The organism is Acinetobacter uliginosus (genome assembly GCF_044130295.1).
Classification (GTDB): domain Bacteria; phylum Pseudomonadota; class Gammaproteobacteria; order Pseudomonadales; family Moraxellaceae; genus Acinetobacter.
The window spans coordinates 1-45061 of record NZ_JBIQOC010000043.1; the positions used below are offsets into that span (position 1 = coordinate 1).

Below are 45061 nucleotides of genomic sequence, written 5' to 3' on the forward strand. Positions count from 1 at the left end.
AAGGCTGCCGACGCATAAAGCGACCCAAATAGAAGAATTACTGCCACATCGCTGGAAATCCAACTCAAATTAAAAAATAGGCATGGGGTTCAGCGGACGCTTACATTTGGACCGAATTTCTTTAGGCTGATATAAAAAAAACGGGCAATCTGCCCGTTTTTTATTTCGTTTTTATTTGAGAATGTTTAGTCTTCAAAATGGATCACGGTACGAATCGATTTACCATCATGCATTAACTCAAAGGCTTCGTTAATTTTTTCCAGTCCCATGGTATGAGTAACAAAAGGTTCAAGCTGAATATCTCCTTTCATTGCTTCTTCTACCATACCTGGCAATTGTGAACGGCCTTTCACTCCACCAAAAGCGGTGCCTTTCCAGGTACGGCCGGTGACCAGCTGGAATGGACGGGTTGAAATTTCCTGACCAGCACCGGCTACCCCAATAATGATGGATTGTCCCCAACCACGGTGAGCACATTCCAGTGCAGAACGCATCACATTGGTATTGCCAATACATTCAAAAGAATGATCTACACCCCAACCGGTTTTTTCAACAATCACTTCCTGAATCGGTTTGTCATAATCTTTTGGATTTAAAAATTCTGTCGCGCCAAACTGTTCAGCCAGTTTGAATTTTTCAGGATTGGTATCAATAGCAATAATACGGCTGGCTTTGGCTTTTTTGGCACCTTGCACCACAGCCAGACCAATACCGCCCAGACCAAATACAGCGACGGTATCTCCTTCCTGAACCTTGGCGGTATTTTTTACTGCACCTAAACCTGTGGTTACGCCACAACCCAGCAGACACACATGCTCATGATTCGCTTCAGGGTTAATTTTTGCCAAAGAGACTTCAGCGACCACGGTATATTCACTGAAAGTTGAGCAACCCATATAGTGGTAAATCGGCTGACCATTATAAGAAAAACGTGTGGTGCCATCTGGCATCAAACCCTTACCTTGAGTTGCACGAACCGCTACACAGAGGTTGGTTTTACCCGATTTACAGAATAAACATTCACCACATTCTGCAGTATACAGTGGAATAACGTGATCACCCGGTTTTACGCTGGTTACGCCTTCACCAACTTCGACCACCACACCAGCGCCTTCATGGCCCAATACTGCAGGAAACACGCCTTCAGGATCATCACCCGATAACGTAAAGGCATCGGTATGACATACACCGGTATGGCTAATTTTTACCAAAACCTCACCTGCTTTTGGCGGAGCAACATCAATTTCAACAATTTGGAGCGGTTGACCTGGACCAAATGCGACTGCAGCACGTGATTTCATGAATAATTTATCCTTTTTGGGTTCTTTAACAGATGAGCTACAGTAACCTCTTTTTATTGTCGGATTCAACCTATAACATGATGATAATATGTACTTATAACTTTATGACTTCATAACAATTATGCAGATTAGACCATCCATGCATGCTGTCATGTTTGCTGTTACAATTTTTACAATGACGGGGTGCAGTTTGCCGATGAATGAATCCAAAAAGCAGTCTCCCATTCAGGTGCATGCCGAGCACTGGTTAAACGGTTCCAATGTAGATACACAAATTAACCAGGGCCTCACCGCCTATCTTGCTTTAGATGATGCTTTTATCAGTATTGCTTCAAGGCTGCATCTGATTAATAAAGCACAATATAATATCGATTTGCAGTATTACATCTGGGAAGATGACTCGATTGGCCATCTGATGCTGGCTGAATTGCTCAAAGCCGCTGATCGTGGGGTCAAAATCCGTTTGTTGATTGATGACCAGAACGGTTCTCAACTCGATGCAACCTTAAAACAACTGGCACAGCATCCCAATTTTGAAATTAAAATCTTTAATCCTTATACCTTTAGAGCCAGAAAACTGCGCGTGTTTGATTATGTTTTTCGTTTCAAGCAAATTAATCGCCGTATGCATAACAAGCTGATTATTGCCGATGGTGCCATAGCGGTGACCGGTGGCCGCAACATTAGCCGTGAATACTTTGAAGCCAGTGAGTCTTTCCAGTTTACCGATATGGACATTTTGTTTTATGGCACTGCGGTGAAGCATGCCAACAAAGTATTTCAGGACTTTTGGAGTGATGATTTAAGTTATCCTATACCCCTGCTGTTGGGTAAAAGTCGTCCAGAACAGCTTGCCAAATTACGTCGATATTATGAGCTGACTGCCTTACAAAAAGACCAGCTAAAAAGGCGGATTGAACTGGCTGAAAAACAGATCACTGAACATCTAAAAGATCGTCCGATTAACTGGGCAAAAGCACATTTTGTCGCAGATTCACCCGATAAAATTCGCGCTCAGGCATCGGATAATCAACTGATTTACCGTCAAATAATGCAGCTTGTGGGAAAACCTGAACAGTATCTGGAGCTGGTCTCTGCCTATTTTGTCCCCACAAAAAAAGGCAGGGATTATTTAACCAGTTTAGCCCAAAACAACGTGAATGTTCGAGTGCTGACCAATTCATTCCTTGCCAATGACGTTCCTTTGGTCCATGCCTTTTATAGACAATATCGCCATGATTTACTGAAAAACGGGATAAAACTATATGAATTTAAGCCCTATATCGAACGCAATAAACGGACCTGGTATGAAGTGATGACAGGTAATGTCATTCCAGCTAAGGGGAAAAATGCCTCCAGTTTGCATGCCAAGTTTTTGGATATAGATGGCATGGTGTTTATTGGTTCTGCCAATTTTGATCCTCGTTCCGCCAATTTAAATAGCGAAGTAGGACTGATGGTCGAATCCACTATCTTACAACAACAAATTTCCGACTCTTTAGATAAATACTTACCGCTTATTGCCTATGAATTGAAACTTAATCCACAAGGTGAAGTGATTTGGATAGAGCATCATAAAGATGGAACTCGCACAGAGTATTCACATGATCCCCAATCGACCAGATTTCAGCGTTTTAGCATGCAAGCGGTGTCATACTTCCCCATTGAATGGATGATGTAATGACAAATTAATTACATTAAAACACACACAGGCCTTGTCTTTCTAAATCATCGAGTACTGGAAGATCAGCACGAGATCATATTGTGCTCATGAATCAACACAACCCGCCTTAATAAAAGCTGCAAGTCTATAATCTGGCTTGTCTCATCTATCAGACTGGGCACTTCCCTAATGAATATTTCTGCAAAGACTTATAAGAAATTAAATGTTACTTATATATATTTTAGATCAATCAGCACAATGATTTTACTCGTTTCTTAATTTGATTTAACATGCCATTTTTCGAGTTTTTAACTCAACTTTCTCCCAATCGTGATCTTCTGCAATGCAATTTTTTGATTTAAGCCGTCAATTTAATTTAAGTGATATTTTAACACCCTATAAAACACTGGATGATTTAGGTGCTCAGGGCTGGTTTTTAGCAAAAGTTCGTGTGGAGCACGATTGTCAGTCCGACTCCGAAATGATTGAAGGTCAGGCTGTTTTAAAATCCAATCAAAATGTGCAGCTGGAACTGGAATGGCTGATTCAGGATACCGGTTTTGAACTACAAGTCCTGTTTAAAGGCATTGAAACCGCAGCGAGTGAAGAAACTCTGGTGATGGTCAAAGGCGCAAAAATTATAGATGCCAATCAGCAGGTGATTTCTGCTCAGGCCTTAAGCCTGTGGATTGACGGAACCCTGCTGCCAATGTTGCCGAATATCCGTAAAGAGATTAAATCCCGTTTAAATTTATGGGACTATGTCCAATATGATGGATAACTTTTCTGGCCTACTCTGAATCACTTAAATTCCTTTTTAAATCTATTTATCATTTGAAAAGTTTTCGATGACATTCGTAAAGATATCAAAAACTTTTTCCAGCACAGCCTAAAATGGACGAAATACATTCAGCATCCTTGGATGCGTTTAATTAACTCTTAATTTATTTAACTTACTTATAGTAAGCCTATTTCTTTAAATAACTGAGTGTAGGCTTCGGCCTTTTTCTCCAAAGTAAGTGGATAGGCACGGGATGAAGATGGCATCCGGTATAAAGTCAATTCACGTTCCGCAAAGTAGGTTTTTGAGGCATGACCAATTAACGGTTTTTCAGTATGTTCTGGCATTGAAAGCATCAAGGTATCGGTTGCTTTATCTCCGGTGGTCATGATGCTATTACACTCAGGAATCTGCTGTAGCAGCTTGTTTAAATCAGTTGCTTGAGCAATGTGCAGAAATTTATCCGAAGCATTGCCTTTTAAACGGATAATTTGGTACGCCGTATCAAAAATTGCGATGCCTTTTTCCATTAAAAAATCACGGATCTGCTGTTCCTTGAAGTTTTTATTGGCAATATCTAAAAAGTGTTCTTTATTGTCAAAGAATGCCAAACCAAAAATTTTCCACATGTCATTTTGATAATTTGGATAATAAAACTCCATTTTCCAGCGGACTTTAGGTGGTGGAAAGCTACCCATCATCAGCAATCTAGCATTTGGGGGTAAAAAAGGTTCTAGTGGATGGGTTTCAATATTTGGTTCGGTGCTCATAACAGTCTATTTATCCGTATTCAGTTTAATTTAAAACATTTGACGGATTTTATCTGCTACCTGTTTGCCCCAAAGTGTATAAATTTCCTTGCTGGGATGAAAACCATCCTTTGCCATTTCCAGATTGAGGCTTTTAAAATGTTGCAAATCATATTCAATCCATTGCATATTGCCGTTCTGCCGAACAAATTTGGCAAGATTTTTATTCATGCCTTTGGCATATTGTCCAAATAACCAGGCCAGTGGATGAGGTAATGCAGGAAACATGTTCATCGGTGGCACGCCAGATGCAATAATTAATTCAGGCGTGAATTTCTGGTTGATTTCCGCATACAGTTGTTGCTGCTTTTTAATCCAGTCTTTAGGTGAGTTCAGTTTGGTAATGTCATTTACACCGACTGAGGTAATCACCACATCGAAGTGTTGATTGGGCATATTCTTTACCGTCTGAATCACTTGTCCGCTGGTATGACCAGTGGTAGCTTCAAGTTGATAACTGATTTCATAGCCATCTTTTAACTGCTTCAGCACTGCACCGAGTAAAGCATCTTCCTGAGTTGCAACACCAACTCCAGCCGCAGCCGAATCTCCTAAAATTAAAATAGACAGCATTTTTCCAGTTCCAACTGTCCCCTGACGTTGTCCTTCTGGTTCTGCTAAACGTAGAGTATTTTTCTTAACGGCATTGCCTTGAATAATCAAGGATGGAATCAGAACGATGGTTGAAATTTTTAACAGCATACAAGATAAAATTCACGATGATATCTGTATCAATATAGAAGTTTACGGGATGAGAAACATTGACTTAAATTACAATAAGTTTCATCTAATTAAATAGTGAATGTGCTACATCAGGTCAGTAATAATCTAGGGTTGAGGGTGGTCGATATCTGCTGAATCTGCTGATGATGTTATTTTTTATCGAGCTTAGTTTTACAATGTTTTCCAGCGTATAAAAAAAGCCCATTGAATGAGCTTTTTAGAATCCTAAAATTAACCCAACTTATTGACCAGTTTCAGTGGCAATACTTTCATGGCCAAGCCTAAAGGTAACCAGGGCCACTGTGGTACATAAGCTTTAACTGGTGCTTTTTCAATGGCCTTGACCAGTAAATGTGAACCGGTTTTTTCATCTACTTCAAAAGGCAATTTTTTCGCACCTTCATTCAGTTCTGTACGGATATAACCCGGGAAAATGGTAGTGACTTTAATCGGAGTATCAATCAGCTCAGCACGGATGCCTTCAGCCAAATGCGCAACTCCTGCCTTACTGGCTCCATACGCGGTTAAATGTTTCGGCATGCCGCGCATCGCACTCATGGATGAAATCATCACCAGATGACCTGCATTTTGCGCACGGAAAATTTCCACCGCGGCTTCACATTGCGCCAAGGCTGAAATGAAGTTGGTTTCTACTGTTGCCTTGTTAATTTCAAAATTACCTTTACCAATCCGGCGACCTTCACCCACACCGGCATTGACAATAATACGGTCGATTGAGCCAAATTCCTGCTTAAACGCACGGAACACTTCAAACACCTGATCGTAATGGGTCACATCTAAGGTTTTTGCAATGACTTTTACGCCGTACTTGCTTTCGAGATCTTGCTTTAATGTTTCCAGACGCTCCAGACGACGCGCACAGATGGCAAGGTTATAACCCTTTTGTGCAAATTCGCGTGCCATACCTGCACCAATCCCTGAACTTGCGCCGGTAATTAAAATTGTTTTTGCCATGTTTTTTCCTTTGCTATTTTTTTAATCAGATCCAGGTCAGTAATTTGGAATCTTCGGCCTTAATAAAATGATGTTCGTTCAAGCTCAGTAATTGCGGTTCATTTCCCACCAGACGCAATGTGGTCATGCTGGTATTGGCGATTGCCCAGTTTAAGGCAAAAGTCCGATTGGCATTGAGTTCGAGTAATTTTCCTGCAGCCACGGAAATCACCCCACCAGAAGTAAACACCACGGCATAACGCGGTTTGGTTTTAGCCAGTTCATCGCATAAATTTTGCAATGCGGTTTCTACCCGGTTTTTAAAATGCGGCCAGGATTCATCATATTCATGATGATAGTCACCACCTGTCCAGCGCTCGATTGCCCCTTCAAAAATTTTAGCCAAATAAGCACGCGGATTATCTTCCTTGGAGACATCCTGTTTTAAAAGATGTGGCTCGTTAAAACGTGGCTCGTACTTGGCAAAAACCTGCTGGTGATTGAACTCATTCCATGCACTGTCGATCTGAATTTCAGCTTCAGGAAAACATTGTTCTAAAGCAAGATTGGCCGTCTGTTGATGCCGCTGCATCGAACCTGACACCACATAAGGTGCCTCTTTTAGAATCTGGTCAAAGTATTGCCCTAATAATTTCGCCTGTAATTCACCGTTGGGAGAAAGTTGGTCATAACTTTCAGCCCCAAAAGAGGCTTGCCCGTGACGAATCAGATAAATTGTGGTCATGTTGGCATCAATTCCTTAAATTTCGCGATATATTTTTGTGCCAGTTCATTGGCCTCAAGTTTTTGTAGGCCAATTAATTTAAGCGCACGAATATGCAAGGCATGGATCACAACCCAGAAATCCTTAAAGGCTGGATTATTGGTTTGTTTGTGGTAGTAGCGGTAATAGATTTGTTGTGCAATTACGGCTAAACGGAAAATGCCGAACACTTCATAAAAGGTCCAGTTCTCTGTTTGCAAGCCAGTTTTTTGCAAATAATAATCCACCACTTCCTGACGCGTGAACATACCTTTTAAATTGGTGGGCTGACGACGCGTGGCTTTAAAAATTTGATTGTCTCTTTCTTCAACCCAATACGCGAGGGCTGAACCCAAATCCATTAAAGGATCGCCGAGGGTTGCCATTTCCCAGTCTAGAACGCCAATCACTTGTGTCGGATGCTTCGGATCTAAAATTACATTATCAAAACGCCAGTCATTATGAATGACACAGGTTTTTGAATCGGCAGGGATATTGTCTTTTAGCCAGTTTCGGACATATTTAAAAGACGGTACATTTAGGGTTTTGGCTTTTTCATAGCGGGCATCCCAGCCTTCTACCTGACGACGACAATAGCCTTCGCCCTTGCCGAGCTTTTCCAGTTCTGTACCCTGATAAGGAACTTGATGCAACTCAATCAATTTATCAATGACATTGATGCACAATTCACGGACCTGAGCTTCATTAAAGTTGAGCTCTTTGGGTAAATTAGCACGTGGAATAATGCCTTCCACACGTTGCATGACATAGAAATCACAGCCAATCACCGATTCATCCTGACAGAGCGCCACCATTTCAGGCAGTACAGGATAGAATGGTGCCAAATTTTTTTGCACATTGTATTCACGTGCCATGTCGTGCGCAGATTTGGCTTTGGTTCCTTTTGGAGGACGGCGTAAAATCAAGTCTGTATTGTCGTATTTCAAACGATAAGTCCAGTTGGACGCTCCACCTGAATATTGTGTAACTTCGGCTTGACCCTGTAAATCAGTTCCTTGTGCTTTGAGCCAATTCTCAACAGCAATGACATCTAGCTCTTCGCCTTGACGAACCTTCCCACCTACATCAATCACTGACATTGTTATTTCCCTAAATCATCAATGTTATAACACTTCATCGCTTACTTATTTATACCCGTTTAATTTCTCATAAACAGCAAAATTTTCAGGCAAGTGATAAGCAGCCTCAACTATTTATGTAATTAATCTTTTTTCCGACCTGAACTGTAACCGCGTTTTGCCAGTTCAAGTTTAGCAATCATGCCTTTATGCACTTCATCTGGGCCATCGGCCAAACGTAAGCTTCGAGCCTGAGCAAAGAATCCTGTTAGAGGTGTATCACGAGAAACACCTGCACCACCGTGTATCTGTATGGCCATATCTACCACTTTTTCCAGTACGCTTGGTGCAACCACTTTAATTGCTGAGATTTCAGTCAATGCTGCCATATTACCTAAAGTATCCATTTTGTAAGCAGCATAAAGTGTAAGTAATCGTGCCTGGTCAATGGCTACCCGTGCTTCTGCAACACGTTCCAGATTGCCACCCAGCTTTAAAATTTCTTTGCCAAAAGCAGTACGACTCATACCACGATCAATCATCAACTCTAAAGATTTTTCTGCTGCACCGATACAACGCATACAATGATGAATACGACCTGGCCCTAAACGGCCTTGCGCAATTTCAAAACCCTGACCTGCACCACCAATAAAATTGGCCACTGGTACACGGACATTGTTAAAGCTAATTTCGCCGTGTCCATGCGGTGCATCATAATCCCCAAATACAGGCAGCATGCGTTCAATTGTTACGCCCGCAGTATCTACAGGAACCAAAACCATGGAATGTTGATGATGACGGTCTTTGCTTTCATCAGGCGTATGCGCCATAAAAATGATGATTTTTGCATTGGGATCGCCCAAACCTGACGACCACCATTTGCGACCGTTTAACACAATTTCCTCACCGTCGATCACCGCCGTAGCCTGCATATTGGTGGCATCAGAAGATGCCACAGCAGGTTCAGTCATACAAAATACGGAACGAATTTTGCCTTCCAATAATGGTATGAGCCATTGCTGTTTTTGTTCTTCAGAACCATAGCGCCACAACACCTCCATATTGCCACTGTCTGGTGCATTACAGTTAAAGACCGTTGGTGCAAGCAAGCTACGACCGGAAAGTTCGGCAATGTGTGCATATTCCTGAACTGATAAGCCTTGCCCCAATTCTGGACATGGCAAAAACATATTCCAAAGACCCACTGCCTTGGCCTTATTTTTTAATATTTCAAGTTGAGTGGGCCATTGCCATGTTGTCCAGTCTCCCCCTTGATTGAGCTCATGGACATCATTCCAAAACTCGGTTTCAACCGGTTCAATTTCTTCCTTAATGAACGTTTTTGTTCTTTCAATATAATCTTGTGCACGTGTTGATAACTCAAACATGGCCAATTCCCTCAAAATATATATTATCTGATCTTTACAACAACATAACCCGAAAACTATTATGAATAAAATGATTTAATTCAATATAACACTATGAACAGTATTCATAATAAAGCCGCGATTGATCTGAGTGTTTTTCATCGCATAGACATTAACTTATATCCGTTATTTATTGCAGTTTATGAACAAAAAAGCATTTCCAGGGCTGCACAGATTTTGTGTATCAGCCAATCTGCTGCCAGCCATGCCTTACAGCGTTTAAGACAACATTTACAGGATGATTTATTTGCACGTGCCGGCAATAAAATGTTGCCTACTTCATTTGCCGAGGAAATTTATCCCATCATTAAAAATGCACTGTTCGCTATTCAAAACATTTCAATGCAAAAGCAGCATTTTGAACCCCGTATGGTGCAAAGCTTAAGAATTGCGGTGCATGATGAAATAGAACCAATGATTTTTCCTAAACTGGTTCAGCATTTTCAGGGCTTAAATCTAGAGATTCAATTTTTCAGTAGCAAATTAGACCGTAAAACGCTTGTCACAGACCTCGCCACCCAGCAAATAGACTTTGTCATTGATCTGGAACAAAACTTCGGTGAGAAAATTCAATTTCAGAAACTGGTACAAGATCAATTTGTGGTATGTACACAGCAACCTGAAATGACAGAACAGCTTTATCTCGCTGCTCCACATATTGGAGTTTCATCACGCCGAACTGGAGTTTTGGTTGAAGATATATATTTAAACCGCAAACAACTGTCGCGACAGATTTTTTTACGTTGCCAACATTACTCAACGGCTTTACAGATTTTGCTACAAAACCATCAATCCGTTTTAACTATTCCTCAAAATTTGCTTAGTCATTTACAACTTTCTACTACATTAAATATTTTTACAGTGCCTGTGGACTTGCCGCTAATTACTTTGGGAATGTATTGGCATAAAGATTTGGAAGATAATTCGCGTCATCAATTTTTGCGCAGCGAAATAATTAAAATTTTTACTTAGGCTATTTTAATAGATCTATTATTTGCTTAGGCTATTTTAAGTATTTGTTATGGATCTGAATGATTTTTTATGCAGATATCACCTTTTACTGAATAAATAACCGAAATGCTGAACTGGCAAGGCTTTTAATGCTATTTGACTATTTCTCAAGCCATTATTTTTGAGAATTTCCATTAATATAGCAGCTCATTTTTTATCTTTTTATTGTTGAATCTGGACTGGTATTTTCAAGTCAAATTCCACAAATTTTATCTATGCTGGCAAATCTCTCCCCTGTTTGGCTCATTATCTTGGGCATGCTGCTTTGTGCAGTGCTGTTTTTTATCTTCCGCAAAATTCACGTTTTCCTTACCGATGTATTTAAACCGTTTAAAAAAGGAAAAAAATACTGGTGCAAAGTCATTGCGGTGAGTGATGGCGATACCATCACCTGTACGCGCTATAACTTGCGTCGCTCAGAAACCAAACTGCGTTTTGCCTATATTGATGCTCCCGAATCAACACAAACCTATGGCAAAGAATCTCAGCGTCTGGTTAAAAAAATGGTGTATTACAAACTGGTTCGTGTCGAGATTACCGATGTCGATTGCTATGGGCGCTGCGTTGGCGTCATTTACCGTTTTAGACGAAATATAAATCAGGAACTGGTCAAACGCGGCGCGGCATGGGTGTATGAGGAATATATTAAAAACCCGACGCAAAAACAGAAATGGTTAGCTCTACAACTTCAGGCCAAGAAGCAGAAAAAAGGCTTATGGAAAAATTCGCATCCGGTACGCCCTAGTGTTTATCGTAAGCGAAATAAATAGAATTCTAGAATAGACAAATAATCATCTTCAAATATAGATTTGAGTTTGATTTCATTGATTACGCTGGTGGGTTAAAAAATAAAGTGGCTTGTTTAAAACAAACCACTTTAAAATTTATTATCAACAATTAAAGATAATAAGCCAGTTGAACAAGTAGCCGGAATGCCCCGGCCATCAATGCTAAAGCAAAAAATCCGCCTAGCAACAACACAATAAACCACTGCATCTGTGAAAGTTTCATATTTACTCCTTAATGATAGCCTTCATCACCAATGCGGACTTTGTCGCGGAACACCCAGTAAGACAAACCGGTATAAATAATTTTGAAATGTAACTTATTACTGAGAATTGAAGTGCCTTAATATGATTCTGTCATTTTCAGAATAAATCATTCTTGCTCCCTGACTAATACTTGAACAATCAACTCAACAGGCGTAAAGTTATCTCAATTTAGTTACCCTAGCTAACTATTATGCCAAATCGACTTAACTTTCGTGCTTCATTACTGCGCTGTGCGCGTTTAATGAGTGATGAAATCAATACCATTTTGCTTCCACATCAGCTGAATTATTCATTGTGGCAGGTACTGTATGTCATACAGCTTAAGCAAGGCTGTACCTCTATTGACATTGCTGAATACCTGAATGTTTCCAAACCTTCGATTGCAAAACGTATTCATGCATTAATACAACTAGAGGTTTTGGATCAGGTCGACACTGATGATAAACGGCAAAAGAAACTGATTCTAAGCATTAAAGGTCAACAACTTTTTTCCGCGTGCTCTGAAAAACTGGACCTGTTTGAACAACGACTGTTATTGCCCTTAGATCAAGCTGCGCAAAATAGTACGCTAAATACCCTGCATCAACTTATGGAGCATCTGCAAGAGATGAAAGGTAGCCAGTCATGAGTGAACATACGCCCTTATGGACAAGAAATTTTATTCTTGTCAGTGCCATTAACTTTCAGCTGGTCCTGACCTTTTATCTGCTGGTGGTGGTCATTGTCGGCTACGCAGTTGCTGAAATGGATGCAACCACGGCTCAGGCCGGTCTGATTTCCGGTTTGTTCATTGTCGGTACCCTGATTGGTCGTTTATTTGTTGGTCAGTTTCTGGAACGTTTTGGCCGCAAAACCACCATGATTGTGGGTTTAATTGGATTTTTGATTTTTTCAGGATTCTATTTTATTCCGATGAATGTCACTGCCTTGCTGAGTGTTCGTTTCATGCATGGTTTTATGATGGGTATGGCATCGACTGTATTGGGTACCATCATCGCGCAGATTTTACCGCCGACCCGTCGCGGTGAAGGGATTGGTTACTACAGTATGAGCAGTACATTGGGTACTGCGATTGGCCCGTTTCTGGCCATCTGGATGATGTTGCACGTCGGCTATACTGCGATTTTTGCCTTATCTAGCATGGTCGCTATGAGCTGTTTAATCGTGGCTTTGCTGATTGAAGTACCTAATTTGCCACAACACCCCAAAACCATTGAAACTCAAGTCAATGTGAAAAAACCGAGTTTCATTTCCCAGTTTATTGAAATGAAAGCCTTGCCGATCTCGATCATCATGTTATTGACATCGATTTGTTATTCTGGGGTTTTATCCTTTATTAATTTCTATGCCAAAGAAATTGATCTGGTTGAAACAGCTTCTTTCTTCTTCTTAATGTATGCGATTGCGATTTTATTTTCACGTCCATTTACCGGCCCACTGATGGATCGTAAAGGTGAAAATATCATTATGTATCCCGCATTTATCATTATGGCATTGGCCTTGTATCTGCTCAGTCAGGCCCATAGTCCGATGACCTTGTTACTTTGTGCAGGCTTGCTCGGTCTGGGCTATGGCAACATTCAGTCAGTTTGTCAGACTGTTGCTGTGAAAAGTACCTCGCTGGATCGTATGGGCTTTGCTACCTCGACCTTCTTCATCTTCCTCGATGCAGGACTCGGCTTTGGCCCTTATTTTATTGGTAGGGCGCTGGATTATATAAATTATGCGCAGCTGTATATGTATAGCGCGATTGCAGCTTTGATCTGTATTGGTTTCTACTATGTATTACATGGACATAAAGTGAAAAGTAAAGCCATTAAAGCTGCTTAATCATTTTCCAATACCGCCAGGAAAAATTAAAACCATTGGCTAAAATATATGAAATCCCCTTTTATAAAGGGGATTTCGAAAAATTATGAATTACTTAAATACCTTAAAACGTGTTGCATCATCTATATAAGCTTTATCTTTGGCTTCACCTTCTACTGAACCAAACACCAGCTGGGCACGCAGTTTCCAGGAGGCTGGAATTTCCCATTCAGCATGTACCTGTTCATCCACGATCGGGTTATAGTGCTGAAGTGAAGCGCCTAAACCTTCAGTATGTAAGGCGGTCCAAGTTGCGAACTGGGCAATGGCTGTTGAGTGCTCTGCCCAGATCGGGAAATTCTCTGCGTAAGACGGGAACTGCTCTTGCAGACCTTTAATCACATCCATGTCTTCAAAGAATAAAACGGTACCCACACCTGCGGCAAAACTGTCCATTTTGGCACTGGTTTTTGCTGCACTTTCTTCATCTTTGGCATAAGACTTGAGTTTTTCTTTGACAAAATTCCAAAATTTTTCGTGCTCGGCATTAAACAAAATCACGGCACGTGAAGACTGCGAATTAAAAGAGGATGGACTCTGTTTGATCGCATGTTTAATCAAATCAGTTAAATACTCTGGGCTTTGCTCTACATTTTTACCGACTGCATAAATGGTACGGCGTTTCTTAATTAAATCTAAAAACTGATTTGACATTCAATGAAATCCTGTGATATTTCTTCGCGAAAATTTGAAACAATCTACCCTCACTGTTAATAAAATGTGAAATATCTACTTTTATAACAATATTTAGGTAAATGTATTGCTGTCTTACCATATGCAATAATAATTCCAATTTCTAGTACATTTTATTGATAATTAAATCTTTAATTTTTTATATAGATGCATTTAAATAGCTTAAGTTTATCTTTTTACAGCTAAAACTGGCATAAAAAATCCCCCAATATTTGGAGGATTGTTATCGTATTTTATGCTGTTCTAAAATTTGGCATTTAACACATTTTGCGGAACTTTGTGTTTCCACAAATCACGCAGTGTGGGTAAATAGAATTTTTCACCAATTTCAACCAGTTCTGCATCAATCAGTGCATGAATTTCGTGCATAAACAGATAATCGAGTTCTACAGTTTTCAATTGATGGTTGTTTTTCGCAAACTCTTTACGCTTTTGCTGCGCAGTTTTGACTAGCTGATCGGCATAGTTTTTATTTTTAAATTGAGAAATCGCATTTAAACGTAATTCAATCACGCCCCAGCCGCTGAGTAATAATTTGAACAATTCAAAATCTTCAGTGGTCGATTCCCAGGTCATTTCATCCAGATTTTCATCGCCAGGCAGAACCGGAAGCAATAATTCCATCACACTCGGAAAAATCTTTTTAAAATTCAAAATAAATTTAACAGGATGCTCACCCGGATAATCCTTAAATTGAACCTTTCTCTGAACATCTGTTAAATAAACGTCAAGCATAATCAATCATCAGCAGTTAATTTCTAGGACTATTGTACGCATATATGCCCCAGATAAAAACCACTGATGATCAATTGATAGCTGTTCCAACTTTTAGATGGCTATTTCACATTAGGTGAAACCATATTTTCCGGAATTACCACGGCATCAAACTGTTCGGCAGTGACCAGGTTCAATTCGACCGCGACCTGTTTTAAGGTTTTGCCTTCCTTATATGCTGTTTTTGCCACTTTAGCAGCATTTTCATAACCAATCACCGGATTTAAAGCAGTGACTAACATCAGTGAATTATGCAGGAAATGATCAATTTTTTCGCGGTTGGGCTCAATGCCAACGGCACAATGATCATTAAAGCTGTTACATGCATCGCCCAACAGTTGAATCGATTGCAACAGGTTAAATGCAATGACCGGCATAAACACATTCAGCTCGAAGTTGCCCGAAGCTCCGGCGACATTAATAGTCGTATCATTCCCCAGCACCTGTGCCACCACCATGGTCATGGCTTCACTTTGGGTTGGATTGACCTTGCCGGGCATAATGCTTGAACCTGGCTCATTTTCAGGAATACGGATTTCACCAAAACCGCAGCGCGGACCACTGGCCAACCAGCGAATATCATTGGCAATTTTATTTAAACTCACTGCCAACGTCTTTAAAGCCCCAGAGGCAAATACCGCAGCATCACGCGCAGCTAAAGCTTCAAATTTATTCGGAGCCGTTACAAATGGCAAACCGGTTAAATTAGCTAACTGTGCTGCAGCTTTTACTGCATACTCCGGATGTGCATTTAAACCTGTTCCAACTGCTGTGCCCCCCAAAGGCAATTCATATAAACCCAGTAAGGCATAATGCAAACGTTTTAAGGCATGATCCAGTTGTGACACATAGCCACTAAATTCTTGCCCGAGCGTTAAGGGTGTTGCATCCTGTAAATGGGTACGGCCAATTTTGACAATGTCGGAAAATTCTTGCGATTTAGCCTCTAGAGTATCGCGTAAACGTTGTACGGCAGGAATCAGCAATTCATAGATTTGCAGGCTTGCAGCCACATGGATGGCTGTCGGAAAAGAATCATTGGTCGATTGTGCACGATTGACATGGTCATTGGGGTGAACCGGCTTTTGAGAACCCAAAGGATTACCCAGTCTCTGGTTGGCAATATTAGCAATGACTTCATTACAGTTCATATTACTTTGCGTACCTGAACCTGTTTGCCACACCACCAGTGGAAATTGACTATCCCACTTTCCAGAAATCACCTCTTCTGCAGCATTGACAATATAATGTGACAATTCATGAGGAATTTGACCTAACTCGGCATTGGTCATGGCGGCCGCTTTTTTGACCAAGCCCATCGCCCGAATCATCGGTCGGGGTAAACGTTCTTGACCAATCTTAAAGTTTTGCAAACTACGCTGTGTCTGCGCACCCCACATTGCTTCACTTGGAACTTCTACCTCGCCCATAGTGTCATGTTCAATACGTGTTTGCATTCTCCACCTCATATCGATGTCGTTTTATGATTTAAACCAATTCAATAGTTTTGACATATTTACTGATCTTAATCAAACATATTATAATTGTAAATGATTATTATTTACATTATTCACTTTGTTTCTCAGCTGCTTTAATTTCCCTTCAGTGTTTGTTGATAAAAACGCCAGGCATCTTCAATAATTTGGGTAATGCTGCGCTTAGGTTGCCATTTTAAAATTTCATGGGCTTTGCCTGAGGTCGCCCCCACCTGATCCAATTCAGCATAAGTATAAAACGGCACATCCATGGTTTTGATTTCAGTCTGGGTGACTTTTGAAACTTCACTGAGCAAGGCTCGAATGGACATATTTTGTCCTGCAATATTAAAGGCATCACAGGTATAAGGCTGAGTCCTTAACCATTGTAGAGTCGCTAAAATGGCATCACAGCAATCCAATACATGCAAAAAGCTGCGCTCAACGGTACGGTCCAGGGTTTGGGCTTGCTGTCGCAGTTCAATATAATCACGTTTTTTCGCTGCAACCTGTAAAGCCAGTGGAATAATATTTTTCGGCAATGGCGCCACAAATTCTCCAAGCACGCCATGTTCAAAAGCACCGGCAATGTTGCATAGTCTTAAAATGGCAATTTTCCATTCGTTGTCGGTCAGTGCGGTATCACGGATAATTTCTTCCGTCATCTGCTGCGATTTGATATAGGGATTGGGGTAGGAATAATTAAATGGCGTATCTTCGCTCAGAATTAAGCTGGACTGACCATAGACTGCCAGACTGGATAAGTGAATTAAGGTTCGAATGCCTGTACGCTGCATAGATCGCAGCAAACTCATAATACAACTGACATTATCGTTATAATATTCCAACGGTTTAAGCGCAGATTCTTCTATCGATTTAAAACCAGCGGTGTGAATGACGGCTTCTACAGAATATTGTTCAAAAACTTTGTTTAAGGCGGGTGTATTTCGGATGTCAATTTTGACAAAAGGCACATACATGCCGGAAATGTATTCAAGTCGTTCTAAGGTTTGTAAAGTTGCATTGGATAAATTATCAACAATGATGACTTCTTGTCCATGAGCCATCAGGCTTAACGCAATATGTGAGCCTATAAAGCCTAAACCACCCGTCACTAAAATCATTGTATAGATACTCCTTATAATAATCAGTACCTTGCAACTTATTGGTGTAATCTTGGTGTTTACAACAACTTATCCACAGATATTAAAAGCAAAAAACCGACTCAAAATTCTCTTGAGTCGGCTAATCTGCAAGAGCACTATCACACCATCTTAAAGATTTGGAATATTGCATGTGTTGCAGTTATGGCTATGAACTGTATATTGTTTATGAAAAAAATAAAAAACTTATTCAATGAATGGTAAAACTCATCAAGAGGAATAAAAATGAAACCATGGGAATACTTTTACATAGAACACACGATAAGACATGATCCTAGCCAAACAACTAGACACACATAGCCATCTTTGTTGTTTTTTATTGTGAAGTATATGCACCATCGACCACATACTGACTGCCAGTCACAAATGAAGCATCATCAGAAAGCAGAAAGGCAACGACCTGAGCAACTTCTTCCGGATTGGGACTGTTCTAAATTTTGTGTAAGTACTTAATTTTCATTTATCCTTCAGAGGATAATTACAAAAGGTACTTCACATGGATGAAGCAACAATCAAAAGTATGGCTGCCGAATTGGCTAAAGGTCTAAAAACACCAGAAGACTTAAACCAAATGACAGCAGTCTTTAAAAAATTCATGATTGAAACTGCACTCAATACTGAACTTTCAGACCATCTGGGTTATGAAAAGCATCAGCCCAAGAAAGGCTCAAATAGCCGTAATGGTTTTAGCTCCAAAACAGTTCTAACACAAGATGGGCAGCTTGCTTTAGATATCCCTCGTGATCGTGACGGCTCTTTTGAACCACAGATTATTAAGAAGCATCAAACGCGCATTACTAGCATGGATGATCAAATTCTTTCGCTATATGCGAAAGGAATGACAAATAGAGAAATTGTTGCTTTCTTTAAAGAAATGTACGATGCCGATGTATCTGCCTCCCTTATTAGTAAGGTGACGGATGCTGTCATTGAACAAGTGACAGAATGGCAAAATAGAACACTCGATAGTCTTTATCCTGTTGTCTATTTAGATTGCATTGTTGTTAAGGTTCGTCAGCATTCAACAGTAATCAATAAATCAGTTTATTTAGCATTAGGCATTAACCTGGATGGCCAAAAAGAACTTCTTGGCATGTGGCTTGCTCAAACAGAAGGTTCCAAATTCTGGCTGTCAGTCATGACAGAGCTTAAAAACCGAGGAGTGCAAGATATTCTTGTTGCCTGTCTTGCGAAGCAGCGCTTCTCAGGGCTAAAAGGCTTTCCTGATGCGATAGCCTCTGTCTATCCTCATACTGACATCCAGCTGTGTATCGTGCATGTTGTACGCAATAGCCTGAGATTTGTGAGCTGGAAGGACTACAAAGCTGTAACAGCAGGATTGAAGGCGATCTATCAGGCAAGTACAGAGGAAAATGCTTTAAAGTCCCTAGATATCTTCTGCGATCAATGGAATCACCAGTATCCAAAAATTGGAGAATCCTGGCGGGCAAATTGGGAAAATATCCGAACGATCTTTAGCTATCCTGCTGAAATACGTCATGCGATTTATACAACAAATGCAATTGAATCATTGAATAGCGTGATTCGCCATTCAACTAAGAAGAGAAAGATCTTCTCTTCTGATGATTCAGTGAAAAAGGTCATTTATTTAGCAACTTCAAATGCTGCTAAAAAATGGACCATGCCAATTCAAAATTGGCGTTTAGCGATGAATTGGTTTACGATTCAGTTCGATGATCGATTAAAAGATCATTTATAAAAAATGGAACTTACACAAAATAATTTACAGGCTCTCCGGATTGCCTGCTCGACCAATCGGATGTAATTTCACCATCTCTCCCTCATCAATTTCAGCACTTAAAGGCGTTTTAATATAACCTGGATGTACCGAATTAATGCGAATACCTTGATCCGCATATTCCAATGCCGCTGCTTTTGTTAATCCGGTAATAGCATGCTTTGCAGCCACATAACCAGGAATATTTTTAAACCCGATTAAGCCTGCAATTGAAGAGGTATTAACAATCGCTCCACCTCCAGCAGCCAATATTGCAGGAATCTCATAGCGCATGCTATAAAATACCCCATTTAGATTAACATCAAGCACACGATGCCACCCATCAATGCTCAATTCTGCAGTTGGGTTAAGTTCCCCCAGAATTCCCGCATTATTAAATGCTAAATGCAGTGCACCATATGTACTAACAGCAAATTCAACCACTGCTTTCATATCTTCAGGCTCAGCTATATTGGCTTTATTTGCTACAGCTTTCCCACCTAAAGATATGATCTCATTAGCAACTTTATGAACAGTTTCCATGTTAATATCTGAAACCACCACACTTGCGCCCTGTTGGGCCAAAAGCATAGCGGTACTTTTGCCAATACCAGAACCAGCTCCAGTAACTAAGACCACTTTATTATTGAATTTATTTGACATAATTTTTTCCATTTCTAATTTTAAGCGTAAGTCGCAAGACTTTGTAATGTTCAGCATCTCAATTCTTTGTTGAGACTGGGTCTATAATACTATTCTGCATGAGTTCAACATATTTTTATGTATATTGATCTAACTAAAGTCATACAGCACATTCTCTATATTGAACTAAAAATGAGTTTGTTTAACGCCAGCATACTTTTTGAAACACCACCCAAAATTCTATACGCCTAGTTGTTAAACAAGCTTAAATAAAATAGTAATATATTAAGCATACTTTAATGATCAAATACTACGGATAGTATTTGATCGCACAGACCCACTTCGGTGGGTTTCTTATTTCTGAAATAAACTTTCGCTATTTTATAGGCAAGGTCGGATTCGAAGGTAAGACCTGTAATAACTAAGTAGCACTAATTCCCAAAACCCATCCCTGTGATGGGTTTCTTTTGCCTATTCTTGCTTATAATTTATTTACAAATAAAAATAATCACTTGAGAATTATATCAGAGCTTCTTCCAAGTCATGATGCTAGTTACATTGGCACTTTTAGCTTTACCATTGACTTTCATTTGGTCTCCAGCAGCATTTAAACTGGCATCAATATCATATACACGTCCATCCTGCGTATTAATCCAAATACCCTTGTTAAATTGTTTATTGCTAGTATCAGCAACCAGACCTTTAAGAGCTTCCATTCCAAAAATTGGCTGATTCTTCAGTTCACCTTGGCATTTGCTACATACTTCAGAATTTGCAACACCAGGTAAAGATCGATTTTTAGTAATGACAGCACTGTACTGTTGTGTTTTAGAATTCTTGCGAATCACGATGTCTGAAACATAATAACCAGTACGATCATCAATAACTTTCCAAGTGCCAATTAACGGATCGAATGGCATAGCGGCTAATGGATTGATTAGCCCAAAAAATAATGCAGTAGCAGCAAAAAATTTACGGTTCATAAAAAGTATTTACAATTCAAAGAAATAAATAAGCACGGCTGTGCTCAAAATTGGCGAGAGTATAACAATTATTTTTCTATTAAGACATTAATTTCATTAGATTTAAATATATATCTGCTAGCTATTCCCAAAATTAATCAAAGATTAAAATCAAGATATCATCATTTTTACAACGTTCACTTACCTTACTATCAAGCCAAAATCAAAGAAAACCATGACATGTAATAATGAAGTAACGCTACCCAACCCATCCCAGTGATGGGTTTTCTTTTGAAAAGGCCAGCATTGGTGTAGATCTGGTTCAAATTACTTTTTATTTTACCAATAATATGAAAAAAGGAAGGGAATATAGGGAATTTCATGCAGATAAAAAAATAGGTTTTATGATTTTTAACTTTAACAAACCCAATTAAATCATTGTTTTTAAATAATTATTTTTGAAATAATTTTAACATTAAGTTCTGAATTCTTTAGATACCACCTAAAATCATTGTATACTACCCTTTTCTTATGAAGTTTGGATGCATCAATATTGGATTGGGCATTCTTCAAGTGAATTTCGATGAGTACCTTATTACTAATTACCTCCGCTCCAACCTCGATCTATGCCTGGCATGCCTTGGGTCTTGCTCAGGCCTTGCACGCTAAAAACCAGCCATTTCGCGTGTTCTTCTATCAGGACGGTGTTGCTGTAGCAAATGCCTTGCAATGGGTTCCGGATGATCAGCGTAACTTGACCGAAGAATGGCAGAAACTGGCGATTCGCTTACCGGTATGCGTGAGTGCTGCGTTGGCGCGTGGTATTAGCGATGAAGAAAATGCCAAACGACATCAAATTAGCCAACACAATCTTGCGCAAGGCTTTGAACTGGTTGGTCTGGGTGAACTTGCCGATGCAGTACAGTCAACACAACGTCTGATTCAATTCTAAGACGATATTTTTTTGGTATTTGTTGCTTTTAAAAGGTAAATTGTGTGAAATCTGTACTCGTTATTCTGACCCAAGCCAATCTGGCCAATCTGCAGGTGCATGAAAGCCTGTCTGCCACGATGGTACTGGCAACTTTTGGCTGTGAAGTGAAAGTTTTACTGCAAGATGCAGCCTTAAGTTTACTCAATGCCGAACTGCCATTTGATCAGCTTAAACATGCCTTTAAAGTGGCATCCAATATGGTCGATAGCTTTGAATTTTATGACCTTAGCCCGATTTTGATTGAAAACAAACATCAACATTCACACTTTGTAGCCAATGCTCAACAGGATATTGAATTTGTTGAGTTAAATCCTGATTTCATTCAAAGTTTTGATTTTGTATTGTACTGGTAAAGTTGAAGAGTAAACTGATTATGTCGAATAAAAGCTTATATTTGGTGCAAAGTACTTTTTCAGCAACCCCGAATGTTTTGAGCAAATTGCAACAGGTTTATAGCCCTGAAGATACGGTTGTGATGATGGGGGAATCGGTCCTGCAACTACAGCATCCATTTCTGCAACCATTGGACAAGGTGTATGTACTGGACACCGATGCGGAAATCCTGGCGGGACAAACAACCAAAAATTTACAGCTGATTTCTTATGCAGAATTTGCAGATATTTGCCTCAACTATACCCGCTGTATTCGCTTGAACTAATTTGAGATTTATGATGAATTTAGAACTCGATCAAGATGGTCACTTAATCGATTACACCATTTGGAATGAAACGGTGGCTCAAGAGTTGGCAAACTCTATGGAGCTACAACTTACAGCGTGGCATTTTGAAGTTTTGCATGCAGTACGCCAGTTCTATCAACAGTTTGGACATTCACCGGCAACACGCCCACTGATCAAATTCCTGATGAAAACCGTCAGTGCCGATATCAATAATGCCGTCTTGCAAGAGCAATTTAAGACCGGTCTGGTAGCACGTCATTTAAGCCGTCTGGCAGGCATTCCTAAACCGCCGAATTGTCTATAAATCCTGAAGGAAAAGATTTAGGATGATATTTTGTGCTGTTCCCGATAGTCGTATTCATCTCACGTCAGTTCAACTTTAACCTGCCTGGCATGCAGCGTTTCATGACACTCAGAACATACCCGTCACGGGATCACTTTATGACCACATCTTTTATACATATATTGCATCGGCTGTCCTAAATCTTCATTCATCCATTGATCTGCCCAATGTGCCATAGACATTAAAAAGGGATTCAGTCTGCATCCAAACCCTGTTTTTTACAGTCGACTGCCAACCAAGTTTTTTTAAAAGTGAATTTTATCCCGATTTTCCTCAATAATTTTTAACCATGCCCGTGTTGCAGGGTTCATGGCAACGGTGGTATTCCAGGCCATGCTCAGCGTCCAGTTCAGATGCGGGCTTTCCAGCAGGCTGATGTTAAATTTCTCCTGATCCAGCTGTTCACAGTAAATTTTTGGTAACAAAGCAATCCCGACATCCGACTCGACCATTTTGGCAATAAAGTCCCATTGGCTACTTTTACAAACCACATGCGGTTCAAAACCGACGTAATTCGCTGCCTGAATAATCATATTGTTTAAAGTGAAGGAATCATCATAAAGCAAAAAAGACTCTTCTTTTAATTCAATCAATTTTACGGTTTGTCGATCCTTCCACTGGGTATCTTTTCGAGAAAGCAAACATAAGGGCGAATCCATAATAGGAATACCGCTCAGTACCGGTTTTAAATGTCCCAATAAAATGCCAACATCGACTTTTTTCGCCAAAATGGCATCTTCAATCGCAGCTGCACCGACTTCCAGAAAACTTAATTCGATATGTGGATATTGCTTGTGAAACTTGGCAATTAAACTACTGAGTAAAACTGAACCTAATGGCGGTAAACCTAGGGTTAATTTGCCCTGTTTGAGCTGCCGGATTTTAGCCACTGTTTCAAAAATACGTTGCTGTTGTTCCAGTATGACCAAAGCATGTTGATACACTTGTTCACCAGTATAGGTTAAGGCAACATCCCTTTTACGCCCGGCTTCTCCCTTATGAAATAAAGCCACACCAATTTCCTGTTCCAGGTGATGTATGGTCTTACTGATGGTGGGCTGGGTCACACACATCTCCTCTGCTGTTCGGGTAAAACTTTGCAATTGCACGATTTTAACGAATACGCTCAGACTCTTAATATCCACCTATCATTCCATTTATGCATAATATTTTTTTTATTATTCATAATATGAACACATGGTCAAATTTAAAATACCTGCAAGTTTTTATATTTTCTGATTATGTCTACTTCTTCACGTTCTGCTCCATCAATTTATATTACTCAGGTGGTATTACAGCTCAGTCTGCTGATCTTCATCTGGTGGATTTCCTCACTGATACAACATGCGCTCAATTTACCGGTTTCTGCCGGAGTTATTGGCCTGTTACTGGTGTTAATGGCTTTACTGAGTGGCCTGTTTAAACTGCAATGGATTAAAACAGGTTCAGATTTTATTCTCGGTGAACTGGTGTTGTTATTTATTCCCTGTGTAGTCGGCATCATTAAATATAAAGACCTGCTTTTGACCCAAGGCTGGCAACTGATTTTATCAGTCGTGATCGGCACTTTCTGTGTGATGCTGGCTACAGCCTATAGCGTATATTTCGGTTTTAAACTGGAAGCCCGTTTAAAGCATAAATCACAATCCCGACACCTGTTAGAACAGGGAAAATAATATGAACCTGACTGCGCTTATATGTTTTCTCGGGACACTCATCTGTTATGTACTGGCTAAAAAACTGCATAAAAAATATCCCTACATGCTGTTGGCACCCGGTATTTTTGTGCCTCTTATTCTGGTGATATTGATGCTGGCGTTCAATATTTCCTATGATAGCTATATGGTGGAAAATCAATGGCTGATCTGGATGTTGGGACCTGCGACCATTGCCTTTGCCATTCCGATTTATGAATATCGCAAAGTCATTACAGCACATGCCTTGTCGATTGGTTTAGGCATTGTGGTGGGCATGATTGCCGGTGTGATCAGCGCATTTTATCTGGCAAGATTATTTCATTTTGACCAGGCCACGTCTTACAGTTTAATGGCCCGTTCCATTTCTACGCCCTTTGCCATGGAACTCACTTCCCATATAGGCGGTTCGGTTGAACTGGTGATTTTATTTACCATGATTACCGGGATTGCGGGTGTAGCGATGGGAGATATGCTTCTACTGGCACTCAAACTCAATTCACGCTTTGCTCAAGGCGCGTCTTTTGGGAATGCGGCACATGGTTTTGGTACCAGTAAAGCCTTTATGCGCCATCGTGAGGAAGGTGTGGTGGCCTGTTTGACCATGGTACTTGCAGGGGTATTTATGGTGCTGCTGGGACCGGCAATTATTTCCATGGTCGTGACTTATTTATAAGTGATAATGCCCATGATACGGAAGTGATGCTGTTGAGGTGATCAGGCTGCTCACTTCCTCTTTTTAATCATGGAATGGTTAAATAAAAACTCGCTACAATAAAACTCAAAAGACTCACCGCCTCGCAAATTTCAATACTCGCCCCTACCGTATCACCGGTAATTCCCCCAATACGCTGGATAAATTTATACCTTAAATAAAGCAATGTACCTAGCATAGATAAAGCACACAGCATTCCAGCCCATCCCCAATACACTGATGTTAGTAAACTTAATACACATACAATAATGGCGGCAGTTTTCGGAATAAATTCTGCAATTGAAGTGCCTAAACCTTTTTGGCGCACATAAGGGGTGGTTAAAAATAAAAATAACGGCGCTAAACGACCCAATAGCGGAAATAAAATCAGGGCTGAATAGTATTGCTGTTCCAATAATACATACAGTGCCGACCATTTTATTAGGCATAGAATGATTAAACTCAGCACCCCTATTGGCCCACAGCTCGGGTCTTTCATAATAGCTAAGGTACGTTCAGGATCACCAAAACCACCAACCCAGGCATCAGCAGTATCAGCCAGACCATCCAGATGCAACCCGCCTGTCAGCCAAATCCACAGCACTAAAATCACACTACTTAATAAAATAACGGGGATCGCCTGTAAAAGATGGGCAAGTGCAAATAAAATCAGGCCAATAATCAGTCCAATCACAGGATAAAACAGCAAAGATTGAGCATTTTGCTGTTTGCTCGGCATCTGTTTTAATTGAACTGGAAATATCGTTAAAAACTGCAGTGCAATAAAAAATGGCGTCATGCTGATTGCTCCACATATTCAATGCTTAAATCATCATGTAGAATGAAATGATTGAATTGCCCCAGTTCAGCAGACATTTTTAAAATATTGTCCAAGGGTTGATTGAATGCCAGACATTTTAACAGTTTAATCACCCCACCATGCGTGACCACCATTGCATGTGCAAATTGATTGTGCTGCATGGAACCCTGAATTTGTTGCAGCGCATGTAAAATACGCTGCTGAAACTGCTGCATTGTTTCTGCATTGGGTGGACTAAATCGGGTTGGAGTTTCCCAGAACTGCGCCAATACATCCGGCTGCTTTTCATAGATCTCTTGCGTAGAAACAGCTTCCCAATCGCCAAAATGCATTTCCTGCAAATTTCGATCTAGAATAAGTTCAAGCTTTAAATTGCTGGCAATTTCATCTGCAAATAAAGCACAGCGCTGCAAAGGCGAACTAAACACAATATCCCAGGGGTTAGGTGAATTATTTTTTAAGAATTGATCTACCGTTTGTTGCATTTGCTGCCAGCCTGAATCCGTCAAGGCGTCATCAGTTGAACCACGCAAAGTATGACTCAGCTCGGTCTCGCCATGACGCAGCAAATCAATCCTGTACATCTTAAATCATCCTTAAATCTAGACAGATTAAACTTTTTCACCTGTCACGGCGGCTTCGGCAAAAGTTGCCATATTGTTATGCAGGCTGCATGCTAACTTGATGATTCCTAAAGCTGCCCCGGCACCACTGCCTTCGCCCAGGCGTAAATTCAGTTTCAGCAAAGGGTTGGCATTCAGTTCTTGCAATAAACGTTGATGACCGTATTCAGCAGACTGATGTCCAAACAGCATCCAGTCACGTACAGCCGGATTTAATCGTACGGCGACTAATGCAGATGCTGTGGTGATAAAACCATCAACCACCATAGGCAAACCCAGTTGTGCACAGCGAATATAAGCACCGGCCATTGCAGCCACTTCCAGTCCACCCACGGCGCACAAGGCTTTAAATGCATCATCGCCTACATATTCCTGGTGTAATGCTATCGCACGGTTAATGACATTTTTCTTATGGTTGAGCTGTTCTTCACCGATCCCTGTCCCTACACCGGTCAGTTGCTCAGCAGGCTCATTCAGCAAAAAACAGGCGACAGCAGAAGCAGAACAGGTATTGCCAATACCCATTTCCCCAGCCACATAGATTGAAGCACCCTCTGCAACTGCCTCATCTACACTTTTACGACCAAGATTTAAAGCTTCTATACATTGTGCTTCAGTCATGGCCACTTGTTTGGCAAAGTTGGCCGTACCCGGGATAATGCAATAACGTTCAACGCCTGCATATTCATAGGCATCACCGACTGAACCACAGTCAATCACTTGCAGTCTGGCATTGTATTCCTTGGCAATTACGCTAATACAGGCTCCACCGCTGGTGAAATTTTGCAGCATTTGGCGAGTTACCGCTTGCGGATAGGCTGAAATGTTTTCTTCCATCACGCCATGGTCACCGGCAAAAATGGTAATCCACGGTTTATCAATGTTCGGGCGCTGATTGTTTTGCAAACAGGCCAACTGAATTGCAACATTTTCCAGTTCAGAAAGTGAACCGGTTGGTTTGGTTAACTGTAATTGACGCTCTGCAGCCTGCAGTCGGGCTTCTGCACTTGGCGTTTTACACGCATCTAACCACCAGTTCATTATTTCTCTCCTTTTAAAATCATGGGAAAACCAGCTACACAAAAAATCACCTTATCGGCAAGCTGTCCAAGTTGCTGATGTAAGCGGCCAGATTCATCTACAAACTTGCGGCTGATCTCACCCATGGGAACAACGCCCAATCCAGTTTCATTGCTCACCAAAATGATTTGTGATTGCAAACTTGGCAGCACATCCAGTAATTTTTCACATTCTACAGCTTGCAGATTTTCATCTTCATGCATTAACAGATTAGTCATCCATAGCGTCAGGCAATCGACCAGGATCAGCTGATTTGCTGCGTCAATTTGCTGCAATCGCTCTGCCAGTGAGAAAGGCTCTTCAATCAGCTGCCAATGGGCAGGACGCTGCATTTGATGATGATAAATCCGTTCCTGCATTTCCGTATCTAAAGCTTGAGCCGTTGCAATATAACTGACTGGTAAACCTGAATCTTTTGCGGCTTGTTCCGCAAGACGACTTTTGCCGGAACGCGCGCCGCCTAAAATGAGTTGAATCATGCCTCACCCAAAATAACTTGATGGTATGGTGTTAATGGCCCCTGCAAGGTTTGGGCATGATAGGTCCCAAAAGTTAATTGCTCGGCCTGAAATTCAAATTGCTGCTGTGAAATATTTTGCATGCGCTCAAACACTGCATCACTATTGATTTTGTCTTTATACAGACCCAAAGTGATATGAGGACAATATTGCAACGCTGCGACTTCTGCTGAACAGGTATATAACTGTTGACGAACCTCGGCCAGGCTTCCTTCAATATCCTCAATTTCAATAAAAAGTGCGCTTTCAAAACTATTTAAGTTCCTTGTCTTCAATTTAAATGAAGATTTTTTTCCCGGTTTAAAAGTTCAATTTGCCGTTGTAATCGTTGCTGGCTAAAATCGTCATCCCAAACCTGCTGGTGAGTGGTCAAAAAACCGCAAATAAACAAGGTGATATGAAACTGGCGCGTATTGGGCGTAAACAGTAGGTCAGAAAAATGCTGACGTAAATGGTCTAAATAGAGCAGCAATTCAGGCGACTGGATTTCCAGATACCAGAGTGAATAATCCGTGCGCCCCTTATGCCACTCAGGATAGTCCTGTGCAAGCGTGGGCACAACTGGCATTGCAGGCTTTAGAAACACATAAAATTCACATTAAATTCAATCACCTTATTTAACCATGAATTTGATGCAATTAAATAAAGCATTGGCTTAACAATATTCAGCCTATGCTGAAATTTATTCAGTTCTTCAAGCATATTCCTGATGCGACCACATTTCGGCATAAAGTCTATGTTCGCCTTGGGCACGTCGATCGACGATTTCCTTTAGCTCCGCCTGTTGTTCTGCGTTGATTTTTACTCCACATTGGCCTAGTCGTCTCAGAGATGTATATCTTCCAATTAGTACTATCACAGAAAGGCTTCGTGTCGATGTAGAAAGTGAAAGTGAAAGTGAAAGTGAAACTATAAATAATATTGTTTTACTGGGTGATTACAATGTCGAGCCTTACGACAAAAGAATTGTTCACCATTTACAGTCATCTAGAGAGAAAGAGCTGGTACTTACCCGCACCTGCAGGTTTCTTTCTTTTCCGCTCTCTAATATCACTGAAACAAATCATCACGCCGTCAGCCCGGTTTGGTGACAGTACACCGTCAGGCTGCTTATTCACTAAAATTTTGCCTGCACCATTTTTGCTATAGGTGGGTTGTGAAAGTTCGCGCTTAAGTTGTTCAAGCTCTTGCTTATCTATGTCTTGTGTTGAGAGTGAAATAAGACTGTCTGGGTCATATTGCATGTCCTGCAAAGCTCGATAGGTATTCTGGAATCGAAGACGCAGCGACCACTACATCTGGGCTTTAAGATTGGCGAAGAAGTCCACGTTTTTACGCGCCTCAACCATCTCCTGCTCGGGGTTATGTACTGCACCTGATCCCCGGAAAGGATTAGCCTCAATTTCTGACATCCCCCTCACTTGATTTTGCTCATTAATGACGCGAGCATCACCGCATACACCAGCTCCTAACCCATCCGCATCGTAGAAGAACAAATTCAGTTTTAGATCCAGGCATGCATCGATAGCTTTTTGCGTGGTACCAAAAATGTCATCACCAACGCCTGACCATGTATCCAGGTATTGCAATACAATCCCGTGACGAGCCGCAAAAAAGTTTTTATCCTTACCTTCATCTGCTACATCCAGTGCACCGTTACGCTCACCAGAAGGCTGAATACCGAGCTCAATATGAGAATCAACAGCAGCTTCAACCCATGCGGAGGGGATCAGCATGCCTTCAACCGATGCTGCGTAATCAATATCTACTTCTTGAGCCAAAACGACGTCATCAAGTGTGGCCTTTTGCTTTTCATACCATGGATAAAAATCAATTTTCCATGTAGCTCAGCCAGCCAATTCTTATCAGGATTAGCCCTCCAAGGCATGGTAAAGACGGCGTAACGACCGCTAAAACGATCCTGGTGAAAGCGATCGCCGATACCATTGGGAGTAGAGAGCAGTCATATCACTATAGATGATCTCGCCATCTTCATCGCACTCAACACCAATGTGATAAAGCTCATGTTCAATCAAACGACAAAATTCACGATCTGAAGCTTGCTCACAAAATGCAGCATCAACCGTAATCAAATATTGAGGTACGAAACCGAACCAGTCGCGTATCTGCTGTTCCTGGCGTGCCTGCTTCCATCCGCCTTGGTTAAACATGACCTTTTCACATTGCCACAGCACCATACGTTTTTTAGCTACGGCGGCAGATGATGCCCAAGCAAATGCAAGGAACTCTTCATTGTCGTGAAGTAGCTCAGCAATATGATCATGATCCGGGTTATGGAGTTCACCACCAAGGGTCAGCCAGTTTTTGACAACCCATTCTTTTAATTCCACGGCGGGCGCTAATAAAATCGCTTCTTCTTCCTCAGCCTGATCAATCAGATTCGATGGTGGGAATGGTCTGAACTGGTCCATAAGATGCCTTTAAATTTCTCAGCCACATCGTAGCTCGACCCATATTGATGTCTGCAGGTAAAAACTGCTGAAACCGATATCCCATTTCTTCAGCATGGTCATACCGGTCGATGCTCCAGGCTTTTGTAGCCAGCTTACCTTTACGACCACCTGACCAAGGACCACCCGCAATTTCAATCAGCATTCGATATTCAATAAGGTGAAAATCAAACCGCCAATGCTTAGTGCTTTTGAAGTGAAAATACTCTTCATATTTAATTTCCATGCGATCAAGGATTTCTTTGAGTCGATCGAATGCTTCTAAGTATTTTTCACCGGCTTTGGGTAGTGGTCTGGTACGAGATTTCTTTTTAAGTGGGCCTTTATCAGTTAAGGCTTTGTATTGATCAGGATTCATATAAAGCAAAGCGCAAATTCTTAATACGCTCTCTCAACTTAATCATGATGCCGTCAATTGCCAGTAACTCATTTCGAGTCAACCCAGCCTGACTGAGATTTTGATACTTAGACAGCTCAGCACTGCAAAATTCTAAGTCTTGTTTCGCTTGTACTTTGTCTGTCATGAGTACCTCAAAATAAAAAACCCAGCACTCAGGCTGGGTCTGTCATATTGTTTATTTTACTGATGCAATGCCATTTCCGCACTTTTGGCTAAAAATGCCGAACGGCTTAAGTGTTGTTTCTTGGCCACAGCATCAATACGCTTCACCAAAGCTTCCGGCATACTGATATTAATACGAACAGACTTGGTATTTACCTTTGTCGTATCAATATCAACTAACAGCCAAAAACCACCTTCAAATCTCTCATCACCTAACCATCGCTCTGGGCTTGATGGTACAGGTAACGGAATATCTTCACCATCAAAGTGAACCTCAACCGCTTCCTGCGCCATGCGCTGGATGTCTTGCATTTCATCCGCAGCACTGAAACACCCTTCAAAGTCAGGGAAAGTTAAACCGTATGCAGCATCTTCATCTTTATGAACATATACTGGATATAACATATTTACCTCCATTCCCAACCAGCCTGTTTATATATATTGCGTAGAGTACCTATCGGCATATCTTTACGTGGATGTGGCACCACAACATGACCGGGTTTATCGGGATGCTTATACTTTTCATGGTCGCCTTTACCGCCAACCTTGTACCAGCCTTCCTGCTCCAGACGCTTAATAATGTCTTTGCTGTTCATTGTGTAATTATACACAACATTATTTCAATAAGGAATAGAAAAAGAAACCCCGCCAATATCTAGTATGTAGCGGGGTTTTATGTGCCGTAATACGTTCGGCAAAACTTTAAGCAAAAAAAAACCTGCATCTTGGGGAAGGTGCAGGTTATAAACTGAATTTAAGTAAATAATGTGGAGATTTACTTAATTTCCAACTAAAATACTCTGGATTACGCTACCTTTCAAGTTTTATTACAATATAATTTATTGATTTGTATATATTTAAAAATAATATTATTTTATTTAACTTCTTTCAAACAATCCCGACACACCTTGATTTCTTCATCATCAACCGTGTAATCGATTTCAGTCGCACCATGTAGGCCAAATAAACACATTAAGAATCGGAGCATTACTTTTCTCCATGCAAAAAAAAGCCCACTTAGGGAATACGATGTGGGCTTATAAAATAATGACCTTAGGGAGTTATTTAGAAACTACAGGAGTTTCTGTGAACAATTATACATATATCAACTAATATTTGATATTTATTTAAATCAAAATTTAAACTTTTGTTATATTTTGCTATCTTAGTCACACAATTTTCAAAAATAAAGAACCCCACCATGAAAAAGTATATTTTTTGGGCACTTTTAATGCTTCTTGCAATCTCAAGCTTAGGGTGCTTTGCTATATCAATCATTTCTAAAGACACGTTATTTGCAATACTCGGGGCTTTGCTTGCCTTGGCTGCACTTTTAACTTATCTAGAAATAAAATCCATCCATAGCGATCCATTTTTTAAGTAAGTATTTTAATTAGGTCGAATTCGCCATAATTAGAATCTGGAATACTTTTCGGAATAATTTGTTGTTAAAAATGTGACCCCCTCATTTGTGAAGGTACCATGCAAAAAAAAGCCCACCTCGAGAACATTGGTGGGCTTAAACTAAGGACCTTGGAGGGTCATTCAGAAACTACAGCTGTTTCTGGCTGCCATCATACATACTTATTCGTGAATTTTCTGTGAAAAAAATTAATTAAAATTTTAAATAATAGAAAATAAATCAATATATTATAAAAAATTAACTAATAATGTATCAAATATTAAAAAAGCCCGTTTTTGGTTTCACTCTTATGTTCAATCAGTGATTCTTGATATAGAATCAAATCATAAAGCCGCTTAATGCGGCTTTTGTTGTTTTGAAGGAATTGAATAAGTGAGTAATAATGTGAGTAACAAGTAAAAAATCACCCAAATTAATAGTTTAAAATAATGCGATTATTCATCAACAATATCAGCAAATTTAGCATCTAAAACGCGTGCTAAATCTTGTGGGTTTAACCCAACATCCAATCCCCTTTTTCCACCACTAACGTACATGGTTTTAAGGTTTTTAGCACTCTCACATATAATTGTTTTTAAACGTTTTTTCTGTCCAACCGGGCTAATTCCACCGACCAGATAACCTGTTAAACGTTCAGCATTTTTAGGATCAGCCATCTGTAATTTTTTACAGCCTACAGCCGCTGCCACTTTCTTTAAATTTAATTGATGATTGACCGGTAAAACTGCTACAAAGTAGTTCTTATCATCGGTGACTAATAAAGTTTTAAAGACTTCTTCAACGCTGAGCCCCAGTTTCTCAGCCGCTTCTAGACCAAAGCTTTTCGCATTGGCATCGTGTTCATATTCATGGATAGAAAATTCAATTTTATTGGATTTTAAAACTTTACAAGCTGGTGTCATTTTTTTGAGGATATTAATAACGAGATAAGTAAATTATATGCCCTTTAGAAACGAATGTTTAGATTGCTTAAGCTATTTTAGATTCATCTTTTAAATCACGTGACTCTACAAAAACATTAAAAAATCATTTTAGGACTTATATTTTAAAATCGAATTATGGACATAGCTAAAATCTAAGCCTAAGCAAGTGTGAGGTGATTCCCTATTCTACTGTCGACTAGACAAGCGGTTATTGTGATGTTGGTGTTGGGTATTGGTCTGCCTTTACTTGTTATCTCTAATTCATATACTTTTATTTGAAAAACTGGCTTTATCTTAGCAACCTGCTATAGCGCGATACTCAGGTTTAAATCAAAACTGTTAAAAATATGCTTTTTTAGTTTTAAAAAGTAGATCCTACAACAGTTGATAAAAAGCGTGGATATTGCATCCACGCTTTTTGGTTACATTAAAATTAATGAGCTAAATTTCTAAAAATAAGTTTAAGACTGTCTAACATTTTTTCAATTTGCAACGGGGTCAAACCTTCAAAAGACTGATCTAAAACAATATGACTCAGATCGTTAATTTTTTGTACCATTTGCTCGCCCATATGAGTTAAAACGACACGGGTAATTCGCGCATCGTCTTCACAACAATAAGTATGTACCAAGCCTTCATCTTTTAGACGATAAATAATTTTCGTAGTCGTCGACATCTTAAAAATCAGCATCTCGGATAGCTCGGATACACTCGCATTGGGCTTGGACTTTAAAGCCAACAAGATACGCCGACGAGAATTGTCTAAACCATATTTTTTTAACGCATGATCCACATTCTGAACATATTGAGAATGTACTTGAGTAATCCAGTAGTATGGAAAATTATCCAGATTAAACTCAGATGCTGCAGAAAAAAATTTACTGTATTTTCTTGTCATGTCAAAAAACCTCTAACTTATTGTTGTAATTTAAATTATTTTAATGTTCCAAATTTTATTTAAAGTCATTTTTTTTAGCAATACATATTAAATTATTTTTATTGCTCATTCAAAAATTAAGTCTCTCATAAATTGTGTAAAAAATCTACAAAATTTGTATAAAATAAAAGCCCGACATCATGTCGGGCCTTTTCGTATTTGATGCTTAGATCTGACTCCTATCGTACATCACCTTGCTGATCTAAGAATTTTTTCTTTACTTCTATTTATTTTTTTATTGCTGAACTTCCTGTTCCTGTATGATTTGGGCACAGGAAAAATCTATTACACTAATCCATAAACACCTTAAATTCCTGTGCGCCATAACGTACAAAAATGATGAATTTTACATCCAGGCTTTATCAATATCATTCATATATTTTCTTCAAAAAAGAACGGGAAATTTTCTATCTCTGTAAAAATAAGTGCTTTTTAAATATACTTATTGATAGAAAATTTCCAAATAGAACAGCGCAGAATACTTTATAAAGACACACCGAACTTCTTGAATATGCTGGCACGGCGTTTTGGATGAATATTGGCTTTATTTAAATCACCTTTATAATGATCAAATACACGTTTATCCATCATTTTAAACCAGAGCGATGGAATTAAAGCTGGTAATAACATGGTGGCATAACCACTTGGCAATTCAGGTGCTTCATCAAAGTGACGTAAGGCCTGAAATGGTCGTGTCGGATAGGCATGATGATCGGAATGACGCTGCAACTGGTACAAAAACAGGTTGGTAGTAATATTGTTATTGTTCCAGCTATGCTCAGGCATGATACGTGTATAAGTTCCATCTTCCTTTTTATCGCGCATTAAACCGTAATGTTCAATATAGTTAATAATTTCAAACAAACTGATGCCATAAAATGCCTGTGTGGCCAAATAAGGAATCACGTCTTTACCAAATAGCTTCAGCATACTGGCATGAAAACCGGCACTCATCGCCCAGCCTTGAAACAGTTCATTTTCCTTGCTAAAGAAAGATAAACCTTTGCGTTTTAAACGGTTCTTTTCAATTTCAATGGACGATTTAATTCCACCAAATACCGTTCTTGGCCAAAACTCATAGAAAGTTTCACCCATTTTCGAAGAAGCAGGATCTTCAGGCATTGCCGCACGCTTATGGTGTCCATAAGGATGTTCAACCCGAAAGTGATTATAAAACAGCGGTGCTAATGTGGCATGGGCAAGATAATGATCCTTTTTATGCGGCCTATGCGAAAGTTCATGTGCCGTGTTTACACCGACACCATTAATCGCGCCCATGGAAATACCGAGCAGTATCTGATCCAGAAAAGAGGTTTCTTTACGTGTTACCACATAACCGGCAAAAAGGTTGGCAGCCATTTGCAAAGGAATAAACAGTTTTACAATACGGTCATAATAAGGGTCTGCTACAAGTGACTTAATTTCTTCATCATCAGGATTATTACTGTCATTACCGACAATAGCGTCGACTGTTGGAATAATCACATGCAGTAATAAAGGACCGCCCAAGGCAAAGATTTTTTTCGTGGCTTTAGGACCAACCTGATAGCCAGCCAAAATCCCCATACCGATCACCGGTAAACCGGGGCTCAGCAGCCACCAATAACGTTTTTTGTCGAGGGCTAAGCCTGAAGCATTAGGCAGGGTCTGAAGTGTGGCTTGATTTAAATTTACTGGTGCATTCATGCTGGCGATCTTCCCTATTTTTTGTTCTAACGTTATATTTCTAGAAATAGGTCCTCAAGAACAGTTGTAAACGTCCAAAAAAACTATGCAAACGTCCTTGGCATATCTAGCCAATTTTTGACCTAAAAACACATGCTGACATATATCCAGAATTTTATAATTTTTATTCAATGATGACAGAACGATAAGACATGGATGCCTTAAGTAAAATTTTTGACGATATTCATCTGAATAAATCTGAATATATTTATTTAAAACCGCAAGGTCACTGGGCTTATGCTTATCAGGAACAAGATGCCATGATTGGCTATGTGGTTCTGGTGGGCCATATGACCATTCAACTGAATCCACACACCCAACTGCAGGTCGAAGCAGGTGATCTGGTGCTGATCCCATCAGGGCAAAACCACTCTTGCCATAGCAGTCATAAAAGCAATTTAGTTGAAGCACTTAATATTACCGGGCTTTTTGATGAAAAAAGGCAAGAAACCATTGAATTTGGAAGTACCAGCGGTGAACCAGCACTGATTCTGGCGATCCGCTGTCATATTGATACCATTATGGCACGTCCCTTACTGAATGCCCTGCCCGACTATATTCATATTCAGCATATTACCGGCAGCACTACCCCTGAATGGCTACAAATCGGATTACATTTTTTGGCCGTAGAAGCCTATCAAATTCGTCCGGGTCGCGACAAAATTCTCGATCATCTGGTCAGTATTCTTTTTATTGAATGTGTACGCGATTATATTGCCCAGTTAAGCGATTCCAATAACTGGCTCAGGGCTTTGGCACATACCGAACTGGCCAATGCTTTGGCCGCTATTCACGGTAAGCCTGATCAGGCCTGGACGGTAGAAAGTCTGGCTGAACAATGTTGTATGTCGCGTTCCAAGTTCGCCACCTTATTTAGCAGTATTGTAGGAGAAACACCATTGGCCTATTTACAGCAATACCGTTTCCGTTTGGCTTCACAGCATTTACGCGAAGGACAATTGTCGATACAGCAAATTGCCCATCGTGTTGGTTATTCTTCCGAAACGGCGTTTAGCCAGACTTTTAAACGCCTGTTTAATTTAACTCCGAGCCAATATCGCCAGCAGTTCCAGTAAAAATCAGGCTTGATCAGATGTGCCTGCATTCAAGGTATTCAGAATGGCCTGAACCGGGTCTTCACTATTGCTTGACAACAGCTGCTTGTGCATGGTGATGTGCTGCATCGCCTGAATTTGTGCAGTTTCAACGTTCATCAGTTTTTCAATTTCAGCAGCCAGATTTTCTGGCGTTGCATCATGCTGAATCAGTTCCTGAATGACCTTTTTCCCGGCAATAATATTCGGCAACGAATAATACGGAATCTTGATCAGGAATTTGACCAAATGATAGGTCAGCCAGTTTAGTTTATAAAAAGTCACCATCGGACGATGTAACAACATCGCTTCTAAAGTTGCGGTTCCCGAAGCCAATGCCACAATATTGGAAGCATTCATCACTTGACGGCCAATTTTCGATTCCGTATCGATATTTTCCAGCAAACAGACTTTAGCCACACAATCAGCAGGATATTGTTGCAGTAATGCTTCAATCTGCTGTTTGCGCGCCTCATTAATAGCTGGAATCAGAAACATATATTCAGGATGTTTCTGACTAACGATTTTCGCTGCATCAAGTACCAATGGGCCCAATCTTTCAATTTCACCACGACGACTCCCCGGTAACAGTGCAATGTGCTTGTGTTCCACATTCAAGCCCAGCTCCTGCTTGGCTTCAATCAGCGGGTTTTGCAATGGCAATTGACTGGCCAATGGATGCCCGACAAAAGCAGCTGGCACATCAAATTTTTTATAAAAGGTTTTCTCAAAAGGAAATAAACACAGTACCAGATCAATACTGGCTTTGATGCCATGTACCCGTCCCTGACGCCATGCCCAGACTGAAGGACTGACATATTGCACGGTTTTGATCGGTAAGTTTTTCTGTTTCAGACTTTTAGATAAACGTAAATTAAAATCTGGCGCGTCAATCCCGACAAAGACATCCACCGGCTCTTTGCTCCAGATATCAACTAAACCATCACGCACGGCGAAAAGTTTTTTCAGATCTTTTAAAACTTCCACAATGCCCATGACCGATAAAATATCCATCGGATAATAGCTTTTGAAACCTTCAGCAATCATCTGTGGACCACCAATGCCTTCAAATTCGGCATCTATGCCTTGCTCACGAAAACTACGGATCAGTTTAGCGCCAAGGGTATCGCCTGAAACCTCACCAACCACCATTCCAATTTTTAGTTTTCTATTTTGCAAGTGTTTTTCCCCATACGTCCTGCGGCTGAATAGTTTAATATTTTAGCATAGTCCTTTATCTTTACATGACTAAGCATTAATCTCTTCAAACTATAGCAAAACAATAAATTTAAATGCCGTGTTGGGAAAAATTTGCGTTCGATACAAACATGGCTTCAGCAGGAAATTCTAAAATCTTTTCAGACACAGTGGCGATAGATCAACAAACATTTTATTTTCAGCCTAATATTTTTCATTAATGTTCTGGTTTTCAAGGACAAATCGCTTCATGGATATTTCATGAAAAAAATAGACTGCAAATTGTGACTATATGACCTATATGAATAGTTCCACTATAAAAAAGGCTATCGAAACTTTTTGTGAAAATGCATCACATAACAGTAGCCCAGATAGTGTCTAAGTTGAACTGCTATATAATCAACTTCCATTATTCCGATCTCTATTTCAAGAATTCATATCCTGCTGAATTTTCAATATTTAATTTTAATCAGACAAAAGTATTAACGCACAACATAAGAAAATAAAATCCCGCTTTATCTCTTTTTAGAATAAGCAAATCAATAATCAAGACAACGACTTATATGAAAAAGTCATAACATATGCACGTTTTTGATATTTGGCATATAACCATGTTTGGTCCATTAGAATTTATTTTAGCAGGTGTTTTGGTTGGTTTCTGCGTTGGGATTACAGGTGTCGGTGGCGGTTCTTTAATGACTCCTATCCTGATTAGCCTGTTTAGAATCGAACCACATATCGCCATTGGAACAGACTTGCTATATGCCGCTATTTCAAAATTCTGCGGGTCTTTAGTTCATGCAAAAAAAATGAATATTGTTTGGCCGATTGTCATCTGGCTTGCTGTAGGCAGTATTCCTGCCTCATTTGCAACGCATTGGGTACTAGAAAACTATCTCAGCCAATCCAGTAGCTATAAAGCTGTCTTAACCATGGTCCTAGGCTTTATGTTGACCCTGACCGGTGTTTCTATCGTATTCCGTGGTCATATTGAACAATTTTTTAACAAGCTGCGTAAAGATGTACCTGTTGATATGACGCAGGATCTGGAAAAGGTTAACTTACAAGCCAAAGACAAACGTGCTTATATCGTGATTATGGGCATTGTATTGGGAATATTCGTTACCTTATCTTCAGTCGGTGCTGGTGCATTCGGTATTATGGCACTGGTTTTGATGTTCCCAAATTTACCCATGATCCGAATTATTGGTTCCGATGTGGTGCATGCTGTATTGTTGACTTTGGTTGCAGGACTTGGGCACATGAGTTCAGGTAATGTCGATTTACACTTGCTTGGCTGGTTATTGGTTGGTTCCATTCCTGCAATTGTAGTAGGTACTTTGATTAGTTCCCGCTTGCCGGAAAAAATTATCCGTAAGATTCTGGGCATTACCTTGTTTGCCTTAGGTATGAATTTTATGCTGCATCCAGTCAAGGCAAAACCTGTGGCGAAACCGGCTACCGCACAAGTGATCAGCATTGAAAAAACTGCACATGTTTAATTTAACTATACGATTCATCACTTTTTTTTGACCTATATATTGATCTTTTTTATAACATGGTGAATGTATATTCGTGTTATATTCAGGGGATGAAATAATTTTTTGTATGATCGAACCAGTGACGGCAATGAATACACTACAGTCAAAACCTATTACACAATCTGACATCGACGACGTGAATGTACAAAGCATTCAGCCTCTTGTAACTCCTGCAGAATTAAAAAAAGAGTTACCTTTGACTGAGCAAGCCTATCAAACCGTCCTTAAAGGCCGTGAAACTATTCGCAATATCTTGGATGGTAAAGACAAACGCCTGTTTGTCGTCATTGGTCCTTGCTCAATTCATGACACCGTGGCTGCACATGAATATGCCGATCGTCTCAAAGTTTTAAGCGAAAAAGTTAAAGATAGCCTTTATATCGTCATGCGTGTCTATTTTGAAAAACCACGCACCACGGTAGGCTGGAAAGGTTTGATTAATGATCCTGACATGAATGACTCTTTCAATATTGAAAAAGGTCTGCGTATTGGTCGTCAGCTTTTGGTTGAACTGAACGAGAAAGGATTGCCATGTGCGACTGAAGCACTCGATCCAAACTCGCCACAATATTATCAAGACCTGATTTCATGGTCAGCAATTGGTGCCCGTACCACTGAAAGCCAGACGCACCGTGAAATGTCTTCAGGTTTATCTTCACCTGTAGGCTTTAAAAATGGTACTGATGGCGGCTTGACCGTTGCAACCAATGCCATGCAGTCGGTGAAACATGGTCACAGCTTCCTTGGCCTGAATGATCAGGGTCAGGTTTCTGTCATTCGTACTAGTGGTAACCAGTACGCACACGTAGTACTTCGTGGCGGTAATGGGAAGCCTAACTACGATGCAGGTTCTGTTGCAGAAGCTGAAAATGCCTTGGCAAAAGCCAAAGTCAGCAACAAAATCATGATTGATGCCAGCCATGCCAACTCCAACAAAGACCCGTACCTGCAACCGCTGGTACTGAAAAACATCACTGAACAGATTCAGGATGGCAACAAGTCCATTGTCGGCATTATGGTTGAAAGTCATCTGAAAGGTGGTCGTCAGGATATTCCTGAAAATCTGGACAATCTGGAATATGGCAAATCGGTGACTGACGGCTGTATCGATTGGGAAACCACTGAAAAGGCCCTACTCGATATGCATGAAGCATTGAAAGACATTTTACCAAACCGCTAAGAGCTAAAACGCCATCTGACCAGATGGCGTTTCTACTTTAACCTTAGGAAAAATTTTATCTGATGAATGAAATTGAACATGCACTCAGTCATATCGAAAATTTCCAGTTTATTCACGAGCATCTATTCACTTCTGCCCAGCCTAAGGCGGAACAGCTAAAGCTGATTAAAGAATACGGCGTAACTACCATTGTGAATCTGGGATTATCCGATGCAGTGCAGTATTTAGAGCATGAAGATAAAATTTGTCTGGATTTAGGCTTAAATTATATTAAGCTGCCCATTTCAGCAGAAACACCTTCTGATGACCAATGTTTACTGGTATTGGACCTGCTCAATCATCTAGTACAAGAACAGATGGTTTGGGTTCACTGTGCAACCAACCATCATGTCAGCTGTTTGATGTATTTATACCGTCAATATTATATGAATGTAGACATGCCTACTGCGCAAGAACTGATGCACAGTATTTGGGAACCGAATGAAACCTGGACCGGCTTAATTCATGCAGTAGCCCTACAACTGCAAGGTCGCAAAGCTACCCAGGAACTACAGCAGTCGCTGATCCATCCAGATCATTTTGCCTGATGCGAAATCAACACTGTTGCAGTCGATAAAATACCTTCTTCACGTCCGGTAAAGCCTAATTTTTCTGTGGTTGTGGCTTTAACGCTAATTTGTGTAACATGCACATCCAGAACATCTGCAATACTTTGACGCATTTCCAGATTATATTTGGCCAGTTTTGGACGTTCACAGGCGACCGTAATATCTGCATTATTTAACACATAACCACGATCTAAAATCAGTTGATAGACATGTTTAAGTAGAACGCGACTATCTGCTCCCTTAAATTTTGCATCGGTGTCGGGAAAATGCTGTCCGATATCGCCCAGAGCCAATGCCCCCAATAATGCATCACAAAGTGCATGCAATACCACATCACCATCTGAATGGGCTTTTAAGCCTTGGTTATGTGGAATCTTGACCCCCGCTAAAGTAACAAAATCACCTTCTTCAAAGGCGTGTACATCCATTCCCTGACCAATTCGAATTTGTGCGACCACGTTAAGCATCCTTAAGAAATAAATGATTGAGATGTTGTATTCACGCTTTCTATTTCGCTATAGTTACAGCAGCGCAACATAGTGAAATTATAAGCGATCATGCTGGTGAATACCGATATTAATCTCATTAAAACATTAGGCACATTATTCAGTATTGGCTGTTTGTGCTCAACCATGGTATATGCTCAAGACATTGACTGTACACAGCCTGATACAGCCTCAATGAAAAAGATTTGCGCTGATAGTTTTGCAAAATCACGAGAAAAACTCTCTAATCACTATATCACGGCTTTTTTAGTCAGCGATGCGCCGGTACATTTACTCGAAGATACACACCGTTTATGGTTTAAGCGCTTACAGCAATGTAAAAGCCTGGACTGTTATAAGCAGCAATTTGAAATACGCATTGAAGATCTGAATTTTTATACCTCATTGAACCAGACTTTGACCAATCATTATTTAAAATTTGAAAAGGGTCAATTTGCACATCAACCGGTACATTTACAGGTGCATCAACTGACCAAAGATAAAATTAAAATTGAGGGCGTGGCCTACCGCAACCCGAACAACAAATTAGAAACTCAAACGATTCCTTTTTTAGCCTATACCACAGCTGATCAAAAAAGCGAGATTGTCGATAACGAACACGATTGCAAATACCATTTCGATTTTAATAAAGCACTTTTATCGATTACAACCAAACAAAAAGGCTGTGAACGGTTTGCAGGTATATACCGGCTGTATGATTAAAAAGATTGAAGTTATTAAATAAAAAGACAGAGGTATGATGCCTCTATCTTTTTATTTAAAGGGCTACTTTACTTCAACTGATCGACCAGACAGCTTTCATAATCATTTAAAGCTTCATTCATTGTTGCAATCCATCGTGAGTCAGTCGCCATTACAGTCGGTTTGGATATTTTTGTATACGTACGAATAGGCTGTTTAGTGCTATTGGCATCATAAATTTCAGTTTCAATTTCAGTATTCAAGGTAATGTATGAAAAGCCGGGTTGCATCCACGACCAGAATTTGTTTACTTTAACCGTTAACACCAAATCTGGATTTTGAACTTGGGCTGCTGGCACAACTTTATAACCTGAGCGCAACAAAGCAGATTCAACACGTTTTTCGAACACGGAAACTACCGTTTCATCTCTTAAGAAAATGTCCCCCATGGCTTTACCATAACCGTTACGTTTACGGGCGATTGCTTTCGCTTTATCTGAGGCTGTCGCTTGCTGTAATCCACCTTTAAGCGAAGGAATATTGGCCTGTTTGGGCTTTTCTTCAAATACACGTTATCTTCGACTATTTTAATAACCGCAGTTTTAAGACCACTTTCCTGTGTATTGATCTGCTTCACTGGTGATTCCAGAGATACCAAGCCACGGGTAGAAACACACCCTGTCATCCCCACAATTAAAACTGAACTTAATACAATTTTTGAAAAATATTCATAATTATCCATTATTTTAAGGTGATAACAATCAAATTATCATACCATCATTCGAATAATGAATCTTTATGTATTCAAAAGCATGAAGCCAATAACTCCATGCTTTTATATGATCAAACAGGATGCTGTGAAGCGATTTGCTGACTAATCATCACCGCTGTCGCTGCAGATAAAGTCCAACCTAAATGACCATGACCGGTATTATAAAAAATCCGTTCACGGCGACCTCGACTGACCATCGGCATCATGTTGGGCATCATCGGACGTAAACCTGCCCAAGGTACAACATTTTCAGTACTCATATTGAAATTCTTGTTGACCCAATCTGTCAGCGGTTGAATACGGTCTGCGCGAATATCCCGGTTATAGCCATTAAACTCAGCCGTGCCTGCAACACGCAGACGATCAGCACCTAAGCGTGAAGTCACAATTTTTGCACTTTCATCCAGCAGGCTCACCCACGGCGCATTTTTGACACTATCTTCATCATTCAGGTTCAAGGTAATAGAATAGCCTTTCACCGGATAGACATTGACCCGATCACCCAGTAAATTTGCCAAGTGATAGCTTCCCACACCACCACAAACCACCACGGCATCAGCTTCCAGTGATTCCACCACAGCTGCATCTAGGTGCATATTTTCATTGCTAGCATGGTAAAGCACAGTGACACCTTTTTTATGGTGTTTTACATCCATGACCTCCATACCAAACAGGTATTTTACCCCATACTTTTCAGAGGCTTCAGCCAAACCTTTGGTGAATTTATGGATATCGCCGGTCGCGTCTCCAGGGCAATAAAAACCACCATAATATTCACCTTTCAAGCTTGGTTCTATGGCTTTGATTTCTGCAGGAGTAACTGCCATTCTTTCCAGTCCACCCTTGATCAACAGGTCATTCACTTTGGTGGCGATCTCATAATCTAATTTGGTGTGGTAAAAATGCAAAATGCCGCGTTTTTCCAGATTGAACTGAATATTTTCTTTTTCAGCAACTGCAAATAAGCGCTCACGCGCTAAAAGTGCTATTTTAACGGTATCACGAGTATTGGTTTCCTTTGTACACGACAAAAAAAGATAACTCATTGAAATAATGGCATAATACTTGTTTTCTGACGACGAATATGATGACACATTTCAATGAGTTACATCTCATC

Annotated in this window: 48 protein-coding genes and 5 pseudogenes; 19 read left to right on the forward strand and 34 right to left on the reverse strand. The window is 40.2% G+C overall.

The genetic code is table 11. The features are described 5' to 3' along the window. Positions 1–185: 185 nt before the first annotated feature. A complete protein-coding gene (locus ACE01T_RS09195; RefSeq protein ID WP_086196977.1) occupies positions 186–1301 on the reverse strand; it encodes an S-(hydroxymethyl)glutathione dehydrogenase/class III alcohol dehydrogenase in 1116 nt (371 codons plus the stop codon). Positions 1302–1422: 121 nt separating this feature from the next. Here ACE01T_RS09195 and ACE01T_RS09200 point away from each other — a divergent pair, with 121 nt between their 5' ends. Beyond that, entirely contained in the window at positions 1423–2982 is a 1560-nt protein-coding gene (locus ACE01T_RS09200; RefSeq protein WP_180042586.1) for a phospholipase D family protein, read from the forward strand. A 325-nt stretch (positions 2983–3307) separates the two neighbouring features. Then, complete coding sequence (locus ACE01T_RS09205; protein ID WP_180042587.1) at positions 3308–3745, forward strand: hypothetical protein; 438 nt, start codon at positions 3308–3310, stop codon at positions 3743–3745. Between the two features lie 176 nt (positions 3746–3921). On the opposite strand, the gene ACE01T_RS09210 is transcribed toward ACE01T_RS09205, so the two are convergent. The 6 genes from ACE01T_RS09210 to ACE01T_RS09235 form a co-directional block, all read right to left on the reverse strand. Then, positions 3922–4515: a uracil-DNA glycosylase family protein gene (locus tag ACE01T_RS09210; protein ID WP_180042588.1), complete on the reverse strand. Its 594-nt coding sequence runs from the start codon at positions 4513–4515 to the stop codon at positions 3922–3924. 30 nt (positions 4516–4545) lie between these two features. Further along, complete coding sequence (locus ACE01T_RS09215; protein WP_180042589.1) at positions 4546–5256, reverse strand: SGNH/GDSL hydrolase family protein; 711 nt, start codon at positions 5254–5256, stop codon at positions 4546–4548. A gap of 252 nt (positions 5257–5508) precedes the next feature. Beyond that, positions 5509–6252, reverse strand: coding sequence for an SDR family oxidoreductase (locus ACE01T_RS09220; protein ID WP_180042590.1), 744 nt, complete (start codon positions 6250–6252; stop codon positions 5509–5511). Between the two features lie 25 nt (positions 6253–6277). Then, positions 6278–6976: a histidine phosphatase family protein gene (locus tag ACE01T_RS09225; RefSeq protein ID WP_180042591.1), complete on the reverse strand. Its 699-nt coding sequence runs from the start codon at positions 6974–6976 to the stop codon at positions 6278–6280. Next, complete coding sequence (locus ACE01T_RS09230; RefSeq protein WP_180042592.1) at positions 6973–8094, reverse strand: phosphotransferase family protein; 1122 nt, start codon at positions 8092–8094, stop codon at positions 6973–6975. The genes ACE01T_RS09225 and ACE01T_RS09230 overlap by 4 nt, the downstream gene beginning before the upstream one ends. Before the next feature lie 122 nt (positions 8095–8216). After that, complete coding sequence (locus ACE01T_RS09235) at positions 8217–9461, reverse strand: acyl-CoA dehydrogenase family protein (RefSeq protein ID WP_180042593.1); 1245 nt, start codon at positions 9459–9461, stop codon at positions 8217–8219. A 93-nt stretch (positions 9462–9554) separates the two neighbouring features. Between ACE01T_RS09235 and ACE01T_RS09240 the strand changes: the two genes are divergently transcribed. Next, complete coding sequence (locus ACE01T_RS09240; RefSeq protein WP_180042594.1) at positions 9555–10472, forward strand: LysR family transcriptional regulator; 918 nt, start codon at positions 9555–9557, stop codon at positions 10470–10472. Positions 10473–10726: 254 nt separating this feature from the next. Continuing rightward, positions 10727–11281, forward strand: coding sequence for a thermonuclease family protein (locus ACE01T_RS09245; RefSeq protein WP_180042595.1), 555 nt, complete (start codon positions 10727–10729; stop codon positions 11279–11281). A gap of 127 nt (positions 11282–11408) precedes the next feature. Here ACE01T_RS09245 and ACE01T_RS09250 read toward each other — a convergent pair whose 3' ends face one another. Next, positions 11409–11522 carry a DUF2474 domain-containing protein gene (locus ACE01T_RS09250; RefSeq protein ID WP_180042596.1) on the reverse strand — a complete coding sequence of 38 codons (114 nt, stop codon included), beginning with the start codon at positions 11520–11522 and terminating at the stop codon, positions 11409–11411. A 231-nt stretch (positions 11523–11753) separates the two neighbouring features. Between ACE01T_RS09250 and ACE01T_RS09255 the strand changes: the two genes are divergently transcribed. Then, positions 11754–12191, forward strand: a complete 438-nt coding sequence (locus ACE01T_RS09255) for a MarR family winged helix-turn-helix transcriptional regulator (protein WP_180042597.1) — start codon at positions 11754–11756, stop codon at positions 12189–12191. Continuing rightward, the gene (locus ACE01T_RS09260; protein WP_180042598.1) at positions 12188–13393 is read left to right on the forward strand and encodes an MFS transporter; all 1206 of its coding nucleotides are present in this window, start codon (positions 12188–12190) and stop codon (positions 13391–13393) included. Before ACE01T_RS09255 ends, ACE01T_RS09260 begins: the two co-directional genes overlap by 4 nt. Before the next feature lie 90 nt (positions 13394–13483). Here the strand turns inward: ACE01T_RS09260 and ACE01T_RS09265 are convergent, their stop codons facing one another. The 5 genes and pseudogenes from ACE01T_RS09265 to ACE01T_RS09285 all read right to left on the reverse strand — a co-directional run. After that, a complete protein-coding gene (locus tag ACE01T_RS09265; RefSeq protein ID WP_086196991.1) occupies positions 13484–14086 on the reverse strand; it encodes a nitroreductase family protein in 603 nt (200 codons plus the stop codon). A 282-nt stretch (positions 14087–14368) separates the two neighbouring features. Then, entirely contained in the window at positions 14369–14860 is a 492-nt protein-coding gene (locus tag ACE01T_RS09270; RefSeq protein ID WP_180042599.1) for a hypothetical protein, read from the reverse strand. Positions 14861–14961: 101 nt separating this feature from the next. Next, a complete protein-coding gene (fumC, locus tag ACE01T_RS09275) occupies positions 14962–16356 on the reverse strand; it encodes a class II fumarate hydratase (protein ID WP_180042600.1) in 1395 nt (464 codons plus the stop codon). 134 nt (positions 16357–16490) lie between these two features. After that, the gene (locus tag ACE01T_RS09280) at positions 16491–17498 is read right to left on the reverse strand and encodes an SDR family NAD(P)-dependent oxidoreductase (RefSeq protein WP_180042601.1); all 1008 of its coding nucleotides are present in this window, start codon (positions 17496–17498) and stop codon (positions 16491–16493) included. Positions 17499–17853: 355 nt separating this feature from the next. Beyond that, positions 17854–17958 (reverse strand): annotated as a pseudogene (locus ACE01T_RS09285) (SDR family oxidoreductase); the annotation flags it as partial. 75 nt (positions 17959–18033) lie between these two features. Between ACE01T_RS09285 and ACE01T_RS09290 the strand changes: the two are divergent. Continuing rightward, complete coding sequence (locus tag ACE01T_RS09290) at positions 18034–19257, forward strand: IS256 family transposase (protein WP_395519158.1); 1224 nt, start codon at positions 18034–18036, stop codon at positions 19255–19257. A gap of 24 nt (positions 19258–19281) precedes the next feature. Here the strand turns inward: ACE01T_RS09290 and ACE01T_RS09295 are convergent, their stop codons facing one another. Further along, positions 19282–19995 (reverse strand): SDR family NAD(P)-dependent oxidoreductase, encoded by a 714-nt coding sequence (locus ACE01T_RS09295; protein ID WP_257224477.1) that lies wholly within the window; start codon positions 19993–19995, stop codon positions 19282–19284. Positions 19996–20441: 446 nt separating this feature from the next. Continuing rightward, positions 20442–20900, reverse strand: coding sequence for a DUF2147 domain-containing protein (locus tag ACE01T_RS09300; protein ID WP_180044429.1), 459 nt, complete (start codon positions 20898–20900; stop codon positions 20442–20444). 562 nt (positions 20901–21462) lie between these two features. Between ACE01T_RS09300 and tusD the strand changes: the two genes are divergently transcribed. The 4 genes from tusD to ACE01T_RS09320 are packed head-to-tail and all read left to right on the forward strand — an operon-like array spanning position 21463 to position 22856. Then, complete coding sequence (tusD, locus tag ACE01T_RS09305; RefSeq protein ID WP_166171770.1) at positions 21463–21831, forward strand: sulfurtransferase complex subunit TusD; 369 nt, start codon at positions 21463–21465, stop codon at positions 21829–21831. Positions 21832–21875: 44 nt separating this feature from the next. After that, a complete protein-coding gene (locus tag ACE01T_RS09310) occupies positions 21876–22226 on the forward strand; it encodes a hypothetical protein (RefSeq protein ID WP_086197063.1) in 351 nt (116 codons plus the stop codon). Between the two features lie 20 nt (positions 22227–22246). Beyond that, positions 22247–22531 carry a hypothetical protein gene (locus ACE01T_RS09315; RefSeq protein WP_180044427.1) on the forward strand — a complete coding sequence of 95 codons (285 nt, stop codon included), beginning with the start codon at positions 22247–22249 and terminating at the stop codon, positions 22529–22531. A 13-nt stretch (positions 22532–22544) separates the two neighbouring features. Then, on the forward strand, positions 22545–22856 hold the full coding sequence (locus ACE01T_RS09320; protein ID WP_180044431.1) for a TusE/DsrC/DsvC family sulfur relay protein: 312 nt from the start codon (positions 22545–22547) through the stop codon (positions 22854–22856). A gap of 284 nt (positions 22857–23140) precedes the next feature. Here ACE01T_RS09320 and ACE01T_RS09325 read toward each other — a convergent pair whose 3' ends face one another. Continuing rightward, positions 23141–24040 carry a LysR family transcriptional regulator gene (locus tag ACE01T_RS09325; protein ID WP_180044425.1) on the reverse strand — a complete coding sequence of 300 codons (900 nt, stop codon included), beginning with the start codon at positions 24038–24040 and terminating at the stop codon, positions 23141–23143. Between the two features lie 96 nt (positions 24041–24136). Between ACE01T_RS09325 and ACE01T_RS09330 the strand changes: the two genes are divergently transcribed. Continuing rightward, the gene (locus ACE01T_RS09330) at positions 24137–24571 is read left to right on the forward strand and encodes a CidA/LrgA family protein (RefSeq protein ID WP_180044423.1); all 435 of its coding nucleotides are present in this window, start codon (positions 24137–24139) and stop codon (positions 24569–24571) included. Between the two features lies 1 nt (position 24572). After that, positions 24573–25265, forward strand: a complete 693-nt coding sequence (locus ACE01T_RS09335; protein ID WP_180044421.1) for an LrgB family protein — start codon at positions 24573–24575, stop codon at positions 25263–25265. Positions 25266–25332: 67 nt separating this feature from the next. Here the strand turns inward: ACE01T_RS09335 and ACE01T_RS09340 are convergent, their stop codons facing one another. The 11 genes and pseudogenes from ACE01T_RS09340 to ACE01T_RS09390 all read right to left on the reverse strand — a co-directional run bounded on the left by ACE01T_RS09340 (position 25333) and on the right by ACE01T_RS09390 (position 31953). Beyond that, complete coding sequence (locus ACE01T_RS09340; protein WP_180044419.1) at positions 25333–26082, reverse strand: adenosylcobinamide-GDP ribazoletransferase; 750 nt, start codon at positions 26080–26082, stop codon at positions 25333–25335. After that, positions 26079–26687: a histidine phosphatase family protein gene (locus tag ACE01T_RS09345; RefSeq protein WP_180044417.1), complete on the reverse strand. Its 609-nt coding sequence runs from the start codon at positions 26685–26687 to the stop codon at positions 26079–26081. Before ACE01T_RS09345 ends, ACE01T_RS09340 begins: the two co-directional genes overlap by 4 nt. A gap of 27 nt (positions 26688–26714) precedes the next feature. Beyond that, the gene (cobT, locus tag ACE01T_RS09350) at positions 26715–27767 is read right to left on the reverse strand and encodes a nicotinate-nucleotide--dimethylbenzimidazole phosphoribosyltransferase (protein WP_180044415.1); all 1053 of its coding nucleotides are present in this window, start codon (positions 27765–27767) and stop codon (positions 26715–26717) included. Beyond that, a complete protein-coding gene (gene cobU / locus ACE01T_RS09355; protein WP_180044413.1) occupies positions 27767–28285 on the reverse strand; it encodes a bifunctional adenosylcobinamide kinase/adenosylcobinamide-phosphate guanylyltransferase in 519 nt (172 codons plus the stop codon). Before cobU ends, cobT begins: the two co-directional genes overlap by 1 nt. Further along, a pseudogene (locus ACE01T_RS09360) lies at positions 28282–28910 on the reverse strand (2'-5' RNA ligase family protein). The gene cobU and the pseudogene ACE01T_RS09360 overlap by 4 nt, the downstream one beginning before the upstream one ends. Before the next feature lie 397 nt (positions 28911–29307). Next, positions 29308–30281: pseudogene (locus ACE01T_RS09365) on the reverse strand (terminase); the annotation flags it as partial. Further along, positions 30280–30756, reverse strand: a pseudogene (locus ACE01T_RS09370) (putative metallopeptidase); the annotation flags it as partial. The pseudogenes ACE01T_RS09370 and ACE01T_RS09365, both read right to left, overlap by 2 nt. Then, positions 30716–31153 carry a hypothetical protein gene (locus ACE01T_RS09375; RefSeq protein ID WP_180044409.1) on the reverse strand — a complete coding sequence of 146 codons (438 nt, stop codon included), beginning with the start codon at positions 31151–31153 and terminating at the stop codon, positions 30716–30718. The pseudogene ACE01T_RS09370 and the gene ACE01T_RS09375, both read right to left, overlap by 41 nt. Further along, positions 31143–31319: a hypothetical protein gene (locus ACE01T_RS09380; RefSeq protein ID WP_180044407.1), complete on the reverse strand. Its 177-nt coding sequence runs from the start codon at positions 31317–31319 to the stop codon at positions 31143–31145. The genes ACE01T_RS09375 and ACE01T_RS09380 overlap by 11 nt, the downstream gene beginning before the upstream one ends. 56 nt (positions 31320–31375) lie before the next feature. Continuing rightward, the gene (locus tag ACE01T_RS09385; RefSeq protein ID WP_180044405.1) at positions 31376–31762 is read right to left on the reverse strand and encodes a type II toxin-antitoxin system HicB family antitoxin; all 387 of its coding nucleotides are present in this window, start codon (positions 31760–31762) and stop codon (positions 31376–31378) included. A gap of 2 nt (positions 31763–31764) precedes the next feature. Beyond that, entirely contained in the window at positions 31765–31953 is a 189-nt protein-coding gene (locus ACE01T_RS09390; protein WP_086197411.1) for a type II toxin-antitoxin system HicA family toxin, read from the reverse strand. A 605-nt stretch (positions 31954–32558) separates the two neighbouring features. Between ACE01T_RS09390 and ACE01T_RS09395 the strand changes: the two genes are divergently transcribed. Then, positions 32559–32741 carry a hypothetical protein gene (locus tag ACE01T_RS09395; protein ID WP_180044403.1) on the forward strand — a complete coding sequence of 61 codons (183 nt, stop codon included), beginning with the start codon at positions 32559–32561 and terminating at the stop codon, positions 32739–32741. A gap of 473 nt (positions 32742–33214) precedes the next feature. On the opposite strand, the gene ybaK is transcribed toward ACE01T_RS09395, so the two are convergent. The 3 genes from ybaK to ACE01T_RS09410 all read right to left on the reverse strand — a co-directional run bounded on the left by ybaK (position 33215) and on the right by ACE01T_RS09410 (position 36326). Beyond that, entirely contained in the window at positions 33215–33682 is a 468-nt protein-coding gene (gene ybaK, locus ACE01T_RS09400) for a Cys-tRNA(Pro) deacylase (protein WP_180043976.1), read from the reverse strand. A gap of 454 nt (positions 33683–34136) precedes the next feature. Further along, entirely contained in the window at positions 34137–34601 is a 465-nt protein-coding gene (locus ACE01T_RS09405; RefSeq protein ID WP_086197423.1) for a MarR family winged helix-turn-helix transcriptional regulator, read from the reverse strand. Between the two features lie 522 nt (positions 34602–35123). Next, entirely contained in the window at positions 35124–36326 is a 1203-nt protein-coding gene (locus tag ACE01T_RS09410; RefSeq protein WP_180043974.1) for an alkane 1-monooxygenase, read from the reverse strand. Positions 36327–36517: 191 nt separating this feature from the next. Between ACE01T_RS09410 and ACE01T_RS09415 the strand changes: the two genes are divergently transcribed. After that, positions 36518–37441, forward strand: coding sequence for an AraC family transcriptional regulator (locus tag ACE01T_RS09415; RefSeq protein WP_180043971.1), 924 nt, complete (start codon positions 36518–36520; stop codon positions 37439–37441). 3 nt (positions 37442–37444) lie between these two features. Here the strand turns inward: ACE01T_RS09415 and lpxB are convergent, their stop codons facing one another. Further along, positions 37445–38638 carry a lipid-A-disaccharide synthase gene (gene lpxB / locus ACE01T_RS09420; protein ID WP_180043970.1) on the reverse strand — a complete coding sequence of 398 codons (1194 nt, stop codon included), beginning with the start codon at positions 38636–38638 and terminating at the stop codon, positions 37445–37447. 629 nt (positions 38639–39267) lie between these two features. Here lpxB and ACE01T_RS09425 point away from each other — a divergent pair. The 3 genes from ACE01T_RS09425 to ACE01T_RS09435 all read left to right on the forward strand — a co-directional run bounded on the left by ACE01T_RS09425 (position 39268) and on the right by ACE01T_RS09435 (position 41964). Next, positions 39268–40158, forward strand: coding sequence for a sulfite exporter TauE/SafE family protein (locus ACE01T_RS09425; RefSeq protein ID WP_086197427.1), 891 nt, complete (start codon positions 39268–39270; stop codon positions 40156–40158). 127 nt (positions 40159–40285) lie between these two features. Next, positions 40286–41377: a 3-deoxy-7-phosphoheptulonate synthase gene (locus ACE01T_RS09430; RefSeq protein WP_143222737.1), complete on the forward strand. Its 1092-nt coding sequence runs from the start codon at positions 40286–40288 to the stop codon at positions 41375–41377. A gap of 62 nt (positions 41378–41439) precedes the next feature. Next, positions 41440–41964, forward strand: a complete 525-nt coding sequence (locus tag ACE01T_RS09435; RefSeq protein WP_180043968.1) for a phosphatase domain-containing putative toxin — start codon at positions 41440–41442, stop codon at positions 41962–41964. On the opposite strand, the gene ispF is transcribed toward ACE01T_RS09435, so the two are convergent. Then, on the reverse strand, positions 41952–42443 hold the full coding sequence (gene ispF / locus ACE01T_RS09440; RefSeq protein ID WP_086197430.1) for a 2-C-methyl-D-erythritol 2,4-cyclodiphosphate synthase: 492 nt from the start codon (positions 42441–42443) through the stop codon (positions 41952–41954). The two genes, ACE01T_RS09435 and ispF, sit on opposite strands and share 13 nt — an antisense overlap. Before the next feature lie 99 nt (positions 42444–42542). Here ispF and ACE01T_RS09445 point away from each other — a divergent pair, with 99 nt between their 5' ends. Then, positions 42543–43193, forward strand: coding sequence for an A1S_1983 family putative colistin resistance protein (locus tag ACE01T_RS09445; protein ID WP_180043966.1), 651 nt, complete (start codon positions 42543–42545; stop codon positions 43191–43193). A gap of 68 nt (positions 43194–43261) precedes the next feature. Here the strand turns inward: ACE01T_RS09445 and ACE01T_RS09450 are convergent, their stop codons facing one another. Together ACE01T_RS09450 and ACE01T_RS09455 are read right to left on the reverse strand one after the other, a co-directional pair. Then, positions 43262–43621, reverse strand: coding sequence for a hypothetical protein (locus ACE01T_RS09450; protein WP_257221673.1), 360 nt, complete (start codon positions 43619–43621; stop codon positions 43262–43264). Between the two features lie 394 nt (positions 43622–44015). After that, positions 44016–44954 (reverse strand): annotated as a pseudogene (locus tag ACE01T_RS09455) (D-amino acid dehydrogenase); the annotation flags it as partial. Positions 44955–45061 lie beyond the last annotated feature (107 nt).

Excerpts from the sequence above, each read along its gene's own strand:
- ACE01T_RS09345 (WP_180044417.1), bottom strand. The coding sequence starts at position 26,687 with ATGTACAGGATTGATTTGCTGCGTCATGGCGAGACCGAGCTGAGTCAT.
- ACE01T_RS09410 (WP_180043974.1), bottom strand. The coding sequence starts at position 36,326 with ATGAATGCACCAGTAAATTTAAATCAAGCCACACTTCAGACCCTGCCT.
- ACE01T_RS09220 (WP_180042590.1), bottom strand. The coding sequence starts at position 6,252 with ATGGCAAAAACAATTTTAATTACCGGCGCAAGTTCAGGGATTGGTGCA.
- ACE01T_RS09295 (WP_257224477.1), bottom strand. The coding sequence starts at position 19,995 with ATGCTGAACATTACAAAGTCTTGCGACTTACGCTTAAAATTAGAAATG.
- ACE01T_RS09200 (WP_180042586.1), top strand. The coding sequence starts at position 1,423 with ATGCAGATTAGACCATCCATGCATGCTGTCATGTTTGCTGTTACAATT.
- ACE01T_RS09230 (WP_180042592.1), bottom strand. The coding sequence starts at position 8,094 with ATGTCAGTGATTGATGTAGGTGGGAAGGTTCGTCAAGGCGAAGAGCTA.
- ACE01T_RS09235 (WP_180042593.1), bottom strand. The coding sequence starts at position 9,461 with ATGTTTGAGTTATCAACACGTGCACAAGATTATATTGAAAGAACAAAA.
- ACE01T_RS09225 (WP_180042591.1), bottom strand. The coding sequence starts at position 6,976 with ATGACCACAATTTATCTGATTCGTCACGGGCAAGCCTCTTTTGGGGCT.
- ACE01T_RS09335 (WP_180044421.1), top strand. The coding sequence starts at position 24,573 with ATGAACCTGACTGCGCTTATATGTTTTCTCGGGACACTCATCTGTTAT.
- ACE01T_RS09385 (WP_180044405.1), bottom strand. The coding sequence starts at position 31,762 with ATGTTATATCCAGTATATGTTCATAAAGATGAAGATGCTGCATACGGT.
- ACE01T_RS09320 (WP_180044431.1), top strand. The coding sequence starts at position 22,545 with ATGAATTTAGAACTCGATCAAGATGGTCACTTAATCGATTACACCATT.
- ACE01T_RS09425 (WP_086197427.1), top strand. The coding sequence starts at position 39,268 with ATGTTTGGTCCATTAGAATTTATTTTAGCAGGTGTTTTGGTTGGTTTC.
- ACE01T_RS09250 (WP_180042596.1), bottom strand. The coding sequence starts at position 11,522 with ATGAAACTTTCACAGATGCAGTGGTTTATTGTGTTGTTGCTAGGCGGA.
- ACE01T_RS09300 (WP_180044429.1), bottom strand. The coding sequence starts at position 20,900 with ATGAACCGTAAATTTTTTGCTGCTACTGCATTATTTTTTGGGCTAATC.
- ACE01T_RS09375 (WP_180044409.1), bottom strand. The coding sequence starts at position 31,153 with ATGAATCCTGATCAATACAAAGCCTTAACTGATAAAGGCCCACTTAAA.
- cobU (WP_180044413.1), bottom strand. The coding sequence starts at position 28,285 with ATGATTCAACTCATTTTAGGCGGCGCGCGTTCCGGCAAAAGTCGTCTT.
- ACE01T_RS09405 (WP_086197423.1), bottom strand. The coding sequence starts at position 34,601 with ATGACAAGAAAATACAGTAAATTTTTTTCTGCAGCATCTGAGTTTAAT.
- ACE01T_RS09445 (WP_180043966.1), top strand. The coding sequence starts at position 42,543 with ATGCTGGTGAATACCGATATTAATCTCATTAAAACATTAGGCACATTA.
- tusD (WP_166171770.1), top strand. The coding sequence starts at position 21,463 with ATGAGTACCTTATTACTAATTACCTCCGCTCCAACCTCGATCTATGCC.
- ACE01T_RS09415 (WP_180043971.1), top strand. The coding sequence starts at position 36,518 with ATGGATGCCTTAAGTAAAATTTTTGACGATATTCATCTGAATAAATCT.
- ACE01T_RS09380 (WP_180044407.1), bottom strand. The coding sequence starts at position 31,319 with ATGACAGACAAAGTACAAGCGAAACAAGACTTAGAATTTTGCAGTGCT.
- ACE01T_RS09280 (WP_180042601.1), bottom strand. The coding sequence starts at position 17,498 with ATGATTTTAGTGACGGGTGGTTTAGGCTTTATAGGCTCACATATTGCG.
- ACE01T_RS09290 (WP_395519158.1), top strand. The coding sequence starts at position 18,034 with ATGGATGAAGCAACAATCAAAAGTATGGCTGCCGAATTGGCTAAAGGT.
- ACE01T_RS09210 (WP_180042588.1), bottom strand. The coding sequence starts at position 4,515 with ATGAGCACCGAACCAAATATTGAAACCCATCCACTAGAACCTTTTTTA.
- fumC (WP_180042600.1), bottom strand. The coding sequence starts at position 16,356 with ATGCAAACACGTATTGAACATGACACTATGGGCGAGGTAGAAGTTCCA.
- ACE01T_RS09215 (WP_180042589.1), bottom strand. The coding sequence starts at position 5,256 with ATGCTGTTAAAAATTTCAACCATCGTTCTGATTCCATCCTTGATTATT.
- cobT (WP_180044415.1), bottom strand. The coding sequence starts at position 27,767 with ATGAACTGGTGGTTAGATGCGTGTAAAACGCCAAGTGCAGAAGCCCGA.
- ACE01T_RS09240 (WP_180042594.1), top strand. The coding sequence starts at position 9,555 with ATGAACAGTATTCATAATAAAGCCGCGATTGATCTGAGTGTTTTTCAT.
- ACE01T_RS09390 (WP_086197411.1), bottom strand. The coding sequence starts at position 31,953 with ATGAACAGCAAAGACATTATTAAGCGTCTGGAGCAGGAAGGCTGGTAC.
- ACE01T_RS09330 (WP_180044423.1), top strand. The coding sequence starts at position 24,137 with ATGTCTACTTCTTCACGTTCTGCTCCATCAATTTATATTACTCAGGTG.
- ACE01T_RS09255 (WP_180042597.1), top strand. The coding sequence starts at position 11,754 with ATGCCAAATCGACTTAACTTTCGTGCTTCATTACTGCGCTGTGCGCGT.
- ACE01T_RS09205 (WP_180042587.1), top strand. The coding sequence starts at position 3,308 with ATGCAATTTTTTGATTTAAGCCGTCAATTTAATTTAAGTGATATTTTA.
- ACE01T_RS09430 (WP_143222737.1), top strand. The coding sequence starts at position 40,286 with ATGAATACACTACAGTCAAAACCTATTACACAATCTGACATCGACGAC.
- ACE01T_RS09435 (WP_180043968.1), top strand. The coding sequence starts at position 41,440 with ATGAATGAAATTGAACATGCACTCAGTCATATCGAAAATTTCCAGTTT.
- ACE01T_RS09195 (WP_086196977.1), bottom strand. The coding sequence starts at position 1,301 with ATGAAATCACGTGCTGCAGTCGCATTTGGTCCAGGTCAACCGCTCCAA.
- ACE01T_RS09395 (WP_180044403.1), top strand. The coding sequence starts at position 32,559 with ATGAAAAAGTATATTTTTTGGGCACTTTTAATGCTTCTTGCAATCTCA.
- ACE01T_RS09265 (WP_086196991.1), bottom strand. The coding sequence starts at position 14,086 with ATGTCAAATCAGTTTTTAGATTTAATTAAGAAACGCCGTACCATTTAT.
- ACE01T_RS09340 (WP_180044419.1), bottom strand. The coding sequence starts at position 26,082 with ATGACGCCATTTTTTATTGCACTGCAGTTTTTAACGATATTTCCAGTT.
- ACE01T_RS09270 (WP_180042599.1), bottom strand. The coding sequence starts at position 14,860 with ATGCTTGACGTTTATTTAACAGATGTTCAGAGAAAGGTTCAATTTAAG.
- ACE01T_RS09315 (WP_180044427.1), top strand. The coding sequence starts at position 22,247 with ATGTCGAATAAAAGCTTATATTTGGTGCAAAGTACTTTTTCAGCAACC.
- ACE01T_RS09450 (WP_257221673.1), bottom strand. The coding sequence starts at position 43,621 with ATGGGGGACATTTTCTTAAGAGATGAAACGGTAGTTTCCGTGTTCGAA.
- ACE01T_RS09245 (WP_180042595.1), top strand. The coding sequence starts at position 10,727 with ATGCTGGCAAATCTCTCCCCTGTTTGGCTCATTATCTTGGGCATGCTG.
- ybaK (WP_180043976.1), bottom strand. The coding sequence starts at position 33,682 with ATGACACCAGCTTGTAAAGTTTTAAAATCCAATAAAATTGAATTTTCT.
- ACE01T_RS09260 (WP_180042598.1), top strand. The coding sequence starts at position 12,188 with ATGAGTGAACATACGCCCTTATGGACAAGAAATTTTATTCTTGTCAGT.